Source organism: Kitasatospora sp. NPDC058162 (assembly GCF_042884005.1).
GTDB lineage: Bacteria > Actinomycetota > Actinomycetes > Streptomycetales > Streptomycetaceae > Kitasatospora.
Map to the genome: position 1 here is coordinate 1 of NZ_JBHVUS010000034.1, position 55927 is coordinate 55927.

Annotated in this window: 48 protein-coding genes, 2 tRNA genes and 1 riboswitch (1 of these 51 cut by a window edge); of the genes, 26 read left to right on the top strand and 24 right to left on the bottom strand. The window is 73.1% G+C overall.

The window, feature by feature from the left end:
* Nucleotides 1-218 precede the first annotated feature (218 nt).
* The gene (locus ACFVXG_RS36850; RefSeq protein ID WP_387934143.1) at nt 219-1298 is read right to left on the bottom strand and encodes a ThiF family adenylyltransferase; all 1080 of its coding nucleotides are present in this window, start codon (nt 1296-1298) and stop codon (nt 219-221) included.
* 333 nt (nt 1299-1631) lie between these two features.
* On the opposite strand from ACFVXG_RS36850, the gene ACFVXG_RS36855 reads away from it, so the two are divergent.
* Nucleotides 1632-2303: a M48 family metallopeptidase gene (locus ACFVXG_RS36855; RefSeq protein ID WP_387934145.1), complete on the top strand. Its 672-nt coding sequence runs from the start codon at nt 1632-1634 to the stop codon at nt 2301-2303.
* A gap of 84 nt (nt 2304-2387) precedes the next feature.
* On the opposite strand, the gene ACFVXG_RS36860 is transcribed toward ACFVXG_RS36855, so the two are convergent.
* Both ACFVXG_RS36860 and ACFVXG_RS36865 read right to left on the bottom strand, forming a co-directional pair.
* Nucleotides 2388-2975: an NUDIX hydrolase gene (locus tag ACFVXG_RS36860; RefSeq protein WP_387934146.1), complete on the bottom strand. Its 588-nt coding sequence runs from the start codon at nt 2973-2975 to the stop codon at nt 2388-2390.
* Nucleotides 2972-4522, bottom strand: coding sequence for a zinc-dependent metalloprotease (locus ACFVXG_RS36865; RefSeq protein ID WP_387934147.1), 1551 nt, complete (start codon nt 4520-4522; stop codon nt 2972-2974). Before ACFVXG_RS36865 ends, ACFVXG_RS36860 begins: the two co-directional genes overlap by 4 nt.
* A gap of 200 nt (nt 4523-4722) precedes the next feature.
* On the opposite strand from ACFVXG_RS36865, the gene ACFVXG_RS36870 reads away from it, so the two are divergent.
* From ACFVXG_RS36870 to ACFVXG_RS36885, 4 genes are all read left to right on the top strand, one after another.
* Nucleotides 4723-5871, top strand: a complete 1149-nt coding sequence (locus ACFVXG_RS36870) for an NAD-dependent epimerase/dehydratase family protein (protein WP_387934148.1) — start codon at nt 4723-4725, stop codon at nt 5869-5871.
* A 113-nt stretch (nt 5872-5984) separates the two neighbouring features.
* A complete protein-coding gene (locus ACFVXG_RS36875; protein ID WP_387934149.1) occupies nt 5985-6425 on the top strand; it encodes a molybdenum cofactor biosynthesis protein MoaE in 441 nt (146 codons plus the stop codon).
* A 249-nt stretch (nt 6426-6674) separates the two neighbouring features.
* The gene (locus ACFVXG_RS36880; RefSeq protein WP_350504483.1) at nt 6675-6866 is read left to right on the top strand and encodes a hypothetical protein; all 192 of its coding nucleotides are present in this window, start codon (nt 6675-6677) and stop codon (nt 6864-6866) included.
* A 42-nt stretch (nt 6867-6908) separates the two neighbouring features.
* A complete protein-coding gene (locus tag ACFVXG_RS36885) occupies nt 6909-8021 on the top strand; it encodes a PDZ domain-containing protein (protein WP_387934151.1) in 1113 nt (370 codons plus the stop codon).
* Nucleotides 8022-8054: 33 nt separating this feature from the next.
* On the opposite strand, the gene ACFVXG_RS36890 is transcribed toward ACFVXG_RS36885, so the two are convergent.
* Complete coding sequence (locus ACFVXG_RS36890) at nt 8055-8627, bottom strand: PPA1309 family protein (protein WP_387934153.1); 573 nt, start codon at nt 8625-8627, stop codon at nt 8055-8057.
* A 212-nt stretch (nt 8628-8839) separates the two neighbouring features.
* On the opposite strand from ACFVXG_RS36890, the gene ACFVXG_RS36895 reads away from it, so the two are divergent.
* The 4 genes from ACFVXG_RS36895 (at nt 8840) to ACFVXG_RS36910 (ending at nt 14549) form a co-directional block, all read left to right on the top strand.
* Nucleotides 8840-11848 carry a UPF0182 family protein gene (locus ACFVXG_RS36895; protein ID WP_387934155.1) on the top strand — a complete coding sequence of 1003 codons (3009 nt, stop codon included), beginning with the start codon at nt 8840-8842 and terminating at the stop codon, nt 11846-11848.
* A gap of 66 nt (nt 11849-11914) precedes the next feature.
* Nucleotides 11915-11988: transfer RNA gene (locus ACFVXG_RS36900), tRNA-Met, on the top strand.
* A 147-nt stretch (nt 11989-12135) separates the two neighbouring features.
* Nucleotides 12136-12209 (top strand) — tRNA-Met (locus tag ACFVXG_RS36905).
* A 366-nt stretch (nt 12210-12575) separates the two neighbouring features.
* A complete protein-coding gene (locus ACFVXG_RS36910) occupies nt 12576-14549 on the top strand; it encodes a tetratricopeptide repeat protein (RefSeq protein ID WP_387934157.1) in 1974 nt (657 codons plus the stop codon).
* A 66-nt stretch (nt 14550-14615) separates the two neighbouring features.
* Here ACFVXG_RS36910 and ACFVXG_RS36915 read toward each other — a convergent pair whose 3' ends face one another.
* Nucleotides 14616-15029, bottom strand: coding sequence for a Fur family transcriptional regulator (locus ACFVXG_RS36915; protein ID WP_387934160.1), 414 nt, complete (start codon nt 15027-15029; stop codon nt 14616-14618).
* A 105-nt stretch (nt 15030-15134) separates the two neighbouring features.
* Here ACFVXG_RS36915 and ACFVXG_RS36920 point away from each other — a divergent pair, with 105 nt between their 5' ends.
* Entirely contained in the window at nt 15135-16610 is a 1476-nt protein-coding gene (locus ACFVXG_RS36920) for a catalase (RefSeq protein WP_387934162.1), read from the top strand.
* Nucleotides 16611-16722: 112 nt separating this feature from the next.
* On the opposite strand, the gene hisN is transcribed toward ACFVXG_RS36920, so the two are convergent.
* The 5 genes from hisN to ACFVXG_RS36945 form a co-directional block, all read right to left on the bottom strand.
* A complete protein-coding gene (gene hisN, locus ACFVXG_RS36925; RefSeq protein ID WP_350504476.1) occupies nt 16723-17520 on the bottom strand; it encodes a histidinol-phosphatase in 798 nt (265 codons plus the stop codon).
* Between the two features lie 44 nt (nt 17521-17564).
* On the bottom strand, nt 17565-17888 hold the full coding sequence (locus ACFVXG_RS36930) for a multidrug efflux SMR transporter (protein WP_350504475.1): 324 nt from the start codon (nt 17886-17888) through the stop codon (nt 17565-17567).
* 128 nt (nt 17889-18016) lie between these two features.
* Nucleotides 18017-19072, bottom strand: a complete 1056-nt coding sequence (gene rsgA / locus ACFVXG_RS36935; RefSeq protein ID WP_387934164.1) for a ribosome small subunit-dependent GTPase A — start codon at nt 19070-19072, stop codon at nt 18017-18019.
* A 15-nt stretch (nt 19073-19087) separates the two neighbouring features.
* Complete coding sequence (gene aroA, locus ACFVXG_RS36940) at nt 19088-20419, bottom strand: 3-phosphoshikimate 1-carboxyvinyltransferase (RefSeq protein WP_387934166.1); 1332 nt, start codon at nt 20417-20419, stop codon at nt 19088-19090.
* An 87-nt stretch (nt 20420-20506) separates the two neighbouring features.
* On the bottom strand, nt 20507-21232 hold the full coding sequence (locus ACFVXG_RS36945) for a M50 family metallopeptidase (protein ID WP_387934168.1): 726 nt from the start codon (nt 21230-21232) through the stop codon (nt 20507-20509).
* A 139-nt stretch (nt 21233-21371) separates the two neighbouring features.
* On the opposite strand from ACFVXG_RS36945, the gene ACFVXG_RS36950 reads away from it, so the two are divergent.
* The 10 genes from ACFVXG_RS36950 to ACFVXG_RS36995 all read left to right on the top strand — a co-directional run bounded on the left by ACFVXG_RS36950 (nt 21372) and on the right by ACFVXG_RS36995 (nt 32172).
* The gene (locus tag ACFVXG_RS36950; protein ID WP_387934170.1) at nt 21372-22124 is read left to right on the top strand and encodes an SOS response-associated peptidase; all 753 of its coding nucleotides are present in this window, start codon (nt 21372-21374) and stop codon (nt 22122-22124) included.
* A gap of 73 nt (nt 22125-22197) precedes the next feature.
* Nucleotides 22198-22836, top strand: a complete 639-nt coding sequence (locus ACFVXG_RS36955) for an alpha/beta family hydrolase (protein WP_387934172.1) — start codon at nt 22198-22200, stop codon at nt 22834-22836.
* A gap of 163 nt (nt 22837-22999) precedes the next feature.
* Complete coding sequence (locus ACFVXG_RS36960; RefSeq protein WP_387934173.1) at nt 23000-23905, top strand: sigma-70 family RNA polymerase sigma factor; 906 nt, start codon at nt 23000-23002, stop codon at nt 23903-23905.
* A complete protein-coding gene (rsrA, locus tag ACFVXG_RS36965) occupies nt 23902-24321 on the top strand; it encodes a mycothiol system anti-sigma-R factor (RefSeq protein ID WP_350504469.1) in 420 nt (139 codons plus the stop codon). Before ACFVXG_RS36960 ends, rsrA begins: the two co-directional genes overlap by 4 nt.
* Before the next feature lie 251 nt (nt 24322-24572).
* Nucleotides 24573-26084: an HD-GYP domain-containing protein gene (locus ACFVXG_RS36970; protein WP_387934175.1), complete on the top strand. Its 1512-nt coding sequence runs from the start codon at nt 24573-24575 to the stop codon at nt 26082-26084.
* Between the two features lie 107 nt (nt 26085-26191).
* The gene (locus tag ACFVXG_RS36975; protein ID WP_387934177.1) at nt 26192-27643 is read left to right on the top strand and encodes an HD-GYP domain-containing protein; all 1452 of its coding nucleotides are present in this window, start codon (nt 26192-26194) and stop codon (nt 27641-27643) included.
* Between the two features lie 345 nt (nt 27644-27988).
* Complete coding sequence (locus ACFVXG_RS36980; protein WP_387934179.1) at nt 27989-28975, top strand: tetratricopeptide repeat protein; 987 nt, start codon at nt 27989-27991, stop codon at nt 28973-28975.
* Nucleotides 28976-29027: 52 nt separating this feature from the next.
* Complete coding sequence (gene def, locus ACFVXG_RS36985) at nt 29028-29666, top strand: peptide deformylase (protein WP_387934181.1); 639 nt, start codon at nt 29028-29030, stop codon at nt 29664-29666.
* A 418-nt stretch (nt 29667-30084) separates the two neighbouring features.
* Complete coding sequence (locus ACFVXG_RS36990; RefSeq protein WP_387934183.1) at nt 30085-30897, top strand: tRNA-dependent cyclodipeptide synthase; 813 nt, start codon at nt 30085-30087, stop codon at nt 30895-30897.
* A 42-nt stretch (nt 30898-30939) separates the two neighbouring features.
* On the top strand, nt 30940-32172 hold the full coding sequence (locus ACFVXG_RS36995) for a cytochrome P450 (protein ID WP_387934184.1): 1233 nt from the start codon (nt 30940-30942) through the stop codon (nt 32170-32172).
* 82 nt (nt 32173-32254) lie between these two features.
* On the opposite strand, the gene ACFVXG_RS37000 is transcribed toward ACFVXG_RS36995, so the two are convergent.
* Together ACFVXG_RS37000 and ACFVXG_RS37005 are read right to left on the bottom strand one after the other, a co-directional pair.
* A complete protein-coding gene (locus tag ACFVXG_RS37000; protein ID WP_387934186.1) occupies nt 32255-33298 on the bottom strand; it encodes a ferritin-like protein in 1044 nt (347 codons plus the stop codon).
* A 151-nt stretch (nt 33299-33449) separates the two neighbouring features.
* Nucleotides 33450-34061, bottom strand: coding sequence for a TetR family transcriptional regulator (locus ACFVXG_RS37005; RefSeq protein ID WP_387934187.1), 612 nt, complete (start codon nt 34059-34061; stop codon nt 33450-33452).
* Nucleotides 34062-34144: 83 nt separating this feature from the next.
* Between ACFVXG_RS37005 and ACFVXG_RS37010 the strand changes: the two genes are divergently transcribed.
* Complete coding sequence (locus tag ACFVXG_RS37010) at nt 34145-35065, top strand: oxidoreductase (protein WP_387934189.1); 921 nt, start codon at nt 34145-34147, stop codon at nt 35063-35065.
* Nucleotides 35066-35184: 119 nt separating this feature from the next.
* On the opposite strand, the gene ACFVXG_RS37015 is transcribed toward ACFVXG_RS37010, so the two are convergent.
* The gene (locus tag ACFVXG_RS37015) at nt 35185-35772 is read right to left on the bottom strand and encodes a TetR/AcrR family transcriptional regulator (RefSeq protein WP_387934191.1); all 588 of its coding nucleotides are present in this window, start codon (nt 35770-35772) and stop codon (nt 35185-35187) included.
* Between the two features lie 78 nt (nt 35773-35850).
* Between ACFVXG_RS37015 and ACFVXG_RS37020 the strand changes: the two genes are divergently transcribed.
* A complete protein-coding gene (locus ACFVXG_RS37020) occupies nt 35851-36315 on the top strand; it encodes a cupin domain-containing protein (RefSeq protein WP_387934193.1) in 465 nt (154 codons plus the stop codon).
* A gap of 450 nt (nt 36316-36765) precedes the next feature.
* Here ACFVXG_RS37020 and ACFVXG_RS37025 read toward each other — a convergent pair whose 3' ends face one another.
* The 6 genes from ACFVXG_RS37025 to ACFVXG_RS37050 all read right to left on the bottom strand — a co-directional run bounded on the left by ACFVXG_RS37025 (nt 36766) and on the right by ACFVXG_RS37050 (nt 45401).
* Complete coding sequence (locus tag ACFVXG_RS37025; RefSeq protein ID WP_387934195.1) at nt 36766-37242, bottom strand: hypothetical protein; 477 nt, start codon at nt 37240-37242, stop codon at nt 36766-36768.
* An 85-nt stretch (nt 37243-37327) separates the two neighbouring features.
* Nucleotides 37328-38344, bottom strand: a complete 1017-nt coding sequence (locus tag ACFVXG_RS37030; protein ID WP_387934197.1) for a ribonucleotide-diphosphate reductase subunit beta — start codon at nt 38342-38344, stop codon at nt 37328-37330.
* On the bottom strand, nt 38344-40749 hold the full coding sequence (locus ACFVXG_RS37035) for a ribonucleoside-diphosphate reductase subunit alpha (protein WP_387934261.1): 2406 nt from the start codon (nt 40747-40749) through the stop codon (nt 38344-38346). The genes ACFVXG_RS37030 and ACFVXG_RS37035 overlap by 1 nt, the downstream gene beginning before the upstream one ends.
* 192 nt (nt 40750-40941) lie before the next feature.
* Nucleotides 40942-41074: riboswitch (cobalamin riboswitch) on the bottom strand.
* Nucleotides 41075-41146: 72 nt separating this feature from the next.
* Nucleotides 41147-42907, bottom strand: coding sequence for a glycosyltransferase family 39 protein (locus ACFVXG_RS37040; RefSeq protein WP_387934199.1), 1761 nt, complete (start codon nt 42905-42907; stop codon nt 41147-41149).
* Nucleotides 42904-43977: a glycoside hydrolase family 26 protein gene (locus ACFVXG_RS37045; protein ID WP_387934201.1), complete on the bottom strand. Its 1074-nt coding sequence runs from the start codon at nt 43975-43977 to the stop codon at nt 42904-42906. Before ACFVXG_RS37045 ends, ACFVXG_RS37040 begins: the two co-directional genes overlap by 4 nt.
* Nucleotides 43978-43982: 5 nt before the next feature.
* Nucleotides 43983-45401 (bottom strand): glycosyltransferase family 2 protein, encoded by a 1419-nt coding sequence (locus ACFVXG_RS37050; RefSeq protein WP_387934263.1) that lies wholly within the window; start codon nt 45399-45401, stop codon nt 43983-43985.
* 437 nt (nt 45402-45838) lie between these two features.
* On the opposite strand from ACFVXG_RS37050, the gene ACFVXG_RS37055 reads away from it, so the two are divergent.
* The 3 genes from ACFVXG_RS37055 to ACFVXG_RS37065 all read left to right on the top strand — a co-directional run bounded on the left by ACFVXG_RS37055 (nt 45839) and on the right by ACFVXG_RS37065 (nt 50389).
* Nucleotides 45839-47059, top strand: a complete 1221-nt coding sequence (locus ACFVXG_RS37055; RefSeq protein ID WP_387934203.1) for a ricin-type beta-trefoil lectin domain protein — start codon at nt 45839-45841, stop codon at nt 47057-47059.
* 115 nt (nt 47060-47174) lie between these two features.
* The gene (locus ACFVXG_RS37060; protein ID WP_387934205.1) at nt 47175-48548 is read left to right on the top strand and encodes a LamG-like jellyroll fold domain-containing protein; all 1374 of its coding nucleotides are present in this window, start codon (nt 47175-47177) and stop codon (nt 48546-48548) included.
* A 149-nt stretch (nt 48549-48697) separates the two neighbouring features.
* Nucleotides 48698-50389 carry an ArnT family glycosyltransferase gene (locus ACFVXG_RS37065; RefSeq protein WP_387934207.1) on the top strand — a complete coding sequence of 564 codons (1692 nt, stop codon included), beginning with the start codon at nt 48698-48700 and terminating at the stop codon, nt 50387-50389.
* Between the two features lie 52 nt (nt 50390-50441).
* Here ACFVXG_RS37065 and ACFVXG_RS37070 read toward each other — a convergent pair whose 3' ends face one another.
* Nucleotides 50442-50936, bottom strand: a complete 495-nt coding sequence (locus tag ACFVXG_RS37070) for a GNAT family N-acetyltransferase (RefSeq protein WP_387934209.1) — start codon at nt 50934-50936, stop codon at nt 50442-50444.
* Nucleotides 50937-51342: 406 nt separating this feature from the next.
* On the opposite strand from ACFVXG_RS37070, the gene ACFVXG_RS37075 reads away from it, so the two are divergent.
* Nucleotides 51343-52299 (top strand): helix-turn-helix domain-containing protein, encoded by a 957-nt coding sequence (locus tag ACFVXG_RS37075; RefSeq protein ID WP_387934210.1) that lies wholly within the window; start codon nt 51343-51345, stop codon nt 52297-52299.
* A 60-nt stretch (nt 52300-52359) separates the two neighbouring features.
* On the opposite strand, the gene ACFVXG_RS37080 is transcribed toward ACFVXG_RS37075, so the two are convergent.
* From ACFVXG_RS37080 to ACFVXG_RS37095, 4 genes are all read right to left on the bottom strand, one after another.
* Complete coding sequence (locus ACFVXG_RS37080) at nt 52360-53178, bottom strand: histidine phosphatase family protein (RefSeq protein WP_387934212.1); 819 nt, start codon at nt 53176-53178, stop codon at nt 52360-52362.
* 155 nt (nt 53179-53333) lie between these two features.
* Complete coding sequence (mctP, locus tag ACFVXG_RS37085; protein WP_387934214.1) at nt 53334-54944, bottom strand: monocarboxylate uptake permease MctP; 1611 nt, start codon at nt 54942-54944, stop codon at nt 53334-53336.
* Complete coding sequence (locus tag ACFVXG_RS37090; RefSeq protein WP_350504448.1) at nt 54941-55204, bottom strand: DUF3311 domain-containing protein; 264 nt, start codon at nt 55202-55204, stop codon at nt 54941-54943. Before ACFVXG_RS37090 ends, mctP begins: the two co-directional genes overlap by 4 nt.
* Before the next feature lie 317 nt (nt 55205-55521).
* On the bottom strand, nt 55522-55927 hold the 3' portion of the coding sequence (locus ACFVXG_RS37095) for a GntR family transcriptional regulator (RefSeq protein ID WP_387934216.1). The gene runs 386 nt beyond the window's last position; only the last 406 of its 792 coding nucleotides appear in the window; the start codon falls outside the window, past its right edge; the stop codon is at nt 55522-55524.

Genomic DNA, 55927 nt, shown 5'->3' on the forward strand with positions numbered 1-55927 from the left:
GGCCCCCCCCGCCCCCCGCCCCCCCGGCGCCGGCTACGCCCGCCCCCCGCCCCGCCCCCCGCCGGGCCCCGGGCCATGGGCTCACCTGGCCATGGGCTCGCCTGGCCGGGTGCTTCGCCCGGGTTGGCCCCGGGCTTCGGGTCGGGCGGCTGCTGAGCCCCGCAGCCGCCGGGCCCGGGCCCGGTGCGTTCCTTGTTCCGTCTCTCCCTCCGTCCTCCTCAGCCCGGCGGCAGCGGCTGCCACAGGCAGCCGCAGTCCGGGTGTCCTCGCAGCCGCAGGCGGCGGGGCATGCCGTCGCCTGCGGAGACCTCGCACCAGCCGTCGACGCTCGGTGGCCGGCCGCCGTCCAGGTAGACCTGGACGTGCAGCGCCGCCAGTCCGGCCACCGCCGTGGCGAGGGCCGTGTCGCAGGCCGGGGTGCGGGCCCGGCCGGGACCGTTGTCCGCCAGCTGGGCGAGGACCCGCGGCCAGGCCGCGTCCTCGTCCTCCCGGCGCAGCACCAGGCAGTGCCCGCAGGCCGACCGCCCGGGGATCACCAGCGGCCCGATGATGCCGAACTCCTCGACCACGCCCGTGTACAGGTGCGGCACCCCGGCCTTGAGCAGCAGTCGGGCCTCGTACGTCCCGCCCGCGAAGGCGGCGCTGCCGTCCCGGGGCGCGAGGACCACGAAGTCGGGCGGCGGGTCGTCGGTCTTCCGCCGGGGCACCGGGTCCAGTGGGCGGCCCGTGGCGCGTTGGACGGCCTCCCGGGCGACCGTCGAGCGCAGCCGCCCGATGTCCGAGGGCGGCAGCCCGGCGGGGGAGCAGTCGTCGGGCTGGACCCGGCCGCTGTCGGCCACGGTGACGGTGCCGGTTCCGCCGGCGGCGAGCACCGCCGCCACGGCCGCGCCGACCCGGCCCGCGCCGCGCACCTCGATCCTGGCCCGGGCCCGGCGGGCCAGGACCGCCGGTGCGGCGCCCGGGCCGGAGTGGACCAGGGACAGCGAGGCGAGGTCGGGGCCGAGGACGTCCTGGTGGGGCCGGGGGAAGTGCGACAGCGCCCGGCCGGCGGCCTCGGCGTCGTCCAGCAGCCCGGTCTCCTCCAGTTCGCTCAGCAGGGTGTCGGTGGGCTCGCGGCCGAGCCCGATCCGTTCGCCGGCGGACAGCAGCTCGGGCCGTTCGCGTGTCCCGTCGACCAGGTCGAGGAACTCGCAGAGGGCCTTGTCGGCGTTGCCGAGCACCCCGGCGTACCGGGTGACGGTGCCGAACTGCAGGGTCTCGGAGTCCCGCCAGCTGCGGGACAGGGCGGGCTTCAGCATGAGGCGCACGGTGATCTCCCTTCCGATCGTTTCCGGACGGCTGACCGCAGCATGCCCCATCGCGGCGACGGCGTGCGGAAAGTTATCCACAGGCCCGGGCCCATGATCACATCAGCTGTTCGGGGGCCCTGTGGATAACTGGCCATCCTTCCGGGAGTCGGTTTCCGGACACCCTCCGTCGGTCTTTCGTTCCCGATCGCTCCATGAAAGATTTCGGCCACGGCACCGGACTTCTGTCAGTGGTACCGGGTAACGTCGTGTGCCATGGCAGCCGAGCGGGACTCCCATCCACCGGCGTCGCGTCGGCGTGCCCGTGCAGCGTCCGGGTCGCAGATGGCGGCGCCGAGCACGCGCGGGCGCCCGGACGAGCAGCGTGAGAAGCCGCACGAGAAGCAGCAGGCGAGGCCGCAGCACCCGTCGGCCGGGGTGGTGCCCCCGGAGGCGCACGACCGCAGCCGGGTCGAGGTGCGGCGCAGCGCCCGTCGCAGCCGCACCGTCTCCGCCTACCGCGAGGGCGACCGCACCGTCGTGCTGATCCCGGCCCGGCTGTCGCACGCCGAGGAGCAGCGCTGGGTCGCGCAGATGCTGGAGAAGCTCGCCGCCCAGGAGCGCCGGCGGGTCCTCGGGGACGACGCCCTGATGGCCCGGGCCCGGGAGTTGTCGGCGGCGTACCTGGACGGTCGGGCGCAGCCGGTGCAGGTCCGCTGGGTGACCAATCAGAATTCGCGCTGGGGCTCCTGCACCCCCAGTGAGGGGACGATCCGGCTGTCGCACCGGCTGCAGGGCATGCCGGAGTACGTGCTGGACTACGTGCTGCTGCACGAGCTGGCGCACCTGTTGGTGCCGGACCACGGTGCGGCGTTCTGGGCGCTGCTGGAGGCCTATCCGCGGACGGAGCGGGCCCGCGGCTATCTGGAGGGTGTGGTGTCGGCCGCCCGGCTGCCGCACATCCCGGGGGCCCGGCACGGTGCGCCGGGGCCGGATCCGGCGGCCTCCTGCGGGTGAGGGAGGACAGCGAGAGGGGGCGCGGACCGTACGGTCCGCGCCCCCTCGGTGCTTCGCACCTCAGCCGGTCGGGAGGTCAGGAGGTCAGGCGGTCATCCGCCGGGCCCGGGCGACCAGGTCGCGCACCGACTGGTCGGTCAGCTCCGGCAGCCGGTCGTAGTCGAACCAGCGCAGGTCCAGCGACTCCTCGCTGATCAGCGCCTGCGCTCCGGCCGGGGCCAGCGCGATGTACTGGACGTCCAGGTGGGTGTTCTCCGGCCGGTCCTTGCCGGTGCAGCGGACCAGGTGCCGGTCCAGCTTGGCGGGGACGGGGACGCCGTCCTCCCGCAGCAGGGTGAGGTCGGGGATGCCGGACTCCTCGACGGCCTCGCGCAGCGCGGCGGAGGCGAGGTCGGCGTCGCCGGGCTCGCAGTGCCCGCCCATCTGCAGCCAGATGCCGACCTTGGGGTGCAGGGTGAGCAGCACCCGCCCGGCGGCCGGGTCGATGACCGCCGCGCTCGCGGTGATGTGGGCGGGCAGGCAGGACCGGTAGAGGCCCTCGGGCTGCTCGGCCAGGTGCGCGAGGTAGTCGAGCCGCAGCTGTTCCTGCTCCCGCTCGGCGGGCCGCCAGTCGGTCAGGGTGCGGACGGCGTCCGCGTGGAGGGTGGACGTGCCCGTCCCGGTGGCCGTCATGCGGTGGGCTCGCCCTTTCCGTCGGTGCCGTCCTGGTCGCCCTTCGGCGATTCGTCCTTCGACGCGTCGCCCTTCGGCGGGTCGTTCTTGGTGAGGTCGGGCTTGCCGGCCGCGGCCTCGCCGAGCAGCTTGTCGAGGGCGTCGAAGTCGAAGCCGCCCTCGAGGTCGCCGCTGCCGCGGTGCACGAAGGCGTCCGGGTCGTCCAGGTCGGCGGCGGTGGGCAGCATGTCGGGGTGCTCCCACAGCGCGTCGCGGCCCTCGACGCCGCGGGCGTCGGCGAGCAGCGCCCAGAGCCGGGCGGCGTCGCGCAGGCGGCGCGGGCGCAGTTCCAGGCCGACCAGGGTGGCGAAGGTCTGCTCGGCGGGCCCGCCGGCGGCGCGGCGGCGGCGGACGGTCTCGCGCAGCGCGCCGGCCTGGGGCAGGTGGGGCTCGGCGGCGGCGTGCACGACGGCGTCGACCCAGCCCTCGACCAGGGCGAGCGCGGTCTCCAGGCGGGCCAGCGCGGCCTTCTGGGCGGGGGTGTCCTCGGGCTGGAGCAGGCCGCCGGCCAGCGCCTCCTGGAGGGCCTCGGGGTTGCTCGGGTCGAGCTGGCCGACGAGTTCCTCCATGCGGGAGGTGTCGACCTTGATGCCGCGGGCGTAGGCCTCGACGGCGCCCAGCAGGTGGGCCCGCAGCCACGGGACGTGGGCGAAGAGGCGCTGGTGGGCGGCCTCGCGCAGGGCGAGGTAGAGCCGGACCTCGTCGGCGGGCACGTTCAGGCCCTCGCCGAACTCGGCGACGTTCTGCGGGAGCAGCGCGGCCTTGCCGGCCGGGGCGAGCGGCAGGCCGACGTCGGTGGAGCCGACGACCTCGCCGGCCAGGGCGCCGAGCGCCTGGCCGATCTGGGTGCCGAACATGGCGCCGCCCATGGAGCGCATCATGCCCATCAGCGGGCCGGCCATGGCCTGCATCTCCTCGGGCAGGACGCCGCCCATGGCGTTGCCGACGCGCTCGGCGACCGGGTCGACGAGGTCCTTCCAGACCGGGAGGGTGGCCTCGATCCACTCGGCGCGGCTCCAGGCGACGGCGGCGGCGGCGCCGGAGGGGAACTCGGTGACGCCGTCGAGCCACAGGTCGGCCAGGCGCACGGCCTCCACGACGGCGGAGCGCTCGGCGTCGCCGACGGAGCGGTCCTTGCTCTTGCCCTCGGCGGGCTCGGCGACGACGGTCTGCCGGGCGATGTTCTGGGCGAGTTCCCAGTTCACCGGGCCGCCCTCGAAGGAGAGCATCTGCCCGAGCTGCTGGAAGGCGGCACCGAGGTCGCCGGGGTTGAGGCCGCCGAACATCGCGGCGAAGGGGTTGTCGGCGCCGGGCCCGCCGGGGCCGCCCGGGGCGCCGGGCAGGCCGAACATCGCGCCGAAGGGGTTGCCGGCGCCGAAGCCGAACGGCTGGGGGCCGCCGGTGCCTTCCTGGCCCGGCTCCTTCTTCTGCTGCGCGTCGTCGGGCTTGGCCTTGCCGTCCTCGGGCTCCTCGGGGGGAACGCCGAATCCGAAGGGAAGGTCGCTCACGGGGTCCTCGATCCGGTCGGCCGTCATACGGGTGTGGCGGGCAGTGCGGTCCGCCCGGGACTCCGGTGGAGCGGGGGACTCGTGGGCGGCTCCCGAGGGCCAGGCCCGCGCCGGGTGCACCGCCGGGCCTTCGCCTCGGGCAGGATGGACGTACGTGACACACGTCCGTACGCACATAAGCTAACCGTGGAGGATGGCCGGTGAGTTCCCCGCCTTCGGACGTTCGCTCTGGGCTGACCGCAGGAGAGGACGATCCGGACGCCACGGCGTCGCCGCCTCCAGCCTACGGCGGGCGGCCGTTGACCGTGGCCGTGACCGGTGCCGCGGGGGTGCTGGGCGAGCGGGTCGCCGCCCGGCTGGTGGCCTCGCCGCACGTGCGCAGGGTGCTGGCGGTGGACGACCGGCGCGGTGAGGTCCCGGGCGTGCAGTGGCGGGTCCTGGACGTGCGGGACCCGGCGGTGGCCGAGCGGCTGGCCGGGGTCGACGTGGTGGTGCACCTGGCGATGGACTTCGGCATGGAGTCCGATCCGCGGGCCCGCAGCGCCTACAACGTGCGCGGTGCCCAGACGGTGCTGACGGCGTCGGCCGCCGCCGGGGTGCACCGGGTGGTGCTGTGCACCTCCGCGATGGTCTACGGCGCGCTGGCCGACAACGAGGTGCCGCTGGCCGAGGACTCGGAGCTGCGGGCCACCGAGGAGGCCTCGCTGGTCGGGGACCTGCTGGAGATCGAGCGGCTGGCCCGGCGGGCGCCGCGCGCCCACCCGGGGCTGCAGGTGACGGTGCTGCGCCCGGCCGTGGTGGTGGGCCCCGGCGTGGACACCGTGCTGACCCGGCACTTCGAGGCTCCCCGGCTGCTGGTGGTGGCCGGTTCCCGCCCCTGCTGGCAGTTCTGCCACGTGGACGACCTGGCGGCGGCGCTGGAGTACGCGGCGCTGGGCCTGGTCGAGGGCGAGGTGACGGTCGGCTGCGACGGCTGGCTGGAGCAGGAGGACGTGGAGCGGCTGTCGGGGATCCGGCGGATGGAGCTGCCGGCCGCGCTGGCGCTCGGCACCGCGGCGCGGCTGCACCGGCTGGGGCTGACCCCGGCCCCGGCGGGCGACCTGGCGTACACGATGTACCCGTGGGTGGTGTCCGGGAGCCGGCTGCACGAGGCGGGCTGGCGGCCGCAGTTCACCAACGAGCAGGTGCTGGCCGAGCTGCTGGCCCAGGTCTCCGGCAAGCACGCGGTGGCGGGGCGCCGGCTGGGCGGCAAGGAGGCCGCGACCAGTCTGGGGGCGGCCGGGGCGACGGTGGCGCTGGTCGGTACGGCGGCGCTGGTGCGCCGGGCCCGCAAGCGGCGCCGCTTCTGAGACGACGCGCGGGCCGACACCCGGCGGGCCCCAGTTCTCACGATGCGAAATTTCGGAATCGTGATGCGGAAGCCCCTTGCCCCGATCGGCCCCCGATGAGGAATCATGGGGTCATGTCCGAGAACCACGACCCCATCCGCCTGCTCGCCATCCGTGACACCCCGCTCTCGCTGGACGAGGTGTACGAGGCGGTCGGCGACGACGCGGCCGGCGGGACCACCGTCTTCGTCGGGACGGTCCGGGACCACGACGGCGGCAAGTCGGTCTCCGCGCTGGAGTACAGCTGCCACCCCACCGCCGAGGAGGAGATGCGCCGGATCGCCGAGAAGGTCGTCGCCGACTTCCCGGTCAAGGCGCTCGCCGCGGTGCACCGGGTGGGCCGGCTGGAGATCACCGACAAGGCCGTGATCGTCGCCGTCTCCTGCGCCCACCGCGGTGAGGCCTTCGCGGCCGCCCGCCGGCTGATCGACGACCTCAAGCACGAGGTGCCGATCTGGAAGCACCAGGTCTTCTCCGACGGCGAGGAGGAGTGGGTCGGCGCCGGCGGCTGCTGACCTGGCTCCCGTCTGACCGAGCACCCGTCCGACCGGGCTTCCGCCCCCGGGGCGGCGCAACCGCACGCACGCGGAGCACGTCCTTCGGGTCAGGCGCGCCGCGGCCTCACCCGAACGGGTCCGGCCGGGGGCGCCGGATACTCCCTGGAAGTGAGCCGATCGGCCGTCCCGTAACCCGGATGGCGCCGGCCGCGTTGTCCGCCGGGGTGGTTAATCTGCTCATAGACCCGAGGAGCTGGGAGTACTGACATGGGTGCGCTCGCCTGGCTGATCATTCCGGTTGTCGCCGTCCTCGTCGCGGCCGTCTGGGCGGGATGGGCCCAACGGGCCCCCAGGGCCACCGGGGACCCCGCCTCGCTCGCCGAGCACCGGCGCTTCATGGCCGCGATGGAACGCACCACCGCGGGCTCGGCCGCCCCCGGCGAGCACTCCGGCCGGTAGCCCGGCGGGCGTCGCCGCACGGGCGTCCCGTACTGTCGAGGCATGCCACGCCGCTCCGCGACGATGCTCGCTGCCACCCTGCTGCTCATAGCGCTGCTCTGCGTCTCGGTGCTGATGAAGGTGCCGTACACGGAGATGAGCCCCGGCCCGACGTACAACACGCTCGGCGACCAGGGGGGCAAGCCGGTGATCACCATCACCGGCCACGACTCGTACAAGACGAGCGGGCACCTCAACATGACCACCGTCCAGGTCACCGGGGCCAAGTACGAGCCCAGCCTGGTGAACGCGGTGATCGGCTGGATGCGCGACGACGTGCTGGTGGTGCCGCACGACAACGTCTACCCCAAGGGGCAGTCGGACGCCGACGCCAAGAAGCAGAACGCCGAGGAGTTCGCCTCCTCCGAGGACAGCGCGCGCACCGCGGCGCTCAAGCAGCTGGGCGTCCCGGTCGGCAACGAACTGATCGTCAAGTCGGTCACCGCGGGGGCCCCGGCCGAGGGCCGGCTGCACGCGGGCGACCAGATCGTCGCGGTGGACGGCGCCGCCGTCGACTCGGTGGACCAGGTGGTCGCCGCCGTCACCAAGCACAAGCCCGGCGAGTCGGTGGTCTTCACCGTGGTGCCGCGGGCCAAGGACACCTCCGGCAACGGCTCCGCCACCCCGGGGACGAAGACCGACGTCACCGTCCCGACCGTGCGGGCCAAGGACCTCGACCCGAAGGCCCCGGCCGAGCGGGCCGAGCTCGCGGTGGTCGGCATCGGCACCGGGATCCGGCACACCTACCCGTTCCAGATCGACATCGGCCTGCAGGACGTCGGCGGCCCGAGTGCCGGGCTGATGTTCTCGCTCGGCATCGTGGACAAGCTCACCCCGGGTGGCGACCTCACCGGCGGCAAGTTCGTCGCGGGCACCGGCACCATCGACGACGACGGCAAGGTCGGCCCGATCGGCGGGATATCGATGAAGCTGATCGCCGCCCGGGACGCCGGGGCCGAGTACTTCTTCACCCCGGCCTCGAACTGCGCCGAGGCCACCAAGAACGTGCCGTCCGGGCTGACCCTGATCAAGACGGACACCCTGGACGGCGCGCTGAAGTCGCTGGAGCAGATCCGCTCCGGGCAGACCTCGGCGCTGCCGTCCTGCCCCCGCTAGCCGGGGGCGTCGGGGGTCAGGGGAAGCCGGGGGTCAGGAGAAGGTCGCGAGCAGCGCGTCGGTCAGGCCGGGCACCAGGTCCGGGCCGGTCAGCACCTCGCGGGCGACGTCCTTGGAGCGCAGCCGCAGGGCGATCTCCTTCTTGCCGTCGCGCAGCACCGCGGCGGTGATCCGCACCTCCTCGCGCTTGGGGTGGTTGGCCACCCACTCGGCGAGCTGGGCGTCGCTGGCGCCGCGCGGGCGGGACTGCTCGGCACCCGGCGGCAGCATCAGCCGCTCGACCACCAGGGCGCAGCCGGCCACCGCGTCGGGCCAGGCGATGGTGCCGAGGAACTTGTCGAGCTCCATGCCGGCCGGGAGTTCGTCCTGCTCGACCGGGGTGAGGCCGGGCTCGTCGCTGTCGGCGAGGCCGAGCTGCTTGGCGACCCTGGGGTCGGCCTTGCGCAGGGCGGCGCTGTCCACCAGGGCGAACAGCCGGGCCGGGAGGTCCCAGCCGAGGGTGGCGGCGTACTCGTCGATCTCCAGCGCGGCCCGGGTGAGCGGGGTGGCGGCGGGGAGCTTGGAGACGTCGTCGGGGGAGTTGTTCAGATCAGGCGCGTCGGACATGACTCAATCCTCACACGCCGGGCGGCGCCCGCCCGCCGGGGCGGGTCGGGGCGGCCCGGGGCGGGGTGTTCGGGCGGGGCCGGCGGGGGTTGTGGGGGAACGGCGGCGTAACCGTCTGCTAACGGTGGGAACTCGGTCGAAGCCTGGTTAAGTTGCTCTGACGACCGACCGATTCCAGACGACACAGCTGAGGTGCCACCGTGGTATTCCAGATGCCGGAACGCTCAGGGCCGGGTTTCCGGCGGAGGGTGGGCCCGCCCTCCCGGCGGGCGCGGGTGGCCCTGCTGACCCTGGGCGTACTCGCGGTGCTGTTCCTGCTGTTCGTCATGTTCGCCGGGTTCTGGACGGACTGGCTGTGGTTCAGGTCGGTCCACTACTCCTCGGTGTTCACCACCCAGTTGTGGACGAAGGTCGGGCTGTTCGGGGTCTTCGGCCTGCTGATGGCGGTGATCGTCGGCTTCAACGTGTGGCTGGCGCACCGGTTGCGGCCGCCGCTGTCGGCGATGTCGGTGGAGCAGCAGAGCCTGGACCGCTACCGGGCGGGCCTGGCGCCGTTCAAGCGCTGGGCGCTGATCGGGGTCTCGCTGGTGATCGGCCTGGTGGCGGGCGCGGCGGCGTCGGGCCAGTGGCGGACCTGGCTGATGTGGACGAACGCGACGTCCTTCGGTGAGAAGGACGCCCAGTTCGGCATGGACGTCTCGTTCTACGCCTTCGACCTGCCGTTCTACGAGTTCGTGCTGGGCTTCGCGTTCAGCGCGGTGATCGTCTCGCTGCTGACCTCGGCGCTGGTGCACTACCTGTACGGCGGGCTGCGGCTGCAGGGCCCGGGCCGCCGGGCGAGCGCGGGCGCGCAGGGCCACCTGGCGGTGCTGCTGGGCGTGTTCGTGCTGCTCAAGGCGGTGGCGTACTGGCTGGACCGGTACGCGCTGGCGGTGAAGACCGGCGGCTACAAGGGGGTTTCGGGCTGGACGGGCCTGCGCTACGTGGACGCCAACGCGTTCCTGCCGGCCAAGACGATCCTGTTCTTCGTCGCGATCATCTGTGCGGTGCTGTTCTTCCTGACCCCGATCCGCCGCACCTGGGCGCCGGCCCTGATCGGGCTGGGGCTGATGGTGCTGTCGGCGGTGCTGATCGGCGGGCTGTACCCGGCGATCGTGCAGCAGTTCCAGGTCAAGCCGAACGAGCAGGCCAAGGAGACGCCGTACATCCAGAAGAACATCGACGCGACCCGGCAGGCGTACGGGATCGCGGACGCGCAGACCACCCCGTACAGCCCGCAGGGCTCGACCACGGGTGACGCGCTCAAGCCGGACGCGCAGACCATCGCGGACGTGCGGCTGCTGGACCCGAACATCGTCTCGCAGACGTTCCAGTCGCTGGAGCAGCAGCGCAACTACTACGCGTTCCCGAGCACGCTCTCGGTGGACCGCTACGGCACGCCGACGGGCAAGCAGGACACCGTGATCGGCCTGCGCGAGCTGGACCTCAACGGGGTGCAGCGCAACTGGATCAACGACCACTTCAAGTACACCCACGGCTACGGCGCGGCGCTGGCCAAGGGCAACCAGGTCGACGACAAGGGCGGGCCGGTGTTCACCGAGTCCGGCCTGCCGTCCACCGGCACGCTGGGCAGCTACGAGCAGCGGATCTACTACGGCGAGAAGACGACGACGTACTCGATCGTCGGCGGCTCGAACAAGGAGATCGACTACACCGACATCAAGTCCGGTCAGAACGTGGAGTACACGTACTCCGGTGCCAGCGGGGTCTCGCTGGACAACCCGATCACCCGGGCCGCGTACGCGGTGCGCTTCGCCGAGCCGCAGATCCTGTACGCGGGGGCGATCACCGACGGCGCCAAGGTGATCTACAACCGGACGCCCAAGGAGCGGGTGGAGAAGGTCGCGCCGTGGCTGTCGATCGACGCCGACCCGTACCCGGTGGTGCAGGACGGCCACGTGGTGTGGGTCGTGGACGGCTACACCACCTCGGACGGCTTCCCGTTCTCGTCGAAGACGACGCTGGGCACCGCGACCAAGGACTCGCTGACCAACCAGCGCGGTGAGCTGCTGACCGCCGCCAACCAGGTCAACTACATCCGCAACTCGGTCAAGGCCACGGTGGACGCCTACACCGGCGAGGTGAAGCTCTACCAGTGGGACGAGAAGGACCCGGTCCTGAAGACCTGGATGAAGGCCTTCCCGGGCACCGTGGAGCCGAAGGCGGACATCCCGGCGACGCTGCTGCCGCACCTGCGCTACCCGCAGGACATGTTCAAGGTGCAGCGCGACCTGCTCGGCCAGTACCACGTGACCGACGCCAACTCCTTCTTCAACGGCAGTGACATCTGGCAGGTCCCGGTGGACCCGACCAGTGACACCAAGCAGGTCCAGCCGCCGTACTACGTGACGGTGCGGATGCCGGACGCCTCCGCCGCGAGCTTCTCGCTGACCAGCACCTTCGTGCCCAACCAGCGGCCGAACCTGGCGGCCTTCATGGCCGTCAACGCGGATCCGGGCGACGACTACGGGAAGATCCGCATCCTGAAGATGACCGGCGAGAGCGGCGCCCCCGGCCCCGGCCTGGTGCAGTCGAAGTTCAACTCCCGCCAGGAGGTGGCCAACCAGATCTTCGCGCTGAAGAGCGGCGGTGACACCGAGCTGGAGTACGGCAACCTGCTGACCCTGCCGGTCGGCGGCGGGCTGCTGAACGTCGAGCCGGTGTACGTGCGCGGCCGCGGCGCCAAGTACCCGACACTGCAGAAGGTCCTGGCGGTGTACGGGGACGACAACGTGGCGTTCGAGAACACCCTGGACGACGCGCTGCGGAAGCTGTTCGCGGGGCAGGCCCCGCCGGCCACGCCGGTCGCGCCGTCCAGCCAGGGCGGGACGACGCCGGGCACCGGGACGACGCCGGGCGGCGGCACCACGCCGACGCCGGGGACGCCGACGCCCACGCCCACCGCGCCGGGCACCCCGGCGCCGGGCGGGACGATCTCGCCGGAGCTGCAGAAGGCGCTCTCGGACGCGGAGAAGGCGTACAACGACAGCCAGACCGCGTTCAAGAACGGCGACTGGGTGGCGTACGGCAACGCCCAGAAGGCGCTCGGCGACGCCCTGAAGGCGGCCGAGGCGGCCCGCGGCGGCGGCCCGGCGCCGGCTCCGACGGGGGCCCCCGCGCCGGCCCCGACGGCTTCGGGGTCGGCCAGTCCGCACCCGTAGTCCCCGCTGAGCTGCGACAACCGTTTTGGGCTCCACCCCGCGTCCGTGCTACTGTTCAGTTACCGACGCGGGGTGGAGCAGCTCGGTAGCTCGCTGGGCTCATAACCCAGAGGTCGCAGGTTCAAATCCTGTCCCCGCTACTCAGTAGCAGGAAGCCCGGAGGATCTTTCCTCCGGGCTTCTGTCGTTCCCGGATGTTTCCGGGTCGTGGCCGTGGTCGTGGCCGGTGGCCTTGCGGCAGCCGTGGTCGGGGCCCGCTGGATCCGTGCTAAGGTTTGATCACAACGACGCGGGGTGGAGCAGCTCGGTAGCTCGCTGGGCTCATAACCCAGAGGTCGCAGGTTCAAATCCTGTCCCCGCTACTCAGTGTCAGAGGCCCGGAGGATCATTCCTCCGGGCCTCTGTCGTTCCCGGATGTTTCCGTCCGGAAGCGGCGGGAACCGCTCCGGTACTATCGACCGTCGCCAACGGGGACGGCACCGGGGTTTGTGGGGCGGATGTGTCGGGAAATCGACAAAGCGCCGAAGCAATCTCGTCGGCTTCGGGTCCGCCCCACCCGAATTCGGCCGGGGCAGGTGTACGCGGGTAGCGGGTGATGCGACGATGGGACACATGGGGGACGGTGCACGGCCGCTGACGGGCCGTCCGGTCCGGCACCTCTCCTGGGAGTCCCCCCGGCCGTCGGCCGGGGCACGATGCCGCGACACTCTGGGGGAGCGGGAGTCGGCATGAGGCTGATCGGCAAGTCAGGCGCAAAGTCGGGCGGGGCCGTCGAGGCGGACACCGACGCCTGGGCGGAGAGCGCCGAGAGCCCCGAGAGCCGTCCCGGGGCCCTGCCCGCCCAGCGCACCAGCGGACTGTCCGAGCGCCCCGCGGTCGGCGGCTCCGGGCCCGACAGCCTCGTCCACGTGTCCGCCCGCCAGTTCTCCGCCGCCGTCGGCCCGTACCGGGCGGGCGGTGAGGAGTCGCCGGCCGGCGCCGCGCTGGACCCGGCCGGGCTGGACCCGACCAGCTTCGAGACCGCGCTGGCCGCCCGGGAGTCCGCGGCCCTGGAGGCCCGGCACCGGCAGGCAGCCGACGGCGGCGACCCGGAAGCCGCCGGCCGGCTCGGCACCCTGCTGCTGCGCCGCGGCGACCTGGAGGACGCCGAGCCCTACCTGCGCGCCGCCGCGGCCGCCGGCCTGCGGGCCGCCGCCAACAACCTGGGCGTCCTGCTGCACCAGCAGGGCCACCGCGCCGAGGCCGGCCAGTGGTGGCGCCAGGCGGCGGTGGCGGGCAGCGCCCCCGCCGCGCACGCGCTCGGGCTGCAGCTGCGCGACCAGGGCGAGGAGGAGGCCGCCGAGTACTGGCTGCACTTCGCCGCCGACCACGGCCACCCGCTGGGCGCCTACGCCCTCGGCGACCTGATGGAGCACCGGCGCGACGTGCGGGCCGAGCGCTGGTTCAAGGTCTCCGCCGACGCCGGGCACCGCGAGGCCGCCTACCGGCTGGCCCGGATGCGCGAGGCCGCCGGGGACAAGGAGACCGCCGAGGCCTGGTACCGCACCGCCGCCGCCCGCAGCCACGCCCGCGCCGCGCTGCGCCTGGGCGTGCTGCTGGAGGAGCGCGCCCGCACCGACCAGTCGCTGCTCGAGGAGGCCGCCCGCTGGTACCGGCAGTCCGCGCAGAACGGCGAGCCGCGGGCCGCCTGCGCGCTGGGCTTCCTGCTGCGCGACTCCGGGGACGTCGGCGCCGCCGCCGAGTGGTGGCAGGAGGCCGCCGAGGCCGGCGACGGCAACGCCGCCAACGCGCTCGGCGCCCTGCACGCGAGCCGCGGCGAGGCCAAGGCCGCCGAGCACTGGTACCGCACCGCGCTCGACGCGGGCGACCAGAACGGCGCCTTCAACCTCGGCCTGCTCTGCGCCGGCACCGGCCGCGACCAGCAGGCCGAGCAGTGGTACCGCCGGGCCGCGTACGCCGGGCACCGGGAGGCCTGCAACGCGCTGGCCGTGGTGCTGCTGCAGCGCGGCGACGAGTCCGGCGCCGAGCCGTGGTTCTCCAAGGCGGCCGAGGCCGGCAGCGTCGACGGCGCCTTCAACCTGGGCGTGCTGCACGCCGGGCGCGGCGAGGCGCGGCAGGCCCAGGAGTGGTACGCGCGGGCCGCGGCCGAGGGCCACGGCGAGGCGGCGCTGCAGCTGGCGGTCGCCCAGGAGCAGCGCGGCAACCTGTCCGGCGCGCTGGAGCGCTACCGGCAGGCGGCGGCCGGGGGGTCGGCGGAGGGCGCGTTCCGGCTGGCCTCGGTGCTGGACCGGCGGGGGGACGCGGACGCCGAGGCCGAGCACTGGTACGCGCTGGCGGCCGACGCCGGGCACCGCCGGGCCCAGGTGCGGATGGGCGTGCGGGCGGCCGAGCGCGGGGCGCTGGAGATCGCCGAGAGCTGGTACCGGCGGGCCGCCGAGGCGGGCAGCCGCAGCGCGGCGTTCAACCTGGGGCTGCTGCTGGCCCGGCAGGACAGCGAGGCGGAGGCGATGCTCTGGTACACCCGGGCCGCCGACGCCGGGCACGGGCGGGCGGCGCTGCGGCTGGCGCTGCTGGCGCTGCGCCGGGGCGAGCCGGTGCAGGCCGAGAACTGGTGCCGGCGGGCGATCGACTACGGGCCGGCCGAGGTCGCGGAGCGGGCCGGGCGGCTGCTGGGCGCGCTGCACGCCGAGCTGAGCGCGTAGCGGGTCCGGGGCGCGGGGTCCGGGGCGTGGGGCCGCGCCTCAGGGGCCTCGGGTGCTGCGGTCGCCTCAGTCGCGGCAGTCGGGGCACAGGCCGCGGTAGGTGACCTCGGCGGTGGTGACGGCGAAGCCGAAGCGTTCGGCCGCGGGCAGCGCGGCGAGCGGGTCGCCGTGCGGGTGGACGTCGCGGATCGCGCCGCAGCCGGAGCAGACCAGGTGCTGGTGGGCGCGGTGGGCGTTGGGGTCGTAGCGCTTGGCACGGCCGTCGGTGGCGACCTCCAGCACCTCGCCGAGGGTGACGAGTTCGCCGAGCGTGTTGTAGACGGTGGCGCGGCTGATCTCGGGCAGGCGGGCGGCGGCGCGGGCGTGCACCTCGTCCGCGGTGAGGTGGACGTGCTCGCCGTCGAGGACCTCGGCCACCACCCGGCGCTGTGAGGTCAGCCGCCAGCCGCGTCCGCGCAGTCTCTCCAGCAGGTCACTCATGGCACCAGAATAAGTCACGCTCCGAGATTAGGGACAGTATTGACTTGGACGAAGTCCAAGTTAGGATCGTGTCATCACGACCGGATCCCTCGGAGGCAACCCGTTATGACCACGCAGGACGAGCTGCGCCCGACGCTCACCACCGAGGCGGGCGCCCCCGTCGCGGACAACCAGAACACCGAGACCGCGGGCGTCGGCGGCCCGGCCCTGATCCAGGACCAGCTGCTGTTCGAGAAGCTCGCGCACTTCAACCGCGAGCGGATCCCGGAGCGCGTGGTGCACGCCCGCGGCGCGGGCGCGTACGGCACCTTCACGGTGACCGCCGACGTGACGCCCTTCACCCGGGCGGGCTTCCTGTCCGAGGTCGGCAAGCAGACCGAGGTGTTCCTGCGGTTCTCCACCGTGGCCGGCAACCTCGGCGCGGCCGACGCGGTGCGCGACCCCCGCGGCTTCGCGCTGAAGTTCTACACCGAGGAGGGCAACTACGACCTCGTCGGCAACAACACCCCGGTGTTCTTCATCAAGGACGCCATCAAGTTCCCCGACTTCATCCACACCCAGAAGCGGGACCCGTACACCGGCTCCCAGGAGGCCGACAACGTCTGGGACTTCTGGGGCCTGTCGCCCGAGGCCACCCACCAGGTGACCTGGCTGTTCGGCGACCGCGGCATCCCGGCCAGCTACCGGCACCTGAACGGCTACGGCTCGCACACCTTCCAGTGGCAGAACGAGGCCGGCGAGCACTTCTGGGTCAAGTACCACTTCAAGACCGACCAGGGCATCCGCAACCTCACCCAGGCCGAGGCCAACCTCCTCGCCGGCGAGGACCCGGACAGCCACCAGCGCGACCTGCGCGAGTCGATCGAGCGCGGCGAGTTCCCCAGCTGGACGGTGCAGGTCCAGATCATGCCGGCGGCCGACGCGGCCGGTTACCGCTTCAACCCCTTCGACCTGACCAAGGTCTGGCCGCACGCCGACTACCCGCCGATCGAGATCGGCCGGCTGGAGCTCAACCGCAACCCCGACAACGTCTTCGCCGAGGTCGAGCAGTCGGTGTTCTCCCCGGCGCACTTCGTGCCCGGCATCGGCCCCTCCCCGGACAAGATGCTCCAGGGCCGGCTGTTCGCCTACGCGGACGCCCACCGCTACCGGGTCGGCATCAACGCCGACCACCTGCCGGTGAACCGCCCGCACGCCACCGAGGCCCGCACCAACGGCCGGGACGGCCACCTGTACGACGGCCGCCACGGCCGGCAGAAGAACTACGAGCCGAACAGCTTCGGCGGCCCGGTGCAGACCGGCCGTCCGCTCTGGGCGGCGACCGCGGTCGACGGCTCCACCGGCACCCACGTGGCGCCCTCGCACGCCGAGGACGACGACTTCGTGCAGGCGGGCGACCTCTACCGACTGTTCTCGGAGGACGAGAAGCAGCGGCTGATCGCCAACCTGGCCGGCTTCATCGCCAAGGTCTCGGCCGACCGCGAGGACATCGTGGAGCGGGCGATCGACAACTTCCGCAAGGCCGACGCCGATTACGGGCAGCGGCTGGACGCGGCGGTCCGGGAGCTGCGCAAGCAGTAGGACGGGCCGGAACGAGCGGCGGGCCCTGTGACCAGCTCCCACTGGTCACAGGGCCCGCAACCATGTCCGGCTCGGGGCAGAGCGCCCCGGAGGCGAGCGGGCGAGTAGCAGCTCAGACGCTCAGGCGCCGCAGGGTCTCCCCGTGCAGCAGGCCGTTGGTGGCCACCGCGTCGGCGCCGCCCGGGCCGGGGACGCCGTCCAGGCCGGTGAAGCTGCCGCCGGCCTCCTCGACGACGATGCAGGGCGCGGCCATGTCCCACAGCGACAGCTCGGGCTCGGCGGCGATGTCCACGGCGCCCTCGGCGACCATCATGTAGGACCAGAAGTCGCCGTAGGCGCGGGTGCGCCAGCAGGCCCGGGTGAGGTCCAGGAACGGGTCGAGCCGGCCGCGGTCCTCCCAGCCGGTGAGGGAGGAGTACGAGAAGGAGGCGTCCTCGATCCGGGACACCCCGGAGACGTGGATCCGGGAGGCCTTGGCCAGGCTGCGGCCCGCGTAGGCGCCCAGGCCCTTCGCGGCCCACCAGCGGCGCTGCAGCGCCGGGGCGGAGACGATGCCGACCACCGGGCGCTCGACGCCGTCCGGGCCGTCCTCCAGCAGGGCGATCAGGGTGGCCCAGACCGGTACGCCGCGGATGTAGTTCTTGGTGCCGTCGATCGGGTCGATCACCCAGCGGCGCGGGCCGGAGCCCTGCAGGCCGAACTCCTCGCCGAGCACGGCGTCGCGCGGACGGGCGCGCTGGAGCACGCTGCGCACGAGCTCCTCGGCGGCCTTGTCGGCGTCGCTGACCGGGGTGAGGTCCGGCTTGGTCTCGATCTTCAGGTCGAGGGCGCGGAAACGGTCCAGGGTGACCGAGTCGGCCGAGTCGGCGAGGACGTGGGCGAGTCGGAGGTCGTCGTGGTAGTCGGCCATGCCCGAAACCCTAGCTCAGCGGGGCGCTCGGGAGGGGTGGGCGCTCAGTGGGCGGAACCGCTGAGCTGGAGGCCGATCACACCGGCGATCACCAGGGAGATGGAGACCAGTTTGAGCACCGAGGTGGTCTCGTCCAGGAAGGCCATGCCGTAGATGGCGGTGCCGGCCGCGCCGATGCCGGTCCACACCGCGTAGGCGGGGCCGACAGGCAGGCTCTTGAGCGAGAGGGTGAGCAGGCCGAAGCTGCCGAGGGCGAACACGCAGAAGGTGACGGTGGGCCAGAGCTTGGTGAACCCCTCGCTGAGCTTGAGGTTGATCGCGAAGCCGGTCTCCAGCAGGCCGGCCAGGATCACCAGGGCCCATGCCATCGCGTGCCCTCCCTGTCGATCGACGGACGGGCCGTGCCCGGCCCGACTTTCCTATGATCGCCAGGGAGGGGCGGTCCGACACCTCGAACGCGCCACCAGCCTCGGGGGAGGGCGGAGCCCCGCGGGGCTCAGTCGCCCTCGCGGGCCTCCTTGCTGGAGAGCAGGCGGCGCAGCGAGTACAGCCGCGCGGCCTCGGCGTGGCCGTCGGCGACCCAGGCGTCCAGGGCGCAGTCCGGCTCGTCGTGGCTGCAGGCGCGCGGGCAGTCGACGGTGCCGGGCTCCAGGTCGGGGAAGGCCAGGATGACCCGGGACGGGTCGATGTGGGAGAGGCCGAAGGAGCGGAAGCCGGGCGTGTCGATCACCCAGCCCGGGTCGAGCGCCTTCCTGGAGCCGGGCTTGACGCCGGGCGGCGGGGGCAGCCGCAGCGCGAGGGCGGAGACGGTGGTGTGCCGGCCGCGGCCGGTGACGGCGTTGACGTGGCCGGTCTGCCGCCGGCGGTCCGGGACGAGGGCGTTGACCAGGGTGGTCTTGCCGACGCCGGAGTGGCCGATGAACACCGTGGAGAGTCCGCGCAGGTGCTCGCGCACGGCCTCGGCGCCGGCGGTCTCCAGTTCGTCCCGGCGGGTGACGACGTAGTCGATGCCGAGCGGGGCGTAGGACTCCAGCAGCGGTGCGGCCGGGGCCAGGTCGGCCTTGGTGAGCACCAGCAGCGGCTCCATGCCCGCGTCGTAGGCGGCGACCAGGCAGCGGTCGATCAGCCGGGGGCGGGGCTCCGGGTCGGCCAGCGCGGTGACGATGGCCAGCTGGTCGGCGTTGGCGACGACGATCCGTTCGTACGGGTCGTCGTCGTCCGCGGTGCGGCGCAGCACGGAGCTGCGCTCCTCGACCCGGACGATCCGGGCGAGGGTGTCGGTGTCCCCGGAGAGGTCGCCGACCAGGTTGACCACGTCGCCGACGACGACGCCCTTGCGGCCCAGCTCGCGGGCCTTCATGGCGACGACCTCACGCTCCTGCTTGGTCCCCGGGTCGACCAGGCAGGTGATCCGGCCGCGGTCGACCGTCAGCACCATCGCCTCGTCGGCGTCCTCGTGCTTGGGCCGGATCCGGGTCCGCGGCCGGGAGCCCCGGCGTGCCGGGCGGTTGCGGATGTCGTCCTCGTCGGCGTCCTTGCCGTAGCGGCGCATGGTTCAAGTCTCCGCTCAGGCGTCCGCCGCCGCTCCGCCGAGCAGCTCCGCCCACATCTTCGGGAAGTCGGGCAGGGTCTTGGCGGTGGTGCCCACGTTCTCCACCTCGACGCCGGGCACGGCGAGGCCGAGCACCGCGGCGGCGGTGGCCAGGCGGTGGTCCTCGTAGGTGTGGAAGATGCCGCCGTGCAGCGGGCGGGGGCGGATCCGCAGGCCGTCCTCGGTCTCGCTGACGTCGCCGCCCAGGTCGTTGATCTCCTTGGCGAGGGCGGCGAGCCGGTCGGTCTCGTGCAGGCGCAGGTGGGCGATGCCGTACAGGTGGGACTCGGAGTCGGCGAGGGCGGCGACGGCGGCGATCACCGGGGTGAGCTCGCCGACGTCGTGCAGGTCGGCCTCGATGCCGTGGATCCGGCCGGTGCCGGTGAACTGGAGGCCCTCGTCGGTGTACTCGCAGGCGCCGCCCATCCGGGTGTAGAGGTCGCGCAGCTGGTCGCCGGGCTGGGTGGTGTGCTTGGGCCAGTCGCGCACGGTGACCCGGCCGCCGGTGACCAGGGCGGCGGCGAAGAACGGGGCGGCGTTGGACAGGTCGGGCTCGACGACGAGGTCGCGGCCGAGCAGGGCGCCGGGGGTGACCCGCCAGACGTCCTTCTCGCCGCCGTCCTCGGGGGCGTCGACCTGGACGCCGGCCAGGCGCAGCATCTCGACGGTCATCCGGATGTGCGGCAGCGACGGGACGGGGCCGCCGACGTGCCGGACCTCCACGCCGTGGTTGTAGCGGGCGCCGGAGAGCAGCAGGGCGGAGACGAACTGGGACGAGGAGGAGGCGTCCAGCTCGACCGGGCCGCCGTCGAGGCCGCCGGTGCCGTGGACGGTGAGCGGGAAGCTGCCGCGGCCGCCGTCCTCGATCCGGGCGCCGAGCGCGCGCAGGGCGTTGATCACGCCGTGCTGGGGGCGCTCATGGCTGCGCGGGTCGCCGTCGAAGTGGACCGGGCCGTCGGCGAGGGCGGCGAGCGGGGGCAGGAAGCGCATGACGGTGCCGGCGTTGCCGACGTCGACGTTGGCGGGGCCGCGCAGCACGGGGGCGGGGATGACCCGCCAGGCCTCGCCGCCGCCGGTGCCGCCGGAGTCGTTGTTGACCTTTTCCTCGATGGTGACCCCGAGGGCGCGCAGGCCGTCGGCCATCAGCTGGGAGTCGCGGCTGCGCAGCGGGCGGCGCACCCAGCCCGGTCCGTCGGCGAGGGCCGCCAGCACCAGGGCCCGGTTGGTGACCGACTTGGAGCCGGGGATGGTGACGGTGGCGTCGACGGGGGCGGTGGCGACGGGGGCGGGCCACAGGGTCTCGGTCATGGGGGCCAGTCTAGGGGCCGTACCGGAACGGCCCCTTATGCGGCCGGATGACGGGATGGGGGCGTTCCGGGGCGGGTCCGTCGATGTTTAGTGGAGGGGCTGGAGCAGCCAGCTGGCGCCCAGGGCGAGGCAGGCGAGGGCGATCAGCAGGAAGACGGTGACCCAGGCCAGGGCCGGGACGTGGGTGAGCCGGGCGAGCTGGTCGGCGTCGGAGTCGCGGGCCCAGCCGATGCGGCGCTGGTGCTGGAGTTCCAGGACCGGGCGGACCGCCCCGAACAGCAGGAACCAGCAGCCGAGGTAGGCGAAGCCGGCCTGGACCTGGGCGCTGCCGAACCAGGAGACCAGGAAGAAGGCGCCGCCGGCGACCAGCACGGTGAACAGGCCGAAGGCGTTGCGGATGCGGAGGAGCAGGGCCAGCAGCAGGGCGATGGCCAGCCAGAGCAGCAGGGTGATCCGGTCGGCGGCGAGCAGGGCGGCGCAGCCGAGGCCGAGCAGGGCGGGGGCGGTGTAGCCGGCGGCGGCGGTGAGGACCATGCCGGGGCCGGTGGGGCGGCCGTAGGAGAGGGTGAGGCCGGAGGTGTCGGAGTGCAGCCGGATGCCGGCGAGCTTGCGGCCGGTGGCGAGTGCGGCGAGGCCGTGGCCGCCCTCGTGGGCGATGGTGACGGCGTTGCGGGCGACGTGCCAGAGCGGGCGGGCGAGGACGACGAGCAGGGCGGCGCAGCCGGTCGCGAGGACGAGCCAGCCGGGCGGGGCGGCCTGGGTGCCGGTGACCCGGTCCCACAGTTCGCCGAGGTTCTGGTTGTTCGGGTTCATCGGCGGGTCGTCGCCTCCGTTCGCTGCGTTGGGCCGTTCGGGGCAGCCTCCCATGCGGGGACGGGTGGAGGGGAGCGGGCGGTTCTGGTCCGTGGATGAGGAAGTCGTGAGCGGGGGCGGCGTGGCTAGCATGGCCCGCATGTGCGGTCGCTTCGCAGCCAGCAGCAAGCCGGAGGACGTCGTCGAGCTGTTCGACGTGGAGTTCTGGGATCCGGAGGAGTCCCTGGACCCGAACTGGAACGTGGCGCCGACCAACAGCGCCTTCGTGGTGCTGGAGCGGCTGGCCAAGGGGGCGGAGCGGCCGGTGCGGCAGCTGAGGGCGCTGCGCTGGGGGCTGGTGCCGCAGTGGTCGAACTCCGCCGAGACGGCGGTGAAGATGATCAACGCCCGGTCGGACACGGTGCACGAGAAGCCCGCCTACCGGCAGGCCTTCGCCGCGCGCCGCTGCATCCTGCCGGTGGACGGCTACTACGAGTGGCAGACGGTGCCGGGGGAGCGGGGCAAGGCGCGCAAGAAGCCGTTCTTCGTGTCCCGGGCGGACGGCGCTCCGCTGGCGCTGGCGGGGCTGTACGAGTTCTGGCGCAACCGGACGGTGCCGCCGGGGCACCCGGAGGCCTGGCTGGTGACCTTCACGATCGTGACCACGGACGCCGAGGAGTCGCTGGCGCCGATCCACGAGCGGATGCCGCTGTTCCTGGACGCCCGGGACTGGGCGCAGTGGCTGGACCCGGGGCTGACCGAGCCGGAGGAGGTGCGCCGGCTGCTGATACCCCCGCCGCCGGGGGCGCTGCTGGCCACGCCGGTGTCGCCGGCGGTCGGCAACATCCGCAACAACGGTCCGGAGCTCAAGGAGCCGTGGGCCGAGGCCGAGTACGAGACCACACTGTTCTGATCAGAACAGTTCTGAAACGTTCTGAACCGATCTGAAGGTTCTTCGGGTTCTGAGACTTTGGGAGTTTGCCGGGATGACCACCTCCGAACTCGTCACCACCGGGGCCGGGGACGCCCGGATCACCTATCACCGGGCGGCCGCGCCGAAGGCGGTGCTGGCGCTGGGCCACGGCGCGGGCGGCGGGACCGGGGCGCGGGACCTGGTGGCGCTGGCCGAGGCCTTGCCGGCCCGGGGGATCACGGTGGCGCTGGTCGAGCAGCCGTGGCGGGTGGCGGGGAAGAAGCTGGGCCCGGCGCCGAAGACCCTGGACGTCGGCTGGCGGCCGGTCGCGGAGCGGCTGGCCGGGGCCGGGCTGCCGCTGGTGGTCGGCGGGCGCAGTGCCGGGGCGCGGGTGGCGTGCCGTACGGGGGCGGAGAGCGGTGCGGTGGGGGTGGTGGCGCTGGCGTTCCCGCTGCACCCGCCGGGCAAGCCGGAGAAGAGCCGGGCGGAGGAGCTGCTGGGGTCGGGGCTGCCGACGCTGGTGGTGCAGAGCGTGGCGGACCCGTTCGGCGGGCCGGCGGAGTTCCCGGAGCTGCCGCCGGGGCACGAGCTGGTGGCGGTGCCGTACGGGAGCCACGGGTTCGAGGTGCCGAAGCGGGCGCCGGTGGGGCAGGACGAGGTGCTGGAGCTGATCTGCTCGGCGGTGGGGGACTGGGTGCTGGGGCTGCTGTGAACTCGGGGGCGCCCGGGGGCCGTCGGCGGTGGCGCGGGCCGTGAGCAGGGCGTTTCCGGTCGCTCACTCGTGCGAGTGAACGGTGGGTGCGGGCGGGAATGCGGGCGGGGCCGGTGTGGTTGTCGTGTCCGTCAGCATGAGTCACCGGTGAGAGGCAGGGCAGATGGGTTCGATCGCGTGCCCCGAACGGCCGGAGGAGCGCGAGGCCGCCGCGGCGTTCGCTCCTTCCTGGTCGGACTGGATCGACGCGGGCGAGAAGCCCGTCAGCCCGATATCCTCCATTTCTGGGCGGCCCGCCGTGGGTCGTTCCCGTCATGCCGAGGAGGTGGGTCCGGTCGTCGGGACCGAGCACGAGGCCGATCCGGGCCGTGGCCCGGACGAGGCCCTGCCTGCGGGCGAGGCGCTCACCGGTGAGGAGCTGGCCGAGGCGATCGGTGAGGACACCTTCCGGGTGTCGGCGGAGGAGTCCGAGGAGGCCCGGCGGGAGCGCTTCGAGCGCGACGCTCTGGGCTACCTCGATCCGATGTACTCGGCGGCGCTGCGCATGACGCGCAACCCCGCGGACGCGGAGGACCTGCTCCAGGAGGCGTTCGCCAAGGCGTACGCGTCCTTCCACCAGTTCCGTGAGGGCACGAACCTCAAGGCCTGGCTGTACCGCATCCTCACCAACACGTTCATCAACTCGTACCGCAAGAAGCAGCGGGAGCCCCAGCGCACCGCGGCGGAGGAGATCGAGGACTGGCAGCTGGCCAGGGCCGAGTCGCACATGTCGACCGGTCTGCGCTCGGCCGAGACCCAGGCGCTCGACCACCTCCCCGACAGCGATGTGAAGGACGCGCTCCAGGCGATCCCGGAGGAATTCCGGATCGCCGTCTATCTCGCGGACGTAGAAGGCTTTGCGTACAAGGAGATCGCGGACATCATGGGTACTCCCATCGGTACGGTGATGTCCCGGCTGCACCGCGGCCGCCGTCAGCTGCGCGGCATGCTGGAGGACTACGCCCGTGAGCGCGGGCTGGTCCCGGCCGGCAGCGGGGCAGGGCAGGAAGCGAAGGGCTCGGGCTCATGAGCTGCGGCGATCCGCACGAAACCGAGTGTGGCGAGGTCCTCGACCACCTCTATGAATTCCTCGACAACGAGATGGCCGAGGGCGACTGCGCCAAGCTGCGCGTGCACTTCGAGGAGTGCTCGCCCTGCTTGAAGCAGTACGGGCTGGAGCAGGCGATCAAGGCGCTGATCAAGCGTTCCTGCGGCTGCGACGACACCCCGACGGACCTGCGCAGCAAGGTGCTGGCGAGGATCGACTCGATCCGGGCCGGGCAGCGTTCGGGCGAACCGGTGGTGGTCGCCGTGGAGACCTCGGTCGAGGTGCACGTCGAGTCCGCCCGCCCGGCGCCCAGGCCGGCGCAGGCGCACGAGGGCGCGGGCGAGGAGCCCGGCGTGCGCCCCGGTGCGCCGGTCGAGGCCGGAGCGCCGGCCGAGTAGTCCGGCGAGCGGACCGTACGGCCCGCCGGCGAGGGCGGGGCGAAACGGTTCGGGCAGGGAGTTCAGCGGCCCCGGGAGCATGCGCTCCCGGGGCCGCTCCCGTTCTGCTCGCGTGCGCCGTCACTCGTTCGAGTGAGTTGGCGGTGCGCCAACTGCGCCATTGCGCGATCATGCGTCCCCACGCCCGGACGGCGGCCTATCCTCCTGACGGACGCTCACCGCCGGTCACCCCGGCGCGCTGAGGCAACACGGTGCCCGGAGGCGGGGAGGTCGAGATCGCTACCGACAGTGGAGGCGCGACCCTGCCGCAGGGGGCTGCGCGCTACCTGGTGGCCGTCCCGGTGGCGGCCCTGTGCTGCCTGCTGCCGCTGCTGCCCGAGGCCGTCACCCCCGGGGTGCCGCGCTGGCTCGGCCACCCGACGGACTGGCCCAAGGTCGGGCTGCTCGGCTTCCTGCACGGCTGCTGGGAGTCGCTCGCCCAGGGCCTGCCCACCCCCTGCTCGCTCCTCCTGCGCCGGCTGCTGCGCCGCCCCGCGCCCGCCGGACGGGTGCCCTCCCGCCCCGGGGTGAACGCCTTCTTCCCGGTGCTGTTCGCCGGGGTGCTGATGCTCCCGCCGGCCGCCGCCGCCCTGGTCGCCGCCCCCGCCGCGCTGCTCGGCGGCCCCACCGGCCCCGGCTGCCGCCGGCGCCAGCTGTTCAACGGCTCCCAGCTCGCCCTGTGCGCCTTCGCCTCCTCGGTCGCCTTCCACCTGCTGCACGGCCCGCAGCTGCTGCTCGGCTCCCGCTTCCCGGCCGCGCTGCTGCCCGGCTTCGCCGCCGTCGGCGCGTTCTGCCTGGTCAACGGGCTGGTGGTGGGCGTCATGGTGCTGCTCAGCGAGGCCCGGCCGGCCGCCGAGGTGCTGCGCGGCGCCTGCTCGGTGTGCGGGCTGCCGGTGCTGGTGCACGCGGCCGGCGGGCTGATGGTCGCGGTGCTCTGGCAGGGCCCGTACGGGGCGTTCGCCGCCCTGCTGGCCCTGCTGCCGCTGTCCATCTCGGCCTGGGTGTTCGCCCAGGGCCAGCGCGAGCGGGACGCCCACCAGGCCACCGTGCAGTCCCTGGTGCAGGCGGTGGAGATCAAGGACGCGTACACCCGCGGGCACAGCGAACGGGTCGGCCGGGCCTCGGTGCTGATCGCCGGTCAGCTCGGCATGGAGCCCGAGCGGCTGCGCACCCTGCGCTTCGCCGGGATCCTGCACGACGTCGGCAAGCTCGGCGTGGCCACCGAGCTGCTGCGCAGAAACGGTCCCCTCAGCGAGGACGAGCGCCGCGCGGTGGAGGTCCACCCGGTGTACGGGTACGAGCTGGTGCGCGGCATCGACTTCCTCGGCGAGGCGCACTCCGGGATCCTGCACCACCACGAGCGGATGGACGGGCGCGGCTACCCGAGCGGGCTGGCGGGCGGGCAGATCCCGGAGTTCGCCCGGATCATCTCGGTCGCCGACGCCTTCGACTCGATGACCTCCACCCGCTCCTACCGGCGCGGACGCCCCGTCGCCGAGGCGGTGGCCGAACTGGAGCGCTGCTCCGGCAGCCAGTTCGACCCGGTGATGGTGCGGGCGCTGATCGACGCGCTGGCCGTGCACGGCTGGCAGCCGGTGGTGCACTCCGAGGACTGCGTGCGGGCCGTCCCGGACATCCCGCTCGGGGTGCCCGAGCCGGTGCGGGCCGCGCCCGGGCGGGTGCCCGCCCAGGGCGGCACCCGCCCCGCGGCCGGGCAGCCGTGACCGGGCCCGGTCCGGGCCCGGGGGCCGCGGCCGCTGGCGCTGGCCAAGCTGCCGGGCAGGGCGCCGGTGCCCGCGTCTGGGCGGCGCGCGGGCCCACCGCGAGCGCCGTGCACACGGCGGCCGCCGCGCTGCTGGTGCTCGCGCTCGGCGCGGTCGCGGTACGCGGGATCGCCGAACCGAGGGTCGCGCTGGCGTTCACCGCGCTGATCGCCCTCGGCGAATGCGTCCGGATCACCCTTCCGGGGGACCGCGAGCAGGCGCCCATCGGCGCGGCCGGCGCGCTGGCGTACGCCCTGCTCGGGCCGCTGCGCGGGGTGCCGACCGCGCACGGCACGCTCCAGGTCGTCGCGGTGACCGGGATCGGCCTGCTGCTGGGCTGGCTGCCCGGGCTCGCGCTGCCGCACCGCCCGGGGCGGCCGCACCGGCGCCCGCCCTGGGCCGACCCGGCCCGCCGCGACAGCGCCGCCCGCCGACTGCTCGCGGTCGGCTTCGCCGCCGCCGTCTTCCAGCCGCTCTACAACGGCGGCCTGGTCGACCGCTTCTCGCCCGAGGGCCCGGCCTACGGGGCCTTCCTGACCGCCGTCGCCGCGCTGGCCGCGCTCTGCGACGCCACCCTGGCGGCGCTGCTGCGGGCTGCGGGTCCGTCTTCGGGCTCCGGCCTGCGGGACGGCGTCGGGGCACGCACCCCGCCGCGTTGTCGTCGGTCGCCGATGTTCGGCAGTGGTTCCCTCCTCCGCCGTGCGATGCACGCACCCCGAAGCCGCCCCGCCCGCCCTCCGGGCGGACGACGGGAGCCCGAAGACGGACCCGGGGCCACCGGGCCGCGGTTCCCGGCCGCGCTGGAGGACGAGCTGCGCTCGCTGTTCGGGATCGGCTCGGCGATCGTCGCCACCGGGATGCTGGTCAGCCTCGCGGCCGGTGAGGTCGGGCTGTGGGCGCTGCCGCTGTTCTGCACCCCGCTGCTGCTCGCCCAGGTGTCCTTCCGGCGGGCCGCCGCGGTGCGGGCCACCACCGGGCAGACCATCGCCAGTCTCGCCCGGGCCACCGAGGTCGCCGGGTACACCCCGCACGGGCACGCGCGCCGGGTCGCGGACACGGCGTGCGCGCTGGGCCGCGAGCTGGGGCTGGGCACCCGCGAGCTCGCCCTGCTGGAGTACGCGGCGCTGATGCACGACGTCGGGCAGCTGTCCCTGGTCGAACCGGTGCCGGACGGCGCCACCGCGCTGCTGTCCTGCGCCGAGCAGCAGCGCATCGCCCGGCTGGGCAGCGAGGTGATCAGCCGCACCGGGGTGCCCCGGCAGGTCGCCGAGCAGGTCGCCCGACTGGCCGACCCCTGCCCCGGGCCGGTGGGCGGCGACGGCCCGGTGCCGCTGGCCGCCCGGATCATCCGGGTCGCCAACGCCCACGACGACCTGCTCACCGCGGCCCGCGGCCGGGGCCTGGGCGAGGCGGTGGGGCGGCTGGAGGCCCTGGAGGTGCTGCGGCTGGGGCGCGGGAGGGTCTACGACGCCCGGGTGGTGGACGCGCTCGCCCGGGTCGGCGGGCAGGGCCGGGGCTGACGCGCGGGCACCCGGGGCCGAGGCGCCGGACGTCCGGGGCCGAGCCGTGGTGAACCGGTGCGATGCCGGGCTGAGCTGGGGTGAAACGGGGCCGGGAATCGCGGCGGTCCGGTCGGGGCGCGGTCGAGCGGCGCCCGTCCGGGGTTGAGGAGGTGCGCTCCGACGGGCAGGCTGGGGAGGGGCGGTCCCCAACCTCGGCGGTGGGGAGCGCGGGCGGGGGCGGGCGTGGTTGGATGCGGTCGTAGCGTGGAACACCGACCCGGAACACCGGGACCCGGGCCCCGTCGAGGACGGGTCGGGCCCGGCGGTACGGGACTTGAGCGGACGACGACGGCAGGGACGAACGTGAGGATCTTCCACCGGGCACGGCACCGGCCGTCCGCCACCTGGCGGCAGACGACCGACCGGGCCTTCACGCTGATCGGCGACGGCCGCTACGAGGACGCCGGCGCCCTGCTGGTGATGGCCGCCGACCTGGAGCCCTGGCTGTCCGACTCCTGGTTCAACCTCGCCCTGCTGCACAAGTTCCGCCGCGACTGGGAGCAGGCCCGTTCGGCCGGTCTGCGCGCCGTCGCCCTGCTCGACCGCGAACACGGCGCCCCCGACTGGTGGAACCTCGGCATCACCGCCACCGCCCTCCAGGACTGGCCGCTCGCCCGCCGCGCCTGGCAGGCGTACGGGCTGAAGCTGCCCGGCGGCCCCGGCGGGGACGGCCCGGTCAGCCTGGACCTCGGCACCACCCCGGTGCGGCTGTCCCCCGACGGCGAGTCCGAGGTGGTCTGGGGCCGGCGCCTCGACCCCGCCCGGATCGAGGTGCTGTCCATCCCGCTGCCCTCCTCCGGCCGCCGCTGGGGCGAGGTGGTGCTGCACGACGGCGCCCCGCACGGCGAACGGGTCACCGACGGCGTCGCGTACCCCGTCTTCGACGAGATCGAGCTCTGGGCGCCCTCCCCGGTGCCGACCTACGTGGTGCTGCTGCAGGCGGCCACCGCCGGCGACCGGGACGCGCTGGAGCGGCTGGTCGCCGACGCCGGCTACGCCGCCGAGGACTGGACCTCCTCGGTGCGGCTGCTGTGCCGCGCCTGCTCGGAGAGCCGGATGGCCTCCGACGACGGCATCGTCGCCCACCACGACCCCCACGACGACGGCGACGCCGCCCACCCCGGGCACCTCAGCCACCTCAGCCAGGGCGGCGCGGCCGGGATGTCCTGGCTGGTCGAGCGCGAGTGCGGCCTCGCCGCCCCGGCGAACCTGGTCCGCACCCTGCTGGACCGCTGGGTCGCGGCCGCCCCCGCGACCAGGGCTTACCGGGATCTCGAAGAGGTCTGCTGAGCCCGCTGAGTACCCTGGTGAGGTACGCGTAGACCTATGGGAGCGGAAGACAATGGCGGAGCAGCACGACCACCAGCACGAGCACGACGTGGAGGGAGCGGCGGCCGAGGCCCCCGCGAAGGTGATCGGTGAGGAGCCTGACCTCACCAAGGGCACCGCGCGTCCGATCACCGTGGTCGGCAACCCCGTCCTGCACCGCGAGGTCAAGGACGTCACCGCGTTCGACGCCGAACTGTCCACGCTGATCGACGACATGTTCCAGTCGATGTACGCCGCCGAGGGTGTCGGACTGGCCGCCAACCAGATCGGCGTCGACCTCAAGGTCTTCGTCTACGACTGCCCGGACGACGAGGGCGTGCGCCACATCGGCCACGTGATCAACCCGAAGCTGGAGGAGTACCCGGCCGACCGGCGCCGCGTGCTCGACGACAGCAACGAGGGCTGCCTGTCCGTCCCGACCGCCTACGCCGAGCTGGCGCGCCCCGACTACGCGGCCGTGACCGGCGTCGACAAGGACGGCACGGCGATCCGCGTCGAGGGCACCGGCTTCTTCGCCCGCTGCCTGCTGCACGAGACCGACCACCTGTACGGCACCCTCTACATCGACAAGCTGTCGAAGCGGGACCGCAAGGACGCCCTGAAGCAGATGGCCGAGGGCACCGCGAAGTACGCGACGGTGCCGAACGAGTAACGGCTGAGCGGTGGTCGGCGAAGGCCGGTGCGGATCTTCCGCACCGGCCTTCGCGGTTTCCGGGGGGCGTATCTTCCGAAACGCATTCCCTTTTCCCGAGGGATGTTGGAGGATTTCACACTGGCCTGAGGAGTCGTCCGGGCGGTATTCGGCAGTCGTCGAAGAAATCTTCGTGAACACGTTTCCCGGGTGGCGGTTCACATGGATTTCGGCCGCTCGGTGATCACATTTCGCCATCCCCCGTACGGGACTTGCGGAGCTCCCGCGCGGCAGCGGTAGTTTCAGGTCGCCGCAGCCCCACCAGGTGCACACGGCACTCCGGGTGAACTCCCCCCACCCGCCGTGCACCTCTGCGATTCCCCCACATCCCCATGAACGCCCTTCCCGTGACCACTGCTGTGATGTGGAGGCAAAAGGCATGCGCGAAACCCTCCGGGGCGAACGCCCGATAGCGATTCCGTCAGGCGGATACGAGGCACTTCCGTACTCCCGCCGCTGCCAGGAGATCTGGCGGCGCGGGGAACACCTGCTCATCGGCGTCAGCCCCGGCAACAGCTATTTCAGCGCCCGGCGGATCACCGAACTCATCGGGTGGGGGCGGGAGTTCTTCGAGCGGATCGACATCGTCTTCGCCGACCTGTTCGTCGGTGCCCAGTTCGAGACCTTCGGCTACGCCCCCGAACACGCCGAGCGCCGGGCCCTCAAGGAGGTCAAGGCCACCGCGCGCCGGATCGAGCGGGGAGTCGAGGAGGCCGGCCGGCCGGGCGACGTCCGGGTGCACGCCCTCTCCTCCTTCACCGGCGACCGCGCCTACCAGCGGCTGCACCGGCGGGCCGTCGACGCGCTCCGGACCGACCGGGAGTTCCGCGAGGCCGCCGAGGGCATGGCCCGCGGCTTCCTGGCCGCCCGGCTGGACGAGGGCCTGGCCCCCAGCGAACCCCAACTCGCCGCAGGGGTCCGGTACATCGTCGCCGAACTGCCGTTCTTCCTGGACACCCCGGCGCTGCTCGGCGTGGACTCCTCGGTCAGCTGCTACCACCTGCAACTCCCGCTCACGCCCGTCCTGTTCGGCCGGGACGAAGGCCTGCGCGCCGCGGCCGGCCAGGCGTACGCGGTGATCCGGCCGGCGGCGGCGTCCTCCGCCGTCGAGGCCGTCGAGGTCGTCGCGGTCGCCGAAGCCGTCGGAGCGGTTGATGCCGTCGAGGCCGCTGAAGCCGCTGTGCCCGCGTAGTCGATCGTCCGGACTGCCGAACTTCCCCGAGGAGCAACGCCCGTGAGCACGACCGTGAGCACGACCGTGACCGTGACCCACCCGCCGACCACCGACATCGCCTTCCCGCTCTCCCGCCGGGGCGACGTCCTGCCCGCCGAGGCGAACCGGCTGAGGGAGGAGACCCCGATCGCCAGGGTCCGTACCCTGACCGGCGATCCGGCCTGGCTGGTCAGCAGCTACGCGCTGGCCAAGCAGGTCCTGGAGGACGAGCGGTTCAGCCTCAAGGACACCGCCAACCCCGGCGTCCCCCGCCAGTACGCGCTGACCATCCCGCCCGAGGTGGTCAACAACATGGGCAACATCAACAGCGCCGGACTGCGCGACGCCGTCATGAAGACCCTCTCCCCGCGGGCCGACCGGGGGCTCGACGGCTGGCTCCAGGCCGAGGCCCACCGGCTGATCGACGAACTCACCGCCCAGGGCGCCCCCGGCGAACTCCGGGGCGGCTTCGCCGACCCCTACTCCGCCGCACTGCACTGCCGGCTGCTCGGCATCCCGGCCGACGACGGGCGGCGGCTGATGGCCGGCATCGACATCGCCTTCCTCACCAGTCCGGTGCCCTTCGCGGGCGCGGCCCCCAACTGGTACAAGGACCTCGACCACCTGCTCGGGCGGCTCACCGCGGACCCGGAACCGGTGGACGGCCTGCTCGGCCGGTTCGCCGCGTTGCGCCGCTCCCCGGACGCCTCCGATCGGGTCGATAACGAACTGCTCGCCACCGTCGCGCTGTCGCTGTTCGGCGCGGGCGCGGTCTCGACCTCGTCGTTCCTGCTGAACGCCGTCGTCTACCTGTGCGAACGGCCCGAACTCGCCGACCGGCTCCGGCGGGAACCGGGCCTGATCGGGCGTGCGGTCGACGAGCTGCTGCGGGTGAACCTGTCCATCGGCGACGCCCTGCCGCGGCTCGCGCTCGCCGACGTACGGCTGGGCGGGGTGCTGGTGAAGGAGGGCGAGCTGGTGCTCGTCCTGGTCGAGGGCGCCAACTACGACCCGGCGGTCTTCCCGGACCCGGAGCGGATCGACTTCGACCGGCTGAGCAACCCGCACCTCGCCTTCGGTGCGGGTCGGCACTTCTGCCCGGCCTCGGCGCTCGGCCGCACCCACGCCGAGATCGCCCTCGCCGTACTCGTCGAGCGGCTGCCGGGCCTACGGCTCGCGGTTCCGGCCGAACAGCTGGCCTGGCGGCCGGGGTTCATCAAGCGGCTGCCGGAGCGGCTGCCGGTGGTGTGGTGAACGCGGCGCGGTGAGCGCGGCGCGCTGAGCAGGGCGGCGGGGCCGGTGCGGAGCTGTCCGCGCCGGCCCCGCCGCCGTGCGGTCACCCCAGGAGCCACTCCGGGCCGTAGGTGAAGCGGGGGTCGGCGGGCAGCTTGACGCCGACGATCTGCTGGGCCGTGTCCCGCAGTTGGCCCATCAGGCCGATCGCGGTGCCGATCTGGGACGGGTCGTCGCCCCAGGCGTGTTCGAGGGCGCGCAGCATGTCGCCGTAGTGCTGGTTGAAGGCGTCCAGCAGCTTGGCGGTGGGCTGGTCGGGCGAGTCGGGGTCGCCCTGGCGGGGCCAGCCGCCCCTGGGCACCCGGGCGACCGGGGAGGTGTCCGGCAGCGGGACGTCGGCGCCGGTGAACTCCCACGTCTTGGTCGTGGGGTTCTGGACGAGCTTCTTGCCGACGGCGATCTCCTTGAAGGCGTAGTAGTGGGCGAGTTCGCCCGGGGCGCTGGGGAACGGGTCCGCCGGGGAGGCGGTGGTGCCCTCGCCCTGGGTCTGGATGACGTGGATCGCCTTGAGCACGTCGTCGATGGTGTTCATCGCGACGATGTCGCGGTTGGTGCCGAGCGAGAACTTCACCTGCCGCTGGCCGGTGAGCAGGTGGGCGTACTTGGGGAAGACGTCGGCGATGCGCTGGTAGAAGGCGCCGATCGTGTTGCCGTCGGCGGCGAAGGCGAGCGGGTTCTCGGGCTTCTCGATGTCGGCGAAGAGCCCGGCCGACTCGCGGGTCAGCCCGCTGAGGTAGACGACCAGGCCGGGGTTGACGCCGCCGGGCAGCTCGCCCGGGTACTTGGGGACGGTCAGCGGGTCGGTCAGGACGACGGTGCCGCCGATGCTGGTGAGCATGTTGCAGACCAGTCCGAAGTGCGTCATCTCGTCGAAGATGATGTCGTGGATGGTGCCGCGGACCGGCTGGCCGTCGTTCTGGGCGGTGATCGACCACAGGGCGGTGGCGTACGGCGGGATGGTCGACACCTCCAGCATGATCGCCCGCTGGAGGGCGTCCTTGAGCTCCTGCTCGGTCCAGTCCTCCTCCGCCATGCTCATGAGCTGGGCGATCGCGTCGCTCTCGTAGTCGAGGATTCCGGTCGTCACGGGGGACCCCTTTCGTTCGGCTGTGCGCCGGACCGTAGCGGGGGTGTGGTCGTGCGTATGCGTGTGATGCCGGTGTGGCTCGGGAGTTCAGTCGGACGGGCGGCGCGCGGCCGGCGCTGGCGCGGGGTGGGCGCGCGGCCCGCGACGGTCGCTAGCGCGGGGTGGCGTCGAGGGCCGGGGCGATGGCGGCGAAGGCCTGGTCGGTCAGGGCGGCCGGGTCCGCCGCGCCGCCGCTCGCGCTCCAGCACTGGAGCACGACGTCGAAGGCGGTCAGGGCCATGCCGGCGGCCATCCTGGAGTGGAGGCCGGTCGCGGGATCCACTCCCAGGCGGTCGGCGAGCTCGGCGGCCAGCTGCTCGCGCCACTGCGACTGGTGCTCCAGGAAGCGGCCGCGCAACGCGGGTGTGCCGAGGATCAGTTGGACCACGCGCAGGGTCTGCTCGGAGTGGCCGGCGCAGGCGTCGATGGCGGCCCAGACGGTGTTCCGCAGGGCGGTGGAGGGGCTCTCCCCGGCGGGCCGCCCGGCGAGTTCGGCGCGCATGCCGCTGCCCAGGTCCGCCAGGAAGCGGACGACCACGTCCTCCTTGGAGGCGAAGTAGCGGAAGAACGTCCGCTTGGACATGCCGGTGGCGGCCGCGATCTCGTCGACCGTGACCGCGTCGAACCCGTGCTCGGCGAACAGGCTCAGCGCGGCCTTGGTCAGCTCGTCGGCGACGAGCCGGCGCTTGCGTTCGGCCAGGCTCGGGGCGGGGAGGGTGGTCATGCTCTGGATGCTACACGTGGGGTCGTGGTTGGCTCTTGGAGTCGGTCTTGACACTTGGTGACAGTCTGGACAGAGTGTGGCGCATGACGAAGAATCAGGCGTGGGGCGTCGAACGGATTCCGGACCAGGCAGGGCGGCTGTTCGTCGTCACCGGCGCCAACAGCGGCCTCGGGCTGGCGACCACCCGCGCCGTGGCCCGTCGGGGCGGGCGGGTGATCCTCGCCGTCCGCGACGAGGCCAAGGGACGGCGCGCGGTCGCGGAGATCACCGCCGAGCAACCAGGGGCGTCCCTGGAGGTGCGCCGCCTCGACCTGGCCGACCTCGACTCCGTCCGCGCCTTCGCCGAGCGGCTGCGCTCGGACGGCCTGCGCCCGGACGTCCTCGTCAACAACGCGGGCGTGCTGGCCCCGCCGCGCACACTCAGCGCCCAGGGGCACGAGCTCCAGTTCGCCGCCAACCACCTCGGGCACTTCGCGCTCACCGGGCTGCTGCTCGACCTGCTGGCGGAGGGGCGCGATCCGCGGGTGGTCACGGTGAGCTCGGCCAACCACCGGCAGGGGCGGATCTCCTTCGAGGACCTCGGCGGTGAGCGGACGTACTCGCCGATGGGTCACTACAACCAGTCGAAGCTCGCCAACGCCGTCTTCGGCTGGGAGCTCCACCGGCGCCTCGCCGCCGCCGGCAGCCCGGTCCGCAGCCTGCTCGCCCACCCCGGGTACGCCGCCACCAACATCCAGGCCGGCTCGGTCGGCCCGGTGAAGCTGCTCTTCGGCCGCCTCCTGACCCCGCTCGCCCAGACCCCGGCCCGGGGCGCGCTGCCCCAACTCTTCGCCGCCACCGCCCCTGAGGCGGTCGGCGGGCAGTTCATCGGCCCGAGCGGCATGGGGGAGCTACGCGGCGCCCCGAAGGCCGTGCGCCTCGCCCCGAGGGCGACCGACGCAGAGACGGCCCGGCGGCTCTGGGAGCTGTCGGAACGGCTGACGGACGTCCGCTTCGCGCTCTGAGGGACCAAGTTTTGCCCTGCGGGGGCGAGTAGGGCGGCGCATAGGAAGTCGGGCCCGCCGACTTCCTGTGCACGGGTGCGTTGGTCCCGCTTGCCGCGTTACAGCTGGCGGAGGCTGGGTCACGGACTGGTGGTCCCGCGTGGGCGCAGGCCGTCGAGGGTGAGGTCGATGAAGCGGTCGCAGTCGCCGCTGCCGGTGCGGACGATCGCGGACAGGCCGCCTACGAGCATGTAGACGTCCCGCACGGTGAGGTCCTCCCGGAGGGTTCCGGCGGCCCGGCCCTGGTCGATCAGTGCTCCGACCGCGACTTCGAGCTGCGCCAGCATCTCCCCTCTGGGTGCCGACGAGCCCACGGCTGCCGCGACGGTGGCGGACAGTCCGTGGTCCTCGGCCAGCATCCGACCGACATGGCGGAGATACCGGGCCAGCCCCGTACCTGACCCGGGGTCGCGCAGGCAGTCGGTGCGGGCGAACTCCAGGATCTCGGCGAAGCGGTGTTCCGCTGCGGCCTCCACGAGGGCCTGCTTATTCGGGAAATGCCGGTACAGGGTGCCGATGCCCACTCCGGCGGCGCGTGCCACCTCGGGCATCTGAACCTCGTCGCCCCTCTCCTCGAACAGGGCACGCGCAGCCGCCAGTACGCGGGCGCGGTTGCGCTCCGCGTCGGCACGTGGCTTGCGGTCGTCTGGTGTCGATGGCGTTGACAATCCGAGTGCTCCTCCGCCTACCCTTATCCGGAATCGGATTCCGGTTCCGATTGTGCCATGCGAGGAGGGTCTGCAGCCATGCCCGAAGACCGTTTCATCCTGCTGGAGCCCGGAGCCGCCCGGCCGGGGCGGATCCCGTTGCCACCCGCGTTCGCCGTCAAGGCGATGGCCGACGACACGGAGGGCCGGCTCTCGCTGCTGGAGGTGACCGTGGCGAAGGACATCCCGCGGCACACCCACCACCAGGCGGACGAATGCATCTACGTGCTGGACGGCGTCCTCGAAATCGAGTTCGACGACCGGACGCACTCGGCGCCGAAGGGGACCTTCGTCCTCCTGCCCCACGGCGTCCCGCACGCCCTGCGCCGTGCCTCCGACCCGCCCCCGCGAGTCCTGCAGATCTCCTCGCCCGGCGGGTGGGAGCACTACGTCGAGGACCTGATCGAGGCAGGGCCCGCGGTCCTCACCGACGGTGAACTGGACCCCGCGAAGATCAACCCCATCGCGGCCCGGTACCACGTCAGCTACCACGTGCAGGAATGAGCACGGGAGTTCAGGGGTGGTGGCGGGTGGTGATGGTGATCGGGTGGGCGGTCCAGTCGGTCATGTCGCCGATGTAGAGGGTGACGGACCAGCGGCCGCTGCGGGCGAGGCAGTGGGCGACACCGTCGCCGCCGCCCGGGCTGATGCAGAGGCGGAGGAAGTCCCGGTGGGCAGCATGATGCCCGCGATCCCGGCCCGGGCGGGGCTCACGCGGCGGCCTCGGCGGCGGGCGCGGTGATGTGGCACCAGATGAACTCGCCGATGCCGCCCCTGCGCGGGCAGCAGCCCCACTGGGAGGCCAACTCCTGGACGAGGAACAGGCCTCGGCCGGTTTCGGAGGTGGGGGAGGCGGGCCGGAGCGAGGGCTTCCTTCCTCGCCGGGGTCAAGGGTGGGGAGTTTCTGGCCGACTGATGTGACAGCGGTGCCCCGGGTGGGGCACCGCTGTTTGCTCAGGTGAGGTTGTCGTACCAGAAGAAGATGGTCCGCAGGATGATGCCCGGGGCGCCGGCGCCGAAGGCGAGGACCATGGCTTGGGCGACTGCGACATCTGTCGGGTCGATGCCTTGGGACCAGGTGACCTTGGCGTTGAGGCCGGGGATGGTGTTGCCCGGGGCGTACGACCGGAAGCTTCCGCGGGCGTGGGCGATGAGGGTGCCGTTGCGGCGCAGCTCCGCCCGGCGCAGGCCCCTGGGTCGCAGTTCGTAGGTGCGGTCGCCGACGACAGCGGTCCGCGTGCGGTTGCGGGTTCGGCTGGTCGGGATGGTGTGGCCGCCCATGTTCATCGCGCCGTGGTCGCGGTCGGGTACCACCGTGACGGTGGGGATCCCCGAGACCTCTACCCGGGCTATGACGGACGGCCAGCGGTCGTGGCTGATCTGTATCGGTCCGAACGGGCCGTCGATCACACGCTGTTGGAGCTTGGGCATGCCTGGGCTACTCCCCCTGAGCGCCGGACAGCACACAGCGGAGCCGCCAGTACGGCGGCTCCGCTGTGTGCTGGATGACCTTGTCTTAGAACTCGTCGTCGAAGGAGACCGAACCCTCGACCGCGACCTGGTAGGCCGACACCCGGCGCTCGAAGAAGTTGGTCAGCTCCTGGACGTTCTGGAGCTCCATGAACCCGAACGGGTTGGTCGACCCGTAGCGGATCGGCATCCCGAGTCGCGCGAGGCGCTGGTCGGCCACGGCCTCCAGGTACTGGCGCATGGAGTCGGTGTTCATGCCCGCGAGGCCGTCACCGCAGAGGTCCTGGGCGAACTGGAGCTCGGCCTCGACGGCCTCCTCCAGCATCTCGGTGACCTGCTTGGCCATCTCGTCGTCGAAGAGGTCGGGCTCCTCCTCGCGGACGGTGTCCACGACCGACATGGCGAAGTCCATGTGCATGGACTCGTCGCGGAACACCCAGTTGGTGCCGGTCGCGAGACCGTGCAGCAGGCCGCGCGAGCGGAACCAGTACACGTAGGCGAACGCGCCGTAGAAGAACAGGCCCTCGACGCACGCCGCGAAGCAGATCAGGTTCAGCAGGAAGGCCCGCCGGTCTTCCTTGGTCTGCAGCGAGTCGATGTGGTCGACCGCGTTCATGTACTTGAAGCAGAACTGGGCCTTCTGGTGGATGGAGGGGATGTTCTCCACCGCGGCGAAGGCCGCGTTGCGGTCCTCCGGGTCCGGAAGGTAGGTGTCCAGCAGCGTCAGGTAGAACTGGACGTGCACGGCCTCCTCGAACAGCTGGCGCGACAGGTACAGCCGCGCCTCCGGGGAGTTGATGTGCTTGTAGAGGCTCAGCACCACGTTGTTGGCGACGATCGAGTCACCGGTCGCGAAGAACGCCACCAGGCGGCCGATCAGGTGGCGCTCGCCCTCGCTGAGCTTCGCCAGGTCGGCGACGTCGGAGTGCAGGTCCACCTCCTCGACGGTCCAGGTGTTCTTGATCGCGTCGCGGTACCGGTCGTAGAACGACGGGTAGCGCATCGGGCGCAGGGTCAGCTCGAAGCCGGGGTCGAGCAGCATCTTGCGGTCGTCGGCAGTCATTACTGGCAGGCCTCGCAGGACTCGGGGTTCTCCAGGGAGCAGGCCAGCGCGGCCTCTTCCTCGGGGGTGAGCGTGGGGGTGTTGACCGGCACGGGCGCGGCGGCGCGGGCGGTGCCCGAGGCGGCCTGGGCGATCCGGGTCGCGGGGCGCGAGCGCAGGTAGTAGGTGGTCTTGAGACCGACCTTCCACGCGTAGGCGTACATCGAGCTGAGCTTGCCGATGGTCGGCGCGGCCATGAACAGGTTGAGCGACTGGCTCTGGTCGAGGTACGGCATGCGGGCCGCGGCCAGGTCGATCAGGGCGCGCTGCGGCAGCTCCCACGCGGTGCGGTACAGCGAGCGGACCTCGGCGGGCAGCCAACCGAGCTCCTGCACCGAGCCGTTGGCGTCGCGCAGCGAGTCGCGGGTCTGCTGGTCCCAGACGCCGAGCTCCTTGAGCTCGCGCACCAGGTACGGGTTGACCTGGAGGAACTCGCCCGACAGGGTCTCGCGCTTGAACAGGTTGGACACCTGCGGCTCGATGCACTCGTACACGCCGGCGATGGAGGCGATGGTCGCGGTCGGGGCGATCGCGAGCAGCAGCGAGTTGCGCAGGCCGGTCTCGGCGATGCGGGCGCGCAGCGCCGTCCAGCGGTCGGTCCACTGCGGGGCGGCCGTCGGGAAGTGGTCGATGTGCAGCTCGCCGCGGGCGGCGCGGGTCTCGCCGTAGGCCTCGTGGCGGCCGAGCTGCTCGGCCAGGTCGGCGGAGCGCTCGTAGGCGGTGAGCATGATGCGCTCGGCGATCAGCGTGGACAGGCGGGCGGCCTCGGCGGAGTCGAAGTCGATCCGCAGCTTGAAGAAGACGTCCTGGAGGCCCATCACGCCGAGGCCGACCGGCCGCCAGCGGGAGTTGGAGGTGCCGGCCTCGGTGGTCGGGTAGAAGTTGATGTCCACCACGCGGTCGAGGAAGGTCACGGCGGTGCGGACGGTGGCGTCGAGGCGCTCCCAGTCCATCGCGTTGACCAGATCATCGGCGCGAGCGTCAAGCGCCACGTGGGCACCGAGGTTGACCGAGCCCAGGTTGCAGACGGCGGTCTCGGAGTCGTCCGTGACCTCCAGGATCTCGGTGCACAGGTTGGAGGAGTGCACCGTGCGGCCGGGCAGCGCGGTCTGGTTGGCGGCGCGGTTGGAGGCGTCCTTGAAGGTCATCCAGCCGTTGCCGGTCTGCGCGAGGGTGCGCATCATGCGGGCGTAGAGGGTCTGCGCCGGGATGGTGCGGACGGCCTTGCCGGCCAGCTCGGCCTTGCGGTAGGCCTCGTCGAAGTCGGCGCCCCACAGGTCGACCAGCTCGGGGACGTCGGCGGGGGAGAACAGCGACCACTCGGCGTTGGCGTTCACGCGGCGCATGAACTCGTCCGGGATCCAGTGGGCCAGGTTGAGGTTGTGGGTGCGGCGCGCCTCCTCACCGGTGTTGTCGCGGAGCTCCAGGAACTCCTCGATGTCGGCGTGCCAGGTCTCCAGGTAGACGCAGGCCGCGCCCTTGCGGCGGCCGCCCTGGTTGACGGCGGCGACCGAGGAGTCGAGGGTGCGCAGGAACGGGACGATGCCGTTGGACTTGCCGTTGGTGCCGCGGATCAGGCTGCCGCGCGAGCGGATGCGCGAGTAGGACAGGCCGATGCCGCCGGCGTGCTTGGAGAGGCGGGCGATCTGCGCGTAGCGGTTGTAGATCGAGTCCAGGTTGTCCAGCGGCGAGTCCAGCAGGTAGCAGCTGGACATCTGCGGGTGCCGGGTGCCGGAGTTGAAGAGCGTCGGCGAGGAGGTCAGGTACTCCAGGCGGCTCATCAGGCCGTACAGCTCGGACACCTCGCGCACCGACTGCTCGGAGTCGCCGACCGCCAGGCCGCAGGCGACGCGGAGCAGGAAGTGCTGCGGGGTCTCGATGACCTTGCGGGTGATCGGGTGGCGCAGCAGGTAGCGGGACTGGACGGTGCGCAGGCCGAAGTACTCGAAGCGGTCGTCGCCCTTGGTGTCGATGAGCGCGTCGAGGGCCTCGGCGTGCTTGGCGACGAAGGCGGCGGTGGTGTCGCCGATCAGGCCCTCGGCGTGGCCGACGGCGATCGAGGCGGAGAAGGAGGTCGAGCCCTGGCTGTTCGCCTCGTCGACGATCTCCAGGGCGAGCAGGCGGGCGGCCAGCTTCGAGTACTGGGGGTCCTCGGCGATCATCGACGCGGCGGCGTCCACGGCCAGCCCGCGCAGCTCGGCGAAGTCCGAGCCGGCGTGGCGGCCGCGCAGCGCGGCGGCGGCGACGTGGCCGGGGTCGACCTCGGTGAGGTCGACGCTGCGGTCGGTGAGCAGCCGCAGGAGAGCACCGCCGGGGTCGGAGACCGTCGGGTCGGTGAAGGCGGTACCGGAGCCCTGGGCGGGCAGGGTGACTGAGGCAGCGGTGGTCAAGGCGCTCTCTCCTGGCGGCGATCGTGCGGCGGTGATCGGGGTCACCGGGCCGATCTGGGCAGGGGAGCACGGCGCGAACGCAAAAAGCGTCGCGCGAGGTGTCTCCCCGGCCCGCCCGCGAGGCCCGGAGGGGTGGTGCTGGTGCTTGGCGCGGCCTCTGCGGGAGGGCCGTGGCGCACGCTGTTCGGCAGGTACTCGGACTCGCGGTACGGCTGCTGGAGCCGCCCGCACACCGCTGCGGGGCAGTCCCGGATTCCCACCGGGTTCCCCTGCATCGACAGCAGAAGCGAGCATACATGTAGTGGCGGCAGGCTGTGGCGGCACCACATGTTGTGCCTGTCGTGTCGCGCGCGCCGACGGTCCCGACGGCCCGTCAGTGCTTCAGGTACACCTTGTACGTGCTCGAATCGCCGGTCGGGGAGGTGAACTGGGCGATCAGCCGGTACTGCCCGCCGGTGTTCAGCGCGGCGCTCAGCGCCCGGTCGGTGGCCTCCGGCGCGGTGCTGTCGAGGACGACCACGGTGAACCAGCCGTCCCGGATCGCGGCGGTGCTGCCGTCCACGCCGTGGTGCTGTTTCCCGGCGCCGTCGCGGTAGTCCGTGCCGGCCCGGGCCGAGACCCACTGCTCGGGTCTGCTGACGCCGCCCAGGTAGTACTCGGCGAGTCCGTCGACCTCGGTGAGGTAGTGGCCCTCGGGCACGGCGTGCGCCCGCAGGACGGCCAGCAGGCGGCCGGAGTCGGGCCCGTTCTGGTAGCGCAGGGCGGACTGCTCCATGCCGAGGGCCAGCAGCGCGACCCAGACCAGGATGCCCAGCTGGGGGTGGCGGAAGTGGGCTCCGACCAGCCGGGTCAGGCCGAGGCCCGCGATCGGGGCGGCGAGCAGCATGCCGTAGCCGAGGTGGCGGAACAGTGCGCCGGAGGTGCCGGTCCACAGGTGGACGGCGGGAACCAGCAGCGCGGTGGCGGTCAGCACGGCCCCGAGCAGGGCCCGCTGGGCGCGGGTGGGGGCGACGCGGTCGCCCTCGGGGGACTCGTGCTCGGTCAGCTGCTCGCGGCGCGCGTACGAGACCGTGCCGGCCACCGCGAGGACGGTGAACAGGCCGGCCCACTGGAGGGTGCCGAGCAGGATCGAGCCGGCCGAACCGGGGGCGGCGCCGGACGACGGGGACCAGCCCACGACCTTCCCCAGCAGGCCGTACGGCAGCAGCAGGAGCGTCGTCCCGACGGCCAGCAGCAGGGCGCGCAGGGCGGCCGGGCCGGGCCGACGGTGCGGCCGGGCGACGGCGAGGGCCAGGACCACCAGCGCGGGCACGGCGAGGATCGCCGAGTAGGCGACCGCGCAGGCCAGCGCGAGGGCCGGGGCGGCGGTCAGGACCAGCGCCGGGGAGCGCCGGGCGGTGAACACCGTGAGCCAGGCCGCGAGGGCGACCAGCAGGACGGCCAGGGACTCGGGGGCGCCGTAGAAGCCGCCCACGACGGTGGACTGCAGCACGGCGTAGGCGGCTATGCCGCAGATCGCGACGCGTTCGTTGAAGAGCCGCCGGGTCAGCGAGTACAGCAGCACCGTGGTGAGCAGGCCGAAGCCGAGGCTGAGCAGCCGGGTGCCCCAGATGCCGTCCGCGTTCGCGGCGGCGCCGGCCAGCGGCGGGTAGAGCCACGGGGAGCCGGGGACGCGGTCGATCAGGTCGGTGGTGACCGGGGTGCCGTGCAGGAGGTGGGCGAGCTGCTGGCGCCCGGCGACCATGGCGGCGGCCTCGTCGGGGTGCGCGGCGGCGAGCAGGCGCAGCGAGAGCGCGGCCTGGACGGCCAGGACGGCGCCGAGCAGGCCGCGGGCGATCCAGCGGCGCCGGGGGCTGGAGGCCGGGTCCCAGCCGATCGCGGGGACCTGGGGGATGGAGTACGGGGCCAGCTCGATGCCGTCGGGGTTGTCCACGGCCACGGCACCGGACGCAGGGGCGGCACCGGCACCGGTCGCGGCACCGGCACCCGCCACAGGCGCGGCACCTGTCGCAGGCGCGGCACCGCCCGCCCGGCGGCGCCCGCCGCCGGGCGCCCGACGGGGTGCGAACACGTCCATGGCCGGCTCCTCGGCGGCGCCGGGGCGGGTCGGGAAGGACTCGGGATCTGCGCTCATCGTGGGTTCCGGATGTCGAAGCCGTAGCGGGGGTCGGACACGCGCTTCTTGAAGGTGGCCAGGGTGTCCGGGACGGATTCGACCCGCCAGTCCGCCCGCTTGACCATGTTGAACCAGATGAAGCCGACGATGTCGTCGTGCGCCTCCAGCCCGGAGAACAGCTGGTCGGTGTCGGCGCGTTGGTGTTTGCCCTGTTCGGCCGCGGTCTCGCTGATGAAGAAGGGCTTCTTGCAGAAGGCGCGGATCTCGGCCATCGTCGGCCCGTACAGCTCGTCGAAGACGTCCGGGTCGGTGCGGGTGAAGTAGCCGGTCATGCCGGCCCAGTCGACGTAGCTGTCGCCGGGGTAGTACGGCGCGAGGCGGGTGTTGGGCGCGGGGAGGGTGATGTTGGGGCTCCAGACCCAGATCACGTTGGTCGCGCCGGCGCTGTCGAAGATGTCGTGGACGTGGCGCCAGGCCGCGACGAAGTCCTGGGGGCTGGCCGACTTGCGGCCCCACGGGTACCAGTCGCCGTTCATCTCGTGGGCGATGCTGATGGCGATCGGCAGGTTGAGCTTGGCGACGGCCTTGGCCACGCCGCGCACGTAGCCGTCGGTGTCGCCGGCCGCGATCGAGGCGAGCGAGTGGTCGTACGGCTCCCAGGCCATGAACGGCAGGGCCCCGGCGTCGTGGATCCGGCGCACCCCGGCGGTGTCGAAGCCGCCCTGCCAATGGGCGTAGTACGCCAGGACGTTGGGCTGTTTGCCGATCGCGGCGGTGTAGCCGGGCAGGGCGTCCATCGAGGCGGGGACGTCGGGCAGGGCGACGCCCAGGTACTTGCGGTTCGGCTTGAGCAGCGGGGTGACGTCGTACGGGACGTCCGCGGCGACCGCCTTGGGCGCGGGGGTGCCGGGGGCGCCCGGGGTGGCGCCGGGGCCGGTGGCGGTCGGCGCGGGCCGGGCGGGGTCCGCCTGGAGCGCGAAGCCGGGGTCCTCCGGTCCGCAGGCGGTGAGCAGCAGCAGGGCCGCGGTCAGCAGCGGGAGCGCCAGCCGGCGACGGAGCACACCGGTCCGTCGGGGGTGGGCGGTCATGGTGATCACACTGCTTCCGTGGGGCGCGGCTGGACCAGGACCCGGCCGACGATGGTGGCGTAGAAGAGCCCGGAGGCGAGGACGAGGGCGAAGTTCAGCGGGCCCATGGTCAGCATCCGCCAGATGCTCACCCCCACCCAGAGCAGGGCGGTCCCGCCGCCCCAGACGATCACGCCGATCCAGAACCGCCGGGTCTTGTTCTTCTTGGCGCCGGTGGAGCCGGTCGGCTGCCAGGCCATCCGCTCGCGGCGCACGATGTCCCAGATGGCGAAGACGTGCGCCCAGCCGTACATCATGCGGGCGGCCCAGGCCTCCAGCCGGTAGGGGTTGCGGTGCCAGAGCGGGAAGATCACCGTCGCGTAGAGCAGGCCGGGCAGCACCAGGGCGGTGTTCTGCCAGCGGACCAGGTCGGGGCGGGCGAGCAGCAGGACGATCGGGACGAGCGGCGAGACGACGGTGAACAGCGCGGTGTGGATGTAGTAGAAGAACCCGGACAGGTAGCAGGCGCGGGTGACCGGCCGCAGCTTGGTCTTCCAGAACTTCCGGCTGCCGAGCAGGCTCATCGAGCCGGTGCACCAGCGGTACTGCTGGTTGAAGAAGCCGCCGACGTTGTCGGGGCAGACCCCGGTGGCCAGGGCGACGGGTATGTACTGCAGGTCCCAGCCGAGGCTGCGCAGGTCGAAGCCGGTGTGCACGTCCTCGGAGTGGCCGATCAGCGTGGTGCCGCCGTTCTCCTCCAGCGCGGCGCGCCGGTAGATCGCGCAACTGCCCACGCAGATGGCGCCGTCGTTGCGCTGCCGGGAGACCTGGACGGTCCGGTAGAACAGCTCCTGGACGGCGCCCGCGCCGCGCTCGATCCAGTTCTGCGAGTCGAGGATGCGGAAGAACTGCGGGGACTGGACGATCCCGAGGCGGGGGTTGGCCGCCATGTAGGGGAGCATCTCGTCCAGCAGGTCCGGCCGGGGCGCGAAGTCGGCGTCCAGGATGAGGATGTAGTCGCTGTCGGAGTTGCGGAATCCGAACTGCAGGTTCCCGGCCTTCTTGAACCAGCCGAGTTTGTCGCGGGTGCCGTAGACGAACTCGAAGTCGACGGCCATCTGCGCGAGCTGGGGGCTGTTGCTGTCGTCGAGGACGTACGGCGTGACCTCGCCCGGGTACTGGTCGCGCAGCCGGGCGACGTGGGTCCAGGTGTTGTGCAGGACCTCGATCGGCTCGCCGGCGACGGGCAGGAACACGTCGACGGTCGGGTAGCGCTCGGGCCGCCAGGACTTGACCAGCGAGCGGTGCGCCGCGAGGTCGAAGGTCTCGTTGAAGCCGTGCACCCAGCGGGATATCAGGTAGTAGACGATGGTGAAGGCGAGCGGCGGCGTGAACACCAGGAACCACGGCGTCGCCTTGAACAGGCCGATCTCGCTGGCCACCATGCAGGCGAAGCTGATCAGCGAGAAGCAGGTCAGCACCCACAGGTGGGTGCGGGCGTACAGGTACTTCTCGGTGTTGTCCGGCGGCTGGGGGAGCAGGCCCCACTGGTTGCGGGCGGACGGGGAGCGCCTGTTGCGGCGCCGGGAGACGGGTGGTTGACCGCTGCCCGCGAGTCGCGTGCTCTCGGTGACAGTCACGTGCTCTACTCCCCCGAAGCCGTGTTGATCTGAACCCTCCCCGCAGGCCGGCCGTTGCCCGGTCGGGCTGTGCGGGGGACGCCAGGATCGTACGGGACTGATTGCGGCGAGTTCTCTCCCCCCTCTTCCGTCGGCCATCCGGAACCGATATCGAGTTCCGATCGTGATGCGACGGGAGTGCGTGTGGAGCACTTGTGTACGGTTGGCCGCCCAGGGGGCGAGGACGGTTCGGGGAAAGCGTGATGAAGATCGAGTTCGGTGCGGCCGCGCGCGCGGCGCGGAGACTGCGGGCGCTCGCCGCGTCCGGTGCGGTCGCCGTGCTGCTGGCCGGGTGCAGCGGCAATGTCGGGGCGGTGGAGCAGCAGCCGTCGGCCGGCGCCTCGGCGGCGGGCCTGTGCTCGTCCCCGCAGACCCCCTTCCCCAAGCTGGCCCTGGACGGCGGGTCGAAGATCCTCGAACCCAACCCGTGGAACACCGCGGGCACGGTCTGCGTGGACCCGGTGGGCGACACCGGCTTCACGGTGTCCGGGACCCGCGACTTCGTGCCGAAGAACCCGCTGGCCCCGGGCGCCTACCCCAACGTCTCCACCGCCCCCGGCGCGAGCGGCCTGCCCGTCCCGGTCAGCGCGCTCGGCGACGCGACGGCCGACTGGGACGCCAACGGCCGGGTGAACGGCTCCTTCAACTTGTCCTTCGACCTCTGGTACGGCTCCACCCCGGACAACTGCCTGCCGGGGGAGAGCGCCGAGCTGATGGTCTGGCTGGACGCCACCGACAGCGTCCGCCCGGCCGGGGACAAGGTCGCCGACGCCCAGCAGTTCGGGGACGCCGCGTACAACGTGTTCCAGGCGCCGATCACCGGCCCGCACAGCGTGATCAGCTATGTGCGCACCACGCCCACCCACACCACCCGGGCGCTCAACCTGCGGCTGTTCACCGCCGACGCGATGGCCCGCGGGTACGTCCCCAAGGGTTCCTACCTGTGCCGGGTGCAGGCGGGCTTCGAGGTGTGGAGCGGCGGCACCGGGCTGCGCAGCGAGTCCTTCGCCTTCCACAACCGGGCCGGCCTGCCGGTCGGTGAGATCCCGGCCGGGGCGCCGGGGATCTGCCTGCGGCACGGCGGCGGCCCGGCCGGACCGGTCGGCGGCGCGGTGACCGTCGGGGCCTGCGGGGACCCGGGCTCCTCGACCAACTGGACGGTGGGCAACGACGGATCGCTGCGCGCGGGGGCGTCCTGCCTGGTGCCGGGCGCCGACCGGTCCTCGGTCGCGCTGGCCGCGTGCACGGGCGGGCCGGGGCAGCGCTGGGTGCCCACCGCCGGCGGGCGGCTGACGCACCAGGACTCGGGCCTGTGCCTGGGCACCGCGGGCGGCGCGCTCGCGGAGGGGACGTCGGCGCAGCTGCGTGCGTGTACGGACGTGGTCTCGCAGCGCTGGCGGATCCCGTACAACGGGGTCGGGTGAGCCGGGGCCTGGCCGCCGCCCCGACGGGGCTGACGTTTCGTCCGTCGTTTCGTCCGCGGTTTCGTCCGCGCACCCCCCATGGGCGTGGTCGGGCCGATGCCCTAGCATTCCGGCCATGAGCGATCGACCGGTACCGAGTGGCGAGGGCCAGCCCTACCCGCCACCGCAGCAGGCACCGGCCGGGGGGCCCGCTCCGGCCACCGGTGTGCCACCGCAGTCTCCGAGCGGTGCGTTCGGCCCCGCGACCGGCTTCGGCCCGCCGTCCGGCGGGCCCGTCCCGCCGCCTCAGCAGCCGACGCCCCGGGCGTCCCAGCCGGTGCCCCCGGTGCCGCAGCCCGGTGGGGCGGCCCCGGTGCAGCCCGGCCCGGTGCAGCCGGGCCCGGTGCAGCCGGGCCCGGTGGCGCCGCAGCCGCAGCCGCAGCCGGCTCCGGTGCAGGCGCAGCCGTTCCCGCCGCATGCGCAGCCCGTCCAGCCACAGCCCGCCCCGCAGCCGTTCCCGCCGCAGGCGCAGCCCGCCGCCGCCCAGCCGCCGCAGCCCGCGCCGCAGTGGCAACAGCAGCAGCCCGGCTTCCCGCCGCCGGCCTCCTCGTCCGGCACCCCGGACTGGGAGGCGCTGGCCGAGCGGAACGACAAGGCCGCCAAGCGCGGCCGCCGGCTCAAGCTGATCGGCGCGGTGACCGCCGTGGTGGTCCTGGCCGGCGCCGGTGCGGGCTACTGGCTGTACAAGAAGGACAGCGACAAGAAGCCGGGGCCCGTCGCCTCGGCGACCACCCCCGCGCCCGGCCCGTCGTCCGGCACGAACAGCGCGCCGCCGGTCAAGGGCATCACCAGCCCGCCGACCGTCGGCACCCTGGCGGCCAAGAAGGGCCCGGAGCTGAACCTGGGCGCGGACGCCAAGCCGGGCACCATGAGCGGCTTCTCCGGACAGGTCCTCAAGCTGCCCAGCGGCCCGGACTCGTTCGCCTCGACCTCCGGCCAGGCGCTCGACGTGAGCAAGAGCTTCACCGTCTCCGCGCGGGTGCTGGTCGACAAGCCGGACGGCAACCGCAGCGCGGTCAGCCAGGGCGACGGCCAGTACTACGCCTACTCGCTGGGCCGGGCCAACAACAACGGGCACGACCAGTGGTACTTCAAGGTCCAGGTGCCGGGCGGCGGTTCGGCGATCGCCTGGTCCAAGGCCGACGCCACGGTCAACCAGTGGGTGCTGCTGACCGGGGTGTACGACGACCCGTCGCAGACGCTCACCCTGTACGTCAACGGCGTCCCGCAGGCCTCGGCCAAGTCGGCCGGGGTGCAGCCGTCGGGCAACAACACCCTCCAGATCGGCCGGCTGAGCTCGAACGGGCAGTGGGCCGACCCCTGGCACGGCGCGGTGGCCGACATCCAGACCTGGGACCAGGTGCTGCCGGAGGCCGACGTCGTCAAGATCGTGGCGGGCCCGAGCTCGCCCCCGTCGGTCCCGCCGACCGGCGCCTGGCTCAACGGCTGAACCGGCCCGGGGCCTGAGGCCCCGTGAGCGTCCAGTCGGCCACCCCGTACCGCCCTGCCGGTACGGGGTGGCCGACGCGCGCCCCGGAGCGTGTGGCGCCCGACCCGGGCGCATCCGGACGCAGAGCCCCAGATAGGAGCAGTACTTCCATGAGTGCGGACGGCCGCTGGATCCGGCCCGAGTCCACCCGCAAGCCCGTCCTGGGCCCCGCCGGGGCCCGACCGGGCGGCGGCGTGGCGGTGGGCGAGCGGGACCGCACGGCCGCGGCGACGTCCGCGCCCGCGCCCGACCGGCGGCGCCGCAAGCCGGGGCCGCGCCGGGTGCCGCACCCGCCGCGGCCGGCGCTGCGGGCCGACTGGCTGCCGCTGCTGGCGGTGCTGCTGGTCCAGGGCGCGCTCTCGTACCACCTGATCGTCAGCAACACCGCCTTCATCGACGAGGGCACCTACATCTACTCCGGGTACCAGGAGATCGCGCACCTGCGGCACGGCACCCCGGTGTCGACGTACGAGACCTTCTTCTCCGGCTCCCCGCTGATCTACCCGGTGGTCGTCGCCCTGGCGGACTTCGCCGGCGGGCTGAACGGCGCCCGGCTGCTGAGCCTGGCGTTCATGCTCTCCGCGACCCTGGCCGTCCACCTGGCGACCCGGCGGCTGTACGGCTCGCTCGCGGCCTTCTGCGCGGCGGCGGCCTTCGCGGCGCTCGGCCCGACGCAGTTCCTGGGCGGCCTGGCCACCTACGACGCGATGGCGCTGGCGATCCTCGCCTGGTCCGCCTACCTGGCGGTCCGGCTGACCACTGGGGGCGGGTACCCGAGCCTGGTGGGCTCCGGGCTGCTGCTGGCGCTGGCCGGGGTGACCAAGTACGCCGCGCTGCTGTGGGTGCCGGTGGTGTGCGGGATCGCGGTGCTGGCCGGGTCGGGCGGCGCGGTGCGGGCCTGGGCGCGCTGGCGGCGCGGTCTGCTGGTCCTGCTGACCTTCGTGGCCGCGGTCGGCGCCGCGGCCCTGGCGGCCGGCCAGCGGTACGTCGACGGCTTCAACCACACCACGCTCCAGCGCGCCCCGGGCCATGACGCCTACTCGTACGTGGCGGGGGAGGCCGCCCGCTGGGTCGGCCCGCTGCTGGTGGTGGCGCTGGTCGGGGTGCTGGCCCAGCTGGTGCGGGCGCGCCGCGCCGGGGGTGCGGCCTGGACGGAGTTCTGGCTGGCCGCGCTGCTGCTGGTGGCGGGTCTGCTGGCGCCGGTGAACCAGATCCGCATCCACACCTGGCTGTCGCTGCAGAAGCACGTGGACTTCGGCGCCTGGTTCTCGTGCATGGTGGTGGGCGCGCTGCTGGCCCGCGCGGTGCTGTGGCTGCGGGGCCGCTTCCACGTCACGGCCGGGATCGTGGCGGCCGCGCTGGTGGTGGGCCCGCTGGCCTGGGCCGGGTCGGCCCAGGGCCGGGAGATGTTCGGCGAGTGGTCGAACTCGAAGGAGTTCGTGGAGGCGCTGGCGCCGTACGTCGTCAAGGGCGACGACCGCTACCTGGTGGAGAACTACAACGTCCCCGCCTACTACCTGCGCAAGCAGAGCAACTGGCAGCAGTGGCACGACCTGGTGGCGGTGTTCCGCCGGGACCCGGGGACCGGCCGGATGGAGAACGGGGTGCCCGCCATCCAGGCCGGGATCACGGCGCACGAGTGGAAGGTGGTGGTCCTGGACTTCACCCAGACCGGCGCCACCGACCGGGAGATCCAGCCGACCCTGAAGGCCGCCGGGTACCGGGTGGCCACCGTGGTGAAGAGCGGGGCCCACGGCCAGTACACGGTCTACGTCGCGCCCGGGTACGACAAGCAGCCGTGACGCGGGCCCCGGGCGCGCGGCCTCGGAACGCCGTGGTTCAGAACGCCATGGTTCAGAACGTCATGGTGTAGGCCATCAGGTCCATCCCCGGGTACGGCGCCCAGTCGCGCTCGGGGGTGCGGCGGAAGCCGACCCGCTCGTAGACGCGGTGGGCGGCGGTCATCTCGGGGCGGGTGGAGAAGGCCATGCCGGCCAGGCCGAGTTCGCGGGTGCGGGCGACGGAGGCGCGCACCAGGGCCTCGCCGACGCCGCGGCCGCGGGAGGCGGCGGCGGTGGCGAGCATCCGGATCTCGCCCTCCCGCGGGGTGGCGATGTCGGCCCACTCGGTGCCGCCGACGGCGAAGGTCACGCAGCCGAGGACCTGCTCGTCGGCCGCGTCGACGGCGACCAGGAGCTCGGCCTCCCGGGAGCGCCGCTCGGCGTCGCGGAGCAGCTCGACGTAGCCGCTCGTGGGCTTGGTGTAGCCGTCGCCGACGAAGGCCTCGACGGTGATCCGGCCGGCGTCTTCGAAGTCCCGGGGGAGGGCGTGGCGGATGAGGTAGTCCATCCGGCCAGTGTGCCGGAGCCGGGTACGGCGGTGGCCCCGGGGGTCGGGCGGACCGGCAGGTCAGCGGGGTCGGCGGGGGTCGCGGGGGTCGCCGGGGCGGTGGTCGGGGTGCCGTGCAGCCGGTCGGCGCGGTGCGGGTCGGCGGGGTAGCCGCCGGGGCGGTGGTAGTTGTCGCGGCCGGCGGCGGGGCCGCGGGAGAGCTCGCGGCCGATCAGGCCGCCGAGCAGGCCGAAGCCGCCGACGGCGCCGACCAGGCCGAGTGCGCTTGCGAGGGTGCCGGGTTCCATGGCCACCACTGTGGCCGGGCGGTGCCGGGCCCCACGAGTGGCAGGAACGCCGGGTTGCCTCGAAATCCTGCCACCCGGGGCCTTCCCGGCGCCCGGCCGGGCGGGGCATCCTGGGCGGCATGCTGAGGAACGTGGTCACGGTGGTCCTGGAGGAGGTCCACCCCTTCGAACTGGGCGTCGCCTGCGAGGTGTTCGGCCTGGACCGCACCGCGGACGGGCTGCCCGGGTACGACTTCGCGCTGGCCGGAGCCCGTCCCGGGCCGCACGCCACCCACTCCGGGTTCGCGGTGGACGTCCCGTACGGCCCGGAGCGGCTCGCCGCCGCGGACCTGGTGGTGGTCACCGCCTCGGACATCCGCGGCGAGTACCCGGAGCCGCTGCTGGCGGCGCTGCGCGGGGTGGTGGCGCGCGGCGGCCGGGTGCTGTCCATCTGCAGCGGCGCCTTCGTGCTGGGCGCCGCCGGGCTGCTGGACGGCCGCCGCTCCACCACCCACTGGCGGTACAGCGACGAACTGGCCGGGCGCTTCCCGGAGACGGTGGTGGAGCCGGACGTGCTGTACGTGGACGACGACCCGGTGATCACCTCGGCCGGTACGGCGGCCGGCATCGACGCCTGCCTGCACCTGGTGCGCAAGCTGCAGGGCGCCGAGGTGGCCCGGGCGATCGCCCGCCGGATGGTGGTCGCGCCGCACCGGGAGGGCGGGCAGGCGCAGTTCGTGAACCGCCCGCTGCCGGAGGGCGGCGGCGACTCGCTGGCCCCGCTGCTGGACTGGATGCGCCACCACCCGGACCAGGAGGCGAGCGTCGAGCAGCTGGCCGCCCGGGCGCACATGTCACCGCGCACCTTCGCCCGGCGCTTCCAGCAGGAGACCGGCACCACCCCGCACCGCTGGCTGGTGGGGCAGCGGGTGCTGCTGGCCCAGCGGCTGCTGGAGTCGACCACCGAGTCGGTGGACGCGATCGCCGCCCGCTGCGGCTTCGGCAACGCGGCGGCGCTGCGGCACCACTTCGGCCGCCGGCTGGGCACCACGCCGCTGGCCTACCGGCGCGGCTTCGCCGACCCGGCGGCGGGCTGACGGCGGCGACTGCCGTGAACTGGCCGTCCGTCGCGGCGACCGCCGTGAGCTGACCGTCCGTCAGTTCCCTTCGAGTGCCAGGTGGTCGACGCCGTTCCAGCGGTCCGGCCGCAGTCGCCCGTCCTGGGCCCGCCACAGGCTGGTGGAGCAGTTGTGCACCGGCCCGAGCGCGGTGAGCTGCTGTTCGGTGAGCCGGTCCAGCGCGTAGCGCAGCATCAGCACCGTGCAGTCGTGGGCGACCAGCAGGACGGGCCGGCCGGCGTCCTCCTCGCAGACGTCCCGCAGCAGGCTGCGCACCCGCAGGGCGACGTCGGCCCAGGACTCGCCGCCGGGCGGGCGGTAGTACAGCTCGCCCATCTTGCGCCGCCGGGCGGCCTCCTCCGGGTGCTTGGCCTCGATGGCGGCCTTCGGAAGCATCTCCAGGACGCCGAGTTCGCGGTCGCGCAGCCGCTCGTCGTAGCGCACGGCCAGGGTGACGGGCACCGCGCCGAGCCCGGCGGCCTGGGCGAGCGCGATCCGGGCGGTCTCGGCGGTGCGCACGTACGGCGAGCACCAGACGCTGCGCGGGCGGTCGGCGCTGGGCAGCGCGGCCCACCAGCGGCCGAGCGCCTGGGCCTGCTGCTGGCCGCGCAGGGACAGCGGGATGTCGGCGTCGCGGCAGCTGATCGGGACGCTGAGCGCGCCGGCCGCCTCGGCCAGCTGGAACTCGACGTTGGCGGTGGACTCGCCGTGCCGGGTGGCGACCAGCACGGACGGCAGCCGGGTGGCCGTCGCCGGGCGGTGGGTGGTGACGTGGTGGTGGTGCGGGCTCTGGGTGGTCTGGTGCGGGCTCTGGGTGGACTGGTGTTGGCCGTTGAGGGTGGTGCCGAGTTCTGCCATGGCCGCGAGCTCCCCGTGGGTCGATCAGGTTCCGGCCGGATGCCGGTCCGGTCTGGTGGTGCCCGGCGTGCACGCCTGTTCATACATATGATCGCGCCGCCTCCTCCAGTGTTCACGGAGAAGGCGGCGCGATCACAGGGCGCGCGCACGGCCAATCAGTGCGCCGCTACGGGCTCCGGCGCGTTCTCCCGCTCGTCCTCGCCGGACTCGGCGCTGTAGTCGGAGGGCTTGGTCTCGTCCGGGCCGTCGGGCGCCTTGAGGGCCCGCAGCACCAGGGTGAGCACCACCGCGACGGCCAGGTTGAGCACGAAGGCGGTCAGGCCGATGTAGCCGAGCTCGCCGATGCCGGGGATCTCGGCCGCGTTCCCGCCGAAGTGCTTGGTGGCCGGGCTGGCCAGCCCGTACGCCGTCCAGGTGCCGTAGCCCATGCCGGCCGCCCAGCCGGCGAACAGCGCCCAGTGGTGGAACCAGCGGGTGAACAGGCCGCCGACGATGGCCACGAAGGTCTGCAGGATCCACAGGCCGCCCAGCAGCTGGAGGTTGATCGCGGCCTGCTTGTCCATGCCGAGCACGAAGACCAGCGCGCCGACCTTGACCAGCAGCGAGACCAGCTTGGCGACCCGGGTCTCGTCGGCCGGGGTGGCGGCGGGCTTGAGCCACTCCTTGTAGACGTTGCGGGTGAACAGGTTGGCCGCCGCGATGGACATGATGGCGGCCGGCACCAGTGCGCCGATCCCGATCGCGGCGAAGGCCACGCCGGTGAACCAGTCCGGGAACATGTTCGCGAACAGCTGCGGCACCGACAGCTGGGAGTTGTAGCCCTTGACGCCGCTGCCCACGCCCGCCGCGATCGCCATGAAGCCGAGCAGCGCCAGCAGCCCGAGCATCAGCGAGTAGGCGGGCATGATCGCCATGTTGCGGCGCACGGTGTTGCGGGACTTGGAGGCCAGCACGCCGGTCACCGAGTGCGGGTACATGAACAGTGCCATCGCCGAGCCGATCCCCAGCGTGGCGTAGGTCCACTGCTTGTTCTCGGGGAGGGTCAGCCCGCCGGCCTTGGCCGCCTTGAAGTGCGCCGCGGCCGCGTCGAAGATGTGCCCGTAGCCGCCCAGGCGGATCGGGATGTAGATCACCGCGACGATGATCACGATGTAGACCAGGGCGTCCTTGACGAAGGCGATCAGCGCCGGGGCGCGCAGCCCGGAGGAGTAGGTGTACGCGGCCAGCACGCCGAAGGCGAGGAACAGCGGCAGGTCCTTGACGAACCAGTTGGCGTTCGCCCCGCCGCCGAGGCCGAGCACGTCCAGCACCGCCTGGATGCCGACCAGCTGCAGCGCGATGTACGGCATGGTGGCCAGGATCCCGGTCAGCGCGATGACCAGGGACAGCGGCCGGGAGCCGTACCGGCCGCGGACGAAGTCGGCCGGGGTCACGTAGCCGTGCACCCGGGAGACCGACCAGAGCCGGGGCAGGAACAGGAAGACCAGCGGGTAGGCGATGATCGTGTACGGCACCGCGAAGAAGCCGGCCGCGCCGGTCGCGTACACCGCCGCCGGGACGGCCACGAAGGTGTAGGCGGTGTAGAGGTCGCCGCCGAGCAGGAACCAGGTCACCCAGGTCCCGAAGCTGCGCCCGCCCAGGCCCCACTCGTCCAGGTGGGCCGCGTCGTCGGCGCGGCGCCAGCGGGAGGCGAGGAAGCCCATCACGGTGACCAGCAGGAAGAACAGCACGAAGACCGCGAGGGCCGGCACGTTGACGTCCTTCATCGCGCACCGCCGTTCCGGGCCGCCTTGCGGGCCTTCTCGTCCCGGTTGATCAGCAGGTAGGCGGCGACCGTGAAGACGGCCGAGGCCGGCACCCAGAGCAGCTGGTACCAGTAGAAGAACGGCATCCCGCCCACCGCAGGGTCGGCCTTGTCGTAGGAGGAGACCCAGAGCATCGCGACGATCGGCACGAGCAGGGCGAGTCCGGCGAGCACCCGCTCGGGGGTCACGGCCGGGACGGGACTCCCGGCTGGCTCGGGCATGACAGCTTCGTTGGGTGCTTCATCAGACGGCATCTTCTGCTCCGCTCCGGAGGGTTCCACCCGTCGGCGCCGCAGCCCCGGGGGCGACCGGCACCCCCGTGAGCCCGCCGGGCAGCACCATCGGTGATCGGCAGTCAGTACGGCTGCGCAATCTAGAGCATGGGGTGATCCATGTCACCCGATATGACGCAACTTTCCGCCATCCGGACGGGCGTGCCCGTCGGCCGATCGCCTGCTCGCCTCCGGGCGGGAACGGCAACGGGCACCGGCGCGCGGGTCGCGCGCGCCGGTGCCCGTGGTGCCGGAGGGGCGTGCGCCTACTCGGGGCGCTTGAGCCGGGTGATGAACTTGTAGCGGTCGCCGCGGTAGATGGAGCGCACCCATTCGACCGGGTCGCCGTCCCCGTCGAAGGAGTGCCGGGACAGCTGCAGCATCGGCAGGCCCAGGTCGGAGCCGAGCAGGCCGGCCTCGCGCGGGTTGGCGAGGGTGGTCTCGATGGTCTCCTCGGCCTCGGCCACGGTGACCCCGTAGACCTCGCGCAGCGCCGCGTACAGCGAGTTGTGCTTGGCGAGGTTGCGCCGCAGGGCGGGGAAGCGCTTGGCGGAGAGGTGGGCGACCTCGATGGCCATCGGGTCGCCGTTGGCCAGCCGCAGCCGCTCGATCCGCAGCACCCGGCCGCCGGGCTTGATGTCGAGCAGCGGGGCGAGCCGGTCGTCGGCGGTG

What these genes read in the sequence shown, in the direction of transcription:
- ACFVXG_RS36850 (WP_387934143.1), bottom strand. Translation starts at nt 1,298, where the DNA reads ATGCTGAAGCCCGCCCTGTCCCGCAGCTGGCGGGACTCCGAGACCCTG.
- ACFVXG_RS36855 (WP_387934145.1), top strand. Translation starts at nt 1,632, where the DNA reads ATGGCGGCGCCGAGCACGCGCGGGCGCCCGGACGAGCAGCGTGAGAAG.
- ACFVXG_RS36860 (WP_387934146.1), bottom strand. Translation starts at nt 2,975, where the DNA reads ATGACGGCCACCGGGACGGGCACGTCCACCCTCCACGCGGACGCCGTC.
- ACFVXG_RS36875 (WP_387934149.1), top strand. Translation starts at nt 5,985, where the DNA reads ATGTCCGAGAACCACGACCCCATCCGCCTGCTCGCCATCCGTGACACC.
- ACFVXG_RS36880 (WP_350504483.1), top strand. Translation starts at nt 6,675, where the DNA reads ATGGGTGCGCTCGCCTGGCTGATCATTCCGGTTGTCGCCGTCCTCGTC.
- ACFVXG_RS36885 (WP_387934151.1), top strand. Translation starts at nt 6,909, where the DNA reads ATGCCACGCCGCTCCGCGACGATGCTCGCTGCCACCCTGCTGCTCATA.
- ACFVXG_RS36890 (WP_387934153.1), bottom strand. Translation starts at nt 8,627, where the DNA reads ATGTCCGACGCGCCTGATCTGAACAACTCCCCCGACGACGTCTCCAAG.
- ACFVXG_RS36895 (WP_387934155.1), top strand. Translation starts at nt 8,840, where the DNA reads ATGCCGGAACGCTCAGGGCCGGGTTTCCGGCGGAGGGTGGGCCCGCCC.
- ACFVXG_RS36910 (WP_387934157.1), top strand. Translation starts at nt 12,576, where the DNA reads ATGAGGCTGATCGGCAAGTCAGGCGCAAAGTCGGGCGGGGCCGTCGAG.
- ACFVXG_RS36915 (WP_387934160.1), bottom strand. Translation starts at nt 15,029, where the DNA reads ATGAGTGACCTGCTGGAGAGACTGCGCGGACGCGGCTGGCGGCTGACC.
- ACFVXG_RS36920 (WP_387934162.1), top strand. Translation starts at nt 15,135, where the DNA reads ATGACCACGCAGGACGAGCTGCGCCCGACGCTCACCACCGAGGCGGGC.
- hisN (WP_350504476.1), bottom strand. Translation starts at nt 17,520, where the DNA reads ATGGCCGACTACCACGACGACCTCCGACTCGCCCACGTCCTCGCCGAC.
- ACFVXG_RS36930 (WP_350504475.1), bottom strand. Translation starts at nt 17,888, where the DNA reads ATGGCATGGGCCCTGGTGATCCTGGCCGGCCTGCTGGAGACCGGCTTC.
- rsgA (WP_387934164.1), bottom strand. Translation starts at nt 19,072, where the DNA reads ATGCGCCGCTACGGCAAGGACGCCGACGAGGACGACATCCGCAACCGC.
- aroA (WP_387934166.1), bottom strand. Translation starts at nt 20,419, where the DNA reads ATGACCGAGACCCTGTGGCCCGCCCCCGTCGCCACCGCCCCCGTCGAC.
- ACFVXG_RS36945 (WP_387934168.1), bottom strand. Translation starts at nt 21,232, where the DNA reads ATGAACCCGAACAACCAGAACCTCGGCGAACTGTGGGACCGGGTCACC.
- ACFVXG_RS36950 (WP_387934170.1), top strand. Translation starts at nt 21,372, where the DNA reads ATGTGCGGTCGCTTCGCAGCCAGCAGCAAGCCGGAGGACGTCGTCGAG.
- ACFVXG_RS36955 (WP_387934172.1), top strand. Translation starts at nt 22,198, where the DNA reads ATGACCACCTCCGAACTCGTCACCACCGGGGCCGGGGACGCCCGGATC.
- ACFVXG_RS36960 (WP_387934173.1), top strand. Translation starts at nt 23,000, where the DNA reads ATGGGTTCGATCGCGTGCCCCGAACGGCCGGAGGAGCGCGAGGCCGCC.
- rsrA (WP_350504469.1), top strand. Translation starts at nt 23,902, where the DNA reads ATGAGCTGCGGCGATCCGCACGAAACCGAGTGTGGCGAGGTCCTCGAC.
- def (WP_387934181.1), top strand. Translation starts at nt 29,028, where the DNA reads ATGGCGGAGCAGCACGACCACCAGCACGAGCACGACGTGGAGGGAGCG.
- ACFVXG_RS36990 (WP_387934183.1), top strand. Translation starts at nt 30,085, where the DNA reads ATGCGCGAAACCCTCCGGGGCGAACGCCCGATAGCGATTCCGTCAGGC.
- ACFVXG_RS37005 (WP_387934187.1), bottom strand. Translation starts at nt 34,061, where the DNA reads ATGACCACCCTCCCCGCCCCGAGCCTGGCCGAACGCAAGCGCCGGCTC.
- ACFVXG_RS37010 (WP_387934189.1), top strand. Translation starts at nt 34,145, where the DNA reads ATGACGAAGAATCAGGCGTGGGGCGTCGAACGGATTCCGGACCAGGCA.
- ACFVXG_RS37020 (WP_387934193.1), top strand. Translation starts at nt 35,851, where the DNA reads ATGCCCGAAGACCGTTTCATCCTGCTGGAGCCCGGAGCCGCCCGGCCG.
- ACFVXG_RS37025 (WP_387934195.1), bottom strand. Translation starts at nt 37,242, where the DNA reads ATGCCCAAGCTCCAACAGCGTGTGATCGACGGCCCGTTCGGACCGATA.
- ACFVXG_RS37030 (WP_387934197.1), bottom strand. Translation starts at nt 38,344, where the DNA reads ATGACTGCCGACGACCGCAAGATGCTGCTCGACCCCGGCTTCGAGCTG.
- ACFVXG_RS37040 (WP_387934199.1), bottom strand. Translation starts at nt 42,907, where the DNA reads ATGAGCGCAGATCCCGAGTCCTTCCCGACCCGCCCCGGCGCCGCCGAG.
- ACFVXG_RS37045 (WP_387934201.1), bottom strand. Translation starts at nt 43,977, where the DNA reads ATGACCGCCCACCCCCGACGGACCGGTGTGCTCCGTCGCCGGCTGGCG.
- ACFVXG_RS37050 (WP_387934263.1), bottom strand. Translation starts at nt 45,401, where the DNA reads ATGGTGGCCAGCGAGATCGGCCTGTTCAAGGCGACGCCGTGGTTCCTG.
- ACFVXG_RS37055 (WP_387934203.1), top strand. Translation starts at nt 45,839, where the DNA reads ATGAAGATCGAGTTCGGTGCGGCCGCGCGCGCGGCGCGGAGACTGCGG.
- ACFVXG_RS37060 (WP_387934205.1), top strand. Translation starts at nt 47,175, where the DNA reads ATGAGCGATCGACCGGTACCGAGTGGCGAGGGCCAGCCCTACCCGCCA.
- ACFVXG_RS37065 (WP_387934207.1), top strand. Translation starts at nt 48,698, where the DNA reads ATGAGTGCGGACGGCCGCTGGATCCGGCCCGAGTCCACCCGCAAGCCC.
- ACFVXG_RS37070 (WP_387934209.1), bottom strand. Translation starts at nt 50,936, where the DNA reads ATGGACTACCTCATCCGCCACGCCCTCCCCCGGGACTTCGAAGACGCC.
- ACFVXG_RS37075 (WP_387934210.1), top strand. Translation starts at nt 51,343, where the DNA reads ATGCTGAGGAACGTGGTCACGGTGGTCCTGGAGGAGGTCCACCCCTTC.
- ACFVXG_RS37080 (WP_387934212.1), bottom strand. Translation starts at nt 53,178, where the DNA reads ATGGCAGAACTCGGCACCACCCTCAACGGCCAACACCAGTCCACCCAG.
- mctP (WP_387934214.1), bottom strand. Translation starts at nt 54,944, where the DNA reads ATGAAGGACGTCAACGTGCCGGCCCTCGCGGTCTTCGTGCTGTTCTTC.
- ACFVXG_RS37090 (WP_350504448.1), bottom strand. Translation starts at nt 55,204, where the DNA reads ATGCCCGAGCCAGCCGGGAGTCCCGTCCCGGCCGTGACCCCCGAGCGG.